51 protein-coding genes (2 of these 51 running past the window's edge) are annotated in these 55,583 nt (G+C 72.8%); 26 read left to right on the top strand and 25 right to left on the bottom strand.

Annotation, left to right across the window (positions count from 1 at the left end):
* The 3 genes from NYF13_RS18150 to NYF13_RS18140 all read right to left on the bottom strand — a co-directional run.
* Positions 1-677: the 5' portion of an amidase gene (locus NYF13_RS18150; RefSeq protein ID WP_315658285.1), read on the bottom strand. Its footprint begins 814 nt before the window's first position; the window shows 677 of its 1,491 coding nt (coding positions 1-677); it begins with the start codon at positions 675-677; its stop codon lies off the left edge, out of view.
* Between the two features lie 87 nt (positions 678-764).
* A complete protein-coding gene (locus NYF13_RS18145) occupies positions 765-2,855 on the bottom strand; it encodes an FUSC family protein (protein ID WP_315658284.1) in 2,091 nt (696 codons plus the stop codon).
* A complete protein-coding gene (locus NYF13_RS18140; RefSeq protein WP_315658283.1) occupies positions 2,852-5,986 on the bottom strand; it encodes a GH92 family glycosyl hydrolase in 3,135 nt (1,044 codons plus the stop codon). The genes NYF13_RS18145 and NYF13_RS18140 overlap by 4 nt, the downstream gene beginning before the upstream one ends.
* Before the next feature lie 122 nt (positions 5,987-6,108).
* Here NYF13_RS18140 and NYF13_RS18135 point away from each other — a divergent pair, with 122 nt between their 5' ends.
* Positions 6,109-6,675, top strand: a complete 567-nt coding sequence (locus NYF13_RS18135) for a TIGR03086 family metal-binding protein (RefSeq protein ID WP_315658282.1) — start codon at positions 6,109-6,111, stop codon at positions 6,673-6,675.
* A gap of 75 nt (positions 6,676-6,750) precedes the next feature.
* On the opposite strand, the gene NYF13_RS18130 is transcribed toward NYF13_RS18135, so the two are convergent.
* On the bottom strand, positions 6,751-11,058 hold the full coding sequence (locus tag NYF13_RS18130) for a GH92 family glycosyl hydrolase (RefSeq protein WP_315658280.1): 4,308 nt from the start codon (positions 11,056-11,058) through the stop codon (positions 6,751-6,753).
* A gap of 240 nt (positions 11,059-11,298) precedes the next feature.
* Here NYF13_RS18130 and NYF13_RS18125 point away from each other — a divergent pair, with 240 nt between their 5' ends.
* Together NYF13_RS18125 and NYF13_RS18120 are read left to right on the top strand one after the other, a co-directional pair.
* Positions 11,299-11,961, top strand: coding sequence for a class I SAM-dependent methyltransferase (locus tag NYF13_RS18125; RefSeq protein ID WP_315658279.1), 663 nt, complete (start codon positions 11,299-11,301; stop codon positions 11,959-11,961).
* Position 11,962: 1 nt separating this feature from the next.
* Positions 11,963-12,307 (top strand): hypothetical protein, encoded by a 345-nt coding sequence (locus NYF13_RS18120; RefSeq protein WP_315658278.1) that lies wholly within the window; start codon positions 11,963-11,965, stop codon positions 12,305-12,307.
* A 37-nt stretch (positions 12,308-12,344) separates the two neighbouring features.
* Here the strand turns inward: NYF13_RS18120 and NYF13_RS18115 are convergent, their stop codons facing one another.
* A complete protein-coding gene (locus NYF13_RS18115) occupies positions 12,345-13,703 on the bottom strand; it encodes a M20/M25/M40 family metallo-hydrolase (RefSeq protein ID WP_396287613.1) in 1,359 nt (452 codons plus the stop codon).
* Entirely contained in the window at positions 13,696-14,523 is an 828-nt protein-coding gene (locus NYF13_RS18110) for a M55 family metallopeptidase (RefSeq protein ID WP_315658277.1), read from the bottom strand. The genes NYF13_RS18115 and NYF13_RS18110 overlap by 8 nt, the downstream gene beginning before the upstream one ends.
* A gap of 118 nt (positions 14,524-14,641) precedes the next feature.
* Here NYF13_RS18110 and NYF13_RS18105 point away from each other — a divergent pair, with 118 nt between their 5' ends.
* The 5 genes from NYF13_RS18105 to mptB all read left to right on the top strand — a co-directional run bounded on the left by NYF13_RS18105 (position 14,642) and on the right by mptB (position 21,894).
* Positions 14,642-16,525 (top strand): ABC transporter substrate-binding protein, encoded by a 1,884-nt coding sequence (locus NYF13_RS18105; protein ID WP_396287612.1) that lies wholly within the window; start codon positions 14,642-14,644, stop codon positions 16,523-16,525.
* A 5-nt stretch (positions 16,526-16,530) separates the two neighbouring features.
* Positions 16,531-17,559 (top strand): ABC transporter permease, encoded by a 1,029-nt coding sequence (locus tag NYF13_RS18100; RefSeq protein ID WP_315658275.1) that lies wholly within the window; start codon positions 16,531-16,533, stop codon positions 17,557-17,559.
* A complete protein-coding gene (locus NYF13_RS18095; protein WP_315658274.1) occupies positions 17,556-18,506 on the top strand; it encodes an ABC transporter permease in 951 nt (316 codons plus the stop codon). The genes NYF13_RS18100 and NYF13_RS18095 overlap by 4 nt, the downstream gene beginning before the upstream one ends.
* Entirely contained in the window at positions 18,503-20,158 is a 1,656-nt protein-coding gene (locus NYF13_RS18090) for an ABC transporter ATP-binding protein (protein WP_315658273.1), read from the top strand. Before NYF13_RS18095 ends, NYF13_RS18090 begins: the two co-directional genes overlap by 4 nt.
* Positions 20,159-20,328: 170 nt before the next feature.
* Positions 20,329-21,894: a polyprenol phosphomannose-dependent alpha 1,6 mannosyltransferase MptB gene (gene mptB, locus NYF13_RS18085; protein ID WP_315658272.1), complete on the top strand. Its 1,566-nt coding sequence runs from the start codon at positions 20,329-20,331 to the stop codon at positions 21,892-21,894.
* A 154-nt stretch (positions 21,895-22,048) separates the two neighbouring features.
* Here mptB and NYF13_RS18080 read toward each other — a convergent pair whose 3' ends face one another.
* The gene (locus NYF13_RS18080; protein ID WP_315658271.1) at positions 22,049-22,627 is read right to left on the bottom strand and encodes a helix-turn-helix domain-containing protein; all 579 of its coding nucleotides are present in this window, start codon (positions 22,625-22,627) and stop codon (positions 22,049-22,051) included.
* A 163-nt stretch (positions 22,628-22,790) separates the two neighbouring features.
* Here NYF13_RS18080 and NYF13_RS18075 point away from each other — a divergent pair, with 163 nt between their 5' ends.
* Complete coding sequence (locus NYF13_RS18075; RefSeq protein ID WP_315658269.1) at positions 22,791-23,702, top strand: NmrA family NAD(P)-binding protein; 912 nt, start codon at positions 22,791-22,793, stop codon at positions 23,700-23,702.
* A 140-nt stretch (positions 23,703-23,842) separates the two neighbouring features.
* On the opposite strand, the gene NYF13_RS18070 is transcribed toward NYF13_RS18075, so the two are convergent.
* The 3 genes from NYF13_RS18070 to NYF13_RS18060 are packed head-to-tail and all read right to left on the bottom strand — an operon-like array spanning position 23,843 to position 27,113.
* The gene (locus NYF13_RS18070) at positions 23,843-24,256 is read right to left on the bottom strand and encodes a TIGR03668 family PPOX class F420-dependent oxidoreductase (protein WP_315658268.1); all 414 of its coding nucleotides are present in this window, start codon (positions 24,254-24,256) and stop codon (positions 23,843-23,845) included.
* A gap of 17 nt (positions 24,257-24,273) precedes the next feature.
* Positions 24,274-25,173: an LD-carboxypeptidase gene (locus NYF13_RS18065; protein WP_315658267.1), complete on the bottom strand. Its 900-nt coding sequence runs from the start codon at positions 25,171-25,173 to the stop codon at positions 24,274-24,276.
* Positions 25,170-27,113, bottom strand: a complete 1,944-nt coding sequence (locus NYF13_RS18060; protein WP_315658265.1) for a prolyl oligopeptidase family serine peptidase — start codon at positions 27,111-27,113, stop codon at positions 25,170-25,172. Before NYF13_RS18060 ends, NYF13_RS18065 begins: the two co-directional genes overlap by 4 nt.
* A 119-nt stretch (positions 27,114-27,232) precedes the next feature.
* Between NYF13_RS18060 and NYF13_RS18055 the strand changes: the two genes are divergently transcribed.
* From NYF13_RS18055 to NYF13_RS18030, 6 genes are all read left to right on the top strand, one after another.
* Positions 27,233-27,808: a DUF3090 domain-containing protein gene (locus NYF13_RS18055; RefSeq protein WP_315658264.1), complete on the top strand. Its 576-nt coding sequence runs from the start codon at positions 27,233-27,235 to the stop codon at positions 27,806-27,808.
* Positions 27,809-27,818: 10 nt separating this feature from the next.
* Positions 27,819-28,625 carry an SCO1664 family protein gene (locus NYF13_RS18050; RefSeq protein ID WP_315658263.1) on the top strand — a complete coding sequence of 269 codons (807 nt, stop codon included), beginning with the start codon at positions 27,819-27,821 and terminating at the stop codon, positions 28,623-28,625.
* Positions 28,626-28,649: 24 nt separating this feature from the next.
* Complete coding sequence (locus NYF13_RS18045; RefSeq protein WP_315658262.1) at positions 28,650-29,519, top strand: aminoglycoside phosphotransferase family protein; 870 nt, start codon at positions 28,650-28,652, stop codon at positions 29,517-29,519.
* Positions 29,520-29,570: 51 nt separating this feature from the next.
* Positions 29,571-30,377 (top strand): DUF3097 domain-containing protein, encoded by an 807-nt coding sequence (locus tag NYF13_RS18040; protein ID WP_315658261.1) that lies wholly within the window; start codon positions 29,571-29,573, stop codon positions 30,375-30,377.
* 91 nt (positions 30,378-30,468) lie between these two features.
* Positions 30,469-30,903 carry an NfeD family protein gene (locus tag NYF13_RS18035; protein ID WP_315658260.1) on the top strand — a complete coding sequence of 145 codons (435 nt, stop codon included), beginning with the start codon at positions 30,469-30,471 and terminating at the stop codon, positions 30,901-30,903.
* Between the two features lie 117 nt (positions 30,904-31,020).
* On the top strand, positions 31,021-32,376 hold the full coding sequence (locus NYF13_RS18030) for an SPFH domain-containing protein (RefSeq protein WP_396287690.1): 1,356 nt from the start codon (positions 31,021-31,023) through the stop codon (positions 32,374-32,376).
* Between the two features lie 61 nt (positions 32,377-32,437).
* Here NYF13_RS18030 and NYF13_RS18025 read toward each other — a convergent pair whose 3' ends face one another.
* The 3 genes from NYF13_RS18025 to NYF13_RS18015 form a co-directional block, all read right to left on the bottom strand.
* Positions 32,438-33,781, bottom strand: a complete 1,344-nt coding sequence (locus NYF13_RS18025; protein WP_315658259.1) for an MFS transporter — start codon at positions 33,779-33,781, stop codon at positions 32,438-32,440.
* Between the two features lie 299 nt (positions 33,782-34,080).
* Positions 34,081-34,896: a hypothetical protein gene (locus tag NYF13_RS18020; protein WP_315658258.1), complete on the bottom strand. Its 816-nt coding sequence runs from the start codon at positions 34,894-34,896 to the stop codon at positions 34,081-34,083.
* A gap of 8 nt (positions 34,897-34,904) precedes the next feature.
* Complete coding sequence (locus NYF13_RS18015) at positions 34,905-35,453, bottom strand: hypothetical protein (RefSeq protein ID WP_315658257.1); 549 nt, start codon at positions 35,451-35,453, stop codon at positions 34,905-34,907.
* Between the two features lie 454 nt (positions 35,454-35,907).
* Here NYF13_RS18015 and NYF13_RS18010 point away from each other — a divergent pair, with 454 nt between their 5' ends.
* Complete coding sequence (locus NYF13_RS18010; RefSeq protein ID WP_315660355.1) at positions 35,908-36,504, top strand: recombinase family protein; 597 nt, start codon at positions 35,908-35,910, stop codon at positions 36,502-36,504.
* A gap of 237 nt (positions 36,505-36,741) precedes the next feature.
* Here the strand turns inward: NYF13_RS18010 and NYF13_RS18005 are convergent, their stop codons facing one another.
* Positions 36,742-37,920, bottom strand: coding sequence for an FAD-dependent monooxygenase (locus tag NYF13_RS18005; protein ID WP_315658256.1), 1,179 nt, complete (start codon positions 37,918-37,920; stop codon positions 36,742-36,744).
* A 191-nt stretch (positions 37,921-38,111) separates the two neighbouring features.
* Here NYF13_RS18005 and NYF13_RS18000 point away from each other — a divergent pair, with 191 nt between their 5' ends.
* Positions 38,112-38,696, top strand: a complete 585-nt coding sequence (locus NYF13_RS18000; RefSeq protein WP_315658255.1) for a TetR/AcrR family transcriptional regulator — start codon at positions 38,112-38,114, stop codon at positions 38,694-38,696.
* A 120-nt stretch (positions 38,697-38,816) separates the two neighbouring features.
* Here the strand turns inward: NYF13_RS18000 and NYF13_RS17995 are convergent, their stop codons facing one another.
* Positions 38,817-39,596 (bottom strand): SGNH/GDSL hydrolase family protein, encoded by a 780-nt coding sequence (locus NYF13_RS17995; RefSeq protein WP_315658254.1) that lies wholly within the window; start codon positions 39,594-39,596, stop codon positions 38,817-38,819.
* 160 nt (positions 39,597-39,756) lie between these two features.
* Here NYF13_RS17995 and NYF13_RS17990 point away from each other — a divergent pair, with 160 nt between their 5' ends.
* Positions 39,757-40,614, top strand: a complete 858-nt coding sequence (locus NYF13_RS17990; protein WP_315658253.1) for an NAD(+)/NADH kinase — start codon at positions 39,757-39,759, stop codon at positions 40,612-40,614.
* Between the two features lie 83 nt (positions 40,615-40,697).
* Positions 40,698-41,570 carry a trypsin-like serine protease gene (locus NYF13_RS17985; RefSeq protein ID WP_315658252.1) on the top strand — a complete coding sequence of 291 codons (873 nt, stop codon included), beginning with the start codon at positions 40,698-40,700 and terminating at the stop codon, positions 41,568-41,570.
* Positions 41,571-41,573: 3 nt separating this feature from the next.
* Here the strand turns inward: NYF13_RS17985 and NYF13_RS17980 are convergent, their stop codons facing one another.
* Entirely contained in the window at positions 41,574-42,416 is an 843-nt protein-coding gene (locus NYF13_RS17980) for a helix-turn-helix transcriptional regulator (protein ID WP_315658251.1), read from the bottom strand.
* 85 nt (positions 42,417-42,501) lie between these two features.
* On the opposite strand from NYF13_RS17980, the gene NYF13_RS17975 reads away from it, so the two are divergent.
* Positions 42,502-43,281 (top strand): SDR family NAD(P)-dependent oxidoreductase, encoded by a 780-nt coding sequence (locus NYF13_RS17975; protein WP_315658250.1) that lies wholly within the window; start codon positions 42,502-42,504, stop codon positions 43,279-43,281.
* Positions 43,282-43,358: 77 nt separating this feature from the next.
* On the opposite strand, the gene NYF13_RS17970 is transcribed toward NYF13_RS17975, so the two are convergent.
* Positions 43,359-43,883 (bottom strand): CGNR zinc finger domain-containing protein, encoded by a 525-nt coding sequence (locus tag NYF13_RS17970; RefSeq protein WP_315658248.1) that lies wholly within the window; start codon positions 43,881-43,883, stop codon positions 43,359-43,361.
* A 25-nt stretch (positions 43,884-43,908) separates the two neighbouring features.
* Between NYF13_RS17970 and NYF13_RS17965 the strand changes: the two genes are divergently transcribed.
* Positions 43,909-44,082 carry a hypothetical protein gene (locus NYF13_RS17965; protein WP_315658246.1) on the top strand — a complete coding sequence of 58 codons (174 nt, stop codon included), beginning with the start codon at positions 43,909-43,911 and terminating at the stop codon, positions 44,080-44,082.
* 70 nt (positions 44,083-44,152) lie between these two features.
* Here NYF13_RS17965 and NYF13_RS17960 read toward each other — a convergent pair whose 3' ends face one another.
* Together NYF13_RS17960 and NYF13_RS17955 are read right to left on the bottom strand one after the other, a co-directional pair.
* Entirely contained in the window at positions 44,153-44,908 is a 756-nt protein-coding gene (locus NYF13_RS17960) for an SDR family NAD(P)-dependent oxidoreductase (protein WP_315658244.1), read from the bottom strand.
* Complete coding sequence (locus NYF13_RS17955) at positions 44,898-45,323, bottom strand: ester cyclase (protein WP_315658242.1); 426 nt, start codon at positions 45,321-45,323, stop codon at positions 44,898-44,900. Before NYF13_RS17955 ends, NYF13_RS17960 begins: the two co-directional genes overlap by 11 nt.
* Before the next feature lie 71 nt (positions 45,324-45,394).
* Between NYF13_RS17955 and NYF13_RS17950 the strand changes: the two genes are divergently transcribed.
* Positions 45,395-46,276, top strand: a complete 882-nt coding sequence (locus NYF13_RS17950; RefSeq protein ID WP_315658240.1) for a LysR substrate-binding domain-containing protein — start codon at positions 45,395-45,397, stop codon at positions 46,274-46,276.
* Here the strand turns inward: NYF13_RS17950 and NYF13_RS17945 are convergent.
* On the bottom strand, positions 46,256-47,059 hold the full coding sequence (locus NYF13_RS17945; protein ID WP_315658239.1) for a pentapeptide repeat-containing protein: 804 nt from the start codon (positions 47,057-47,059) through the stop codon (positions 46,256-46,258). The genes NYF13_RS17950 and NYF13_RS17945 overlap by 21 nt on opposite strands.
* A gap of 55 nt (positions 47,060-47,114) precedes the next feature.
* Positions 47,115-48,698, bottom strand: a complete 1,584-nt coding sequence (locus NYF13_RS17940; RefSeq protein WP_315658238.1) for a tyrosine-type recombinase/integrase — start codon at positions 48,696-48,698, stop codon at positions 47,115-47,117.
* A 210-nt stretch (positions 48,699-48,908) separates the two neighbouring features.
* Between NYF13_RS17940 and NYF13_RS17935 the strand changes: the two genes are divergently transcribed.
* Positions 48,909-50,006 carry a response regulator receiver protein gene (locus NYF13_RS17935; protein WP_315658237.1) on the top strand — a complete coding sequence of 366 codons (1,098 nt, stop codon included), beginning with the start codon at positions 48,909-48,911 and terminating at the stop codon, positions 50,004-50,006.
* Here NYF13_RS17935 and NYF13_RS17930 read toward each other — a convergent pair.
* Entirely contained in the window at positions 49,963-50,724 is a 762-nt protein-coding gene (locus NYF13_RS17930) for a hypothetical protein (RefSeq protein WP_315658236.1), read from the bottom strand. The two genes, NYF13_RS17935 and NYF13_RS17930, sit on opposite strands and share 44 nt — an antisense overlap.
* A gap of 206 nt (positions 50,725-50,930) precedes the next feature.
* On the opposite strand from NYF13_RS17930, the gene NYF13_RS17925 reads away from it, so the two are divergent.
* Positions 50,931-51,503 carry an ATP-dependent Clp protease proteolytic subunit gene (locus tag NYF13_RS17925; protein ID WP_315658234.1) on the top strand — a complete coding sequence of 191 codons (573 nt, stop codon included), beginning with the start codon at positions 50,931-50,933 and terminating at the stop codon, positions 51,501-51,503.
* Between the two features lie 176 nt (positions 51,504-51,679).
* Here NYF13_RS17925 and NYF13_RS17920 read toward each other — a convergent pair whose 3' ends face one another.
* Entirely contained in the window at positions 51,680-52,051 is a 372-nt protein-coding gene (locus NYF13_RS17920) for a helix-turn-helix domain-containing protein (RefSeq protein ID WP_315658233.1), read from the bottom strand.
* Positions 52,052-52,215: 164 nt separating this feature from the next.
* Here NYF13_RS17920 and NYF13_RS17915 point away from each other — a divergent pair, with 164 nt between their 5' ends.
* Entirely contained in the window at positions 52,216-53,160 is a 945-nt protein-coding gene (locus NYF13_RS17915; RefSeq protein WP_315660354.1) for an NADP-dependent oxidoreductase, read from the top strand.
* 21 nt (positions 53,161-53,181) lie between these two features.
* Here NYF13_RS17915 and NYF13_RS17910 read toward each other — a convergent pair whose 3' ends face one another.
* A complete protein-coding gene (locus NYF13_RS17910; RefSeq protein WP_315658232.1) occupies positions 53,182-53,661 on the bottom strand; it encodes a GyrI-like domain-containing protein in 480 nt (159 codons plus the stop codon).
* A gap of 427 nt (positions 53,662-54,088) precedes the next feature.
* Positions 54,089-54,850, bottom strand: a complete 762-nt coding sequence (locus tag NYF13_RS17905) for a TetR/AcrR family transcriptional regulator (RefSeq protein ID WP_315658231.1) — start codon at positions 54,848-54,850, stop codon at positions 54,089-54,091.
* Positions 54,851-55,070: 220 nt separating this feature from the next.
* Between NYF13_RS17905 and NYF13_RS17900 the strand changes: the two genes are divergently transcribed.
* On the top strand, positions 55,071-55,583 hold the 5' end (the start) of the coding sequence (locus NYF13_RS17900) for a DEAD/DEAH box helicase (RefSeq protein ID WP_315660353.1). 1,857 nt of this gene lie beyond the right edge of the window; 513 of the gene's 2,370 nt are visible here — the first part of the coding sequence; the start codon lies at positions 55,071-55,073; its stop codon lies off the right edge, out of view.

The following is a 55,583-nucleotide window of genomic DNA, read 5'->3' as shown; positions in this document are numbered from 1 at the left end:
GCGGTGCGGGCCATGGGCCCGACGACGGCGAGGTCGGGTTCGGTGGGCCAGGCGGGGGTGTCCGGCGGGGTCATCCCGCGGCCGGGTACCAGCCCGAGGGTGGGTTTGTGCGCGTGGACGCCGCAGAAGTGCGCGGGGGTGCGCAGCGAGCCGGCGAGGTCGGAGCCGAGGGACAGGGCGCCGAAGCCGCACGCCAGGGCGGCGGCCGATCCGCCGGAGGAGCCGCCCGGGGTGCGGGTGTGGTCCCAGGGATTGGTGGTGGTGCCGTAGAGGTCGTTGAAGCTCTGGAGCCCTTGGAGTCCGGTCGGCACGTTGGTCTTGCCGAGCACGATCGCGCCCGCGGCCTTGAGCCGGGCCACCGGCAGCGCGTCCTCGGCCGGGCGGTGGTCGCGGTGGTGGGGCAGGCCCCAGGTGGTGGGTAGTCCGGCGATGTCGTAGGACTCCTTGACGGTCACCGGGATTCCGAGCAGTGGCCGGTCTTCGCCCCGGGCGCGGGCGTGGTCGGCTTCCTGTGCGGCGGCCCGCGCGCGGTCGAAGTCGGGTACGCAGATGGCGTTGACCACTGCGTCTTCGCGCTCGATGCGGGTGATTGCCTCGTCGGTCAGGTGCGCCGAGGTCACTTCGCCGCGACGCAGAGCGGTGGCGAGGTGTTCGGCGGAAAGGAAGCTCCACTCCATGGATCCGACGCTAGCGGGCGTCCGGGATAGCCAGGAAATTCCTTTTCGCACAACCGGAACGGCGGAGCTTTCCGATCTTGGAGCCGGCTACTGCGGTCCGGGGCTGGCCGCGTCGACGGCGAAGACCCGGCCGAGGGCGATCAGGCCTTCGTCGAGGTGGCTGAGGCTGGAGAGCACGGCGCGGGTCTCGGCGTCGTCGATGCGGTCGGCGACCGGGGTGCCGTCGTCGCGGACGAGTCTGCCCGCCGGGGTGGTGTTGGGGTGGCGGACGGCGGCGCCGATGACATCGACGTTGGCGAGGATGCGGCCGGTGAACCGGTCGAGGCGTTCGGCGACCGGGCCGTCGAGCTGGCCGGGCTGGGCGCGGGCGGCGACGTGGCGGGCGCGGAAGGCGATGCCTTCGAGGGTGGTGAGCACGTGCCAGCCGTAGTCGCGGCGGGCGCTGCGGAGGTTGATGGGGTGGGTGAGGGGTTCGATGGTCTGGCGGACCTGTTCGACGGCGCGGTCGAGGTCGCGGGACATCTCGATGATGTTGACGTTGTCGCGGCCGGAGAGCAGGCGTTCGGCGGATTCGAGGAATTCGTGCAGTTCGTCGAGCACGACGGCGATGTCCTCGAGCATCACCGAGCGGGTGCGGACGGGGACGATCACGAGCGCGGCGAGCAGCCCGGAGGCGGCGCCGACGGCGGTTTCGGCGACGCGGATCCAGAGCACTTCGATGCTGAAGGTGCCCAGCAGGCTGTAGAGCAGGCCGAGCATGCTGGTGACGAAGAACGCCATGAGGAACTGGGAGACCCGCGACATGTAGACCATGCCGAAGACGCAGACCAGGATCAGCGCCAGGATGGCGGCGGTGTCGCCGCTGACGAGCAGGGCGAGCACCACCCCGCCGACGATGCCGATCATGGTGCCGCCGGTGCGGCGGACGCCTTTGACGAACCGGGCGCCGGCGCTGGAGGTGCCGATGAAGACCACGAACACGGTGAGCACGGCCCAGTACCAGCGCTGGTGGGAGATGAGCTGTCCGGTGAGGACGGCGAGCCCGCCGCCGACCACGGCCTGGATGGCGCTGCGGGTCTGGTTGTCGTAGGCGAACGCGCGGGTGGGCTCGTGGTCTTCGGTGCCGTTTTCGTCGAGGGTGAAGTCGACGCCGGGCCCGTCGGCGGCGGCCCGCTGGGCGCGGTCGTCGGCGACGGCGAGTTCGGCGATGGCGCGGCGGACCCCGTCGCCGGGTTTGGCGGTGGCGCCGATGCGGCTGCCTTCCACGAGCAGGCGGCTGTATTCGCCGGTTTCGCTGATCAGGGGCAGTTCGCGGGGGTCGCGTTCCATCAGGGAGCGGAATTTCGCGAGCCGGGCGAGCAGGTCCTGGGCGACTCCGGCCTGGAGGCTTTCCGAGCAGGTGCGCTGCACGGTGATGGTGAGCCACTGGACGGCGAGTTCGACTTCGATGGCGCGGCGGCGGAGCTGGTCGGCTTTGCGGGCGTCGACGACGTCGGGTGCGTTGTCCTCGATCAGGAGCACGGATTCGTGGAGCCGGGCGAGCGCGGTGCGGATCTGGCGTTCGGCGCGGTCCCCGCCGGCCGCGGTGATGTGGGCTTCGGTGGCGCGGACGGCGGCGGCGACCCGGGCGCGGAAAGCGCGGCGGATGCGGATGAACTCGCTGTCGGCGTTGCGGCGCAGCAGCACGAACCGGACCAGTGCGTTGGCGGCGATGCCGATCAGCATGGCGATGAGCAGTTGCGGGACCTGTTTGAGGTGGGCCTGCAGGAACATGGGGAAGAAGAACAGGAAGAAGGTCATCGAGCCGAGCGCGGTGCCGCGGGGGCCGAAGCGCTGGATGTAGACGGCGATGAAGATCAGCAGCACGAAGATGACGCTGTCCAGCGGCGGGTACGCGGCGCCGATGCTGGCCAGGGTGATGGAGCAGGCGCCGACCAGCGCGCCGAGGCCGAGGGTGACGGCCTGGCCGCCGCTGGTCGGGTCGTTGACGGTGAACGCGCTCATCATCGCGGCGATCGCGGCGACCAGGCTGGTGGTGAGCGGGTAGTGCAGCGGCTGCAGGGCCAGGATGGCGACGATGATGCCGAGCACGGCGGAGCCGGCCAGCCGCAGCCGGATGAAGCCGGGGTCGGCGGCCGCCAGCCGGTCGAGGGCGGCGTTGCGGAGGTCGGCGATCATCGGGCGAGCAGCTCCCACTGGGCGAGGGTGACCCGGCGGTGGGTCGAGCCGGTGACGCGCAGGCGGTAGCGCGGGTACGCCGCCGGGGCGGCCAGGGTGAACGGGCGGGTCTGGCGGCGCCAGCGGAACAGTTCGCCGGTGCGTTCGTCGAGCACGGTCCAGTGGTTTCCGTCGGTGGAGCCTTCGAGGACCCAGTCGCGGGCGTCGCCGGCCCGGGCGCCGGAGGTGAGGGTGTACAGGGTGACTTCGCGGGGGGTGCCGTCGACGGAGAACTCCACGGTCGGGGTGCGGGTGGCGAAGGTGGTTTCGGTGCGGCTGGTGTCGTCGGCCAGGGCGCCGGCGGGTCCGTCTGGGCTGTGGACGGTGCCGCGCAGGTCGGTGAGCGGGGCGGGCGGGACCGCGGTGACGGGGTGGGTGCCCCAGGCGCCGGGTTCGGCGCTCACGTCGAACTCCAGCACGGCGCCGCGGGTGAGCACGGCGTGCGCGATGGTGGGTGAGTGGTGCGGGACGCCGTCGATGGTGAGGCCGCGCACGTACGGGGTGTCGGTCGTGGCTTCGGGGGCTCGGATGACCAGGTCCTTCCCGTTCTCCAGGTGCAGGGTCGCGGTCCGGAACAGGGGTGTGCCGAGCACGTACCGCGGGGTGCCGACGGCCAGCGGGTAGAGGCCGAGTGCGCAGAAGACATACCAGGCCGACATCTCGCCGTTGTCCTCGTCCCCCGGGTAGCCCTGGCCGAGTTCGCTGCCGAGGTAGAGCCGGCGCAGCACCTCGCGGACGGTGCGCTGCAGTTTCGCGGGGGCGCCGGCGTAGGCGTAGACGAACGGGATGTGGTGCGAGGGCTGGTTGGAGTGGCCGTACTGGCCCATCCGCACGTCGCGGGCTTCGGTCATCTCGTGGATGGGACGGGCGTAGGCGCCGGTTTCGCGGCCCGTTTCGGGAGTGCGGAAGAACTCGTCGAGCTTGGCTTCGAGCCCGGCGGGTCCGCCGTGGAGGGCGGCGAGGCCGGGGCCGTCGTGGGGTACGGAGAACGCGGTGTTCCAGGCGTTGGTCTCGACGAAGTCGCCGCCCCAGGCGCGCGGGTCGAAACGCTCGGGCGGGACGCGGTAGTCGCCGTCGAGGGTGCGGCCCTGGAAGAAGCCGACGCGCGGGTCGAAGTGGTGGACGTAGTGCTGGGCGCGTTGGCGCAGGTACGCGGCGTTGTCGGCGAAGCGGCGGGCGCGCGGGCCTTCGCTTTCGCGGGCGAGGGCGTCGGAGAGGTTGGCGAGGCCGAAGTCGTTGACGCAGCCCTCCAGCGCCCAGGACAGTCCTTCGCGCACCGAGGACGGGGTGTAGCCGAGGAAGGGTGAGCGGTGCAGGCCCTTGCGGCCGACCCCGGCTCGGGGCGGGGCGACGGTGGCGTTCTTGAGCGCCGCGTCGTAGGCGGATTCGACGTCGAAGTTGCGGACGCCCTTGAGGTAGGCGTCGGCGAAGGCGACGTCGGAGCTGGTGCCGGTCATCAGGTCGGCGTAGCCGGGGGAGGACCAGCGGGCGATCCAGCCGCCTTCGCGGTACTGCTGGACGAAGCCGTCGATCATCCGGCCGCAGCGTTCGGGGGTGAGCAGCGCGTACGCGGGCCAGGTGGTGCGGTAGGTGTCCCAGAACCCGTTGTTGACGTACAGCTCGCCGTCGGTGATCCGGGCGCCGGTGCGGCGGCGGGTGCTCGGGCGGTGGCCGCGGCGCACGGGGCTGGCGTGGCGGATGCCCTCGGGGGTGCGTTCGTGGGCGGTGTTCGGGTAGAGGAACAGGCGGTAGAGGCAGGAGTAGAAGGTGGTCCGCTGGTCCTCGGTGGCGCCTTCGATCTCGACCCGGCCGAGCAGTTCCTGCCAGCGTTCCCGGGCGCGGTCGCGGACCTGCTCGAAGGTGGTGCCGGCCGGGATCTCCTGCTCCAGGTTGCGCCGGGCCTGGGCGAGGCTGATCAGCGAGGTGGCGATCCGGAGGGTGACCACGGGCGCCTCGAAGCTCAGCTGCCCGGTGACGGTGCGCCACAGCGGTCGCCGGACGCGCCCGCCCGAGCGGGCCGGGGTGTCGGCCTGGGCGTAGACGAACATCCGCCGCGCCCCGGTGGACAGGCCGCTGCGCACCCAGGTGTGCCCGGTGACCACCCCGGTGTCCGGGTGCACCCGGACCCCGCCGCGGTTGCGGGCGTTGTCGAACAGCACCCAGCCGCGGCCTTCGGGGAAGGTGAACCGGAAGATCGCGGCGTGCTCGCTGGGCGCGAGGTCGGCGGTGATCCCGTCCGCGAAACGGACGCCGTAGTGGTGCGGCCGGTCGGTCTCGTCCTCGTGGGAGAAGGCCAGCGCGCGCCGGGCCGGGTGCGGCTCGACCGGTCCGGTGCCGGGCATGAGCTGGAAGGTGTGCCGGTCGCCCATCCACGGGCTCGGCTGGTGGCTGAGCGCGAACGCCTGCAGCCGCGGGAAGTTCCGCTCGTCGTTGTGCCGGTGGTAGGAGTAGAGCCAGTCCAGGGCGCGGGCGTCGGTGACCGGGGTCCAGAAGTTGAACCCGTGCGGCACGGCGGCGGCGGGGAAGGTGTTGCCGCGGGAGAACGCGCCGCTGGAGTGGGTGCCGCGGGTGGTGCGGACGTGGTCGACCGGGTCCCGTTCGGGGCGGTGGTGCTCGGCGATGCGGACGTCGTCGAGCCAGCCGTCCACGACCTGGCCGCCGGGCGGCTCGGTGACCAGCACGATCCGCCGGATCCGGCGCCCGGCGAACTGTCCGAGCGGGTGGCGGACCAGGTTCCACTGGTCGGTCAGCAGGGTCTTGCCCCGGCCCGGCGTGGCCGCGGAGAACCCGGCCGCGGTGCCGTCGCCGAATTCCAGGTCGAGGGTGACGAACGTGGCGTGGTGGGTCGGCACCGGCCGCTCGCCGACCGGGAAGACCAGGTAGGACAGGGCGCTGTGGGCGGTGACCGCGACGTCCACTTCGAACAGCACGGCCCGGCCCGCGCGCCCGTACCGCAGCGCGTGCGAGCCGGTGAACCCGACGCCGGTCTTCGCGGTCGGCGAGCGGTCCGGCCCGCGGCCCACCCGCAGCCCCGCGTCGACCGGCTGGGGTTCACCGGCTTCGAAAGAGGAGGAGAACCCGGTGCTCGTCACGCGTTCACGGTAGTGGCTCGGCCGTCCGCGGACCCGGTGGTCCGAGGCCCGCGTGGCGCCCGGGGCCGGGCGGGGTCGGGCGGGGCAGTCGTCGCACCCGGGTTTCGGGCAGGATCGGTGCCATGGACGTACTCGATCTTCACCGCCAGGCCCTGGCCGAGTTCGACCGGACCGTGCACTCGGTCGGCGCGGACCAGTGGGACAACCCCACCCCGTGCACCGAATGGACGGTGCGGGACCTGGTCAACCACCTCGTCGCCGAGCAGCGGTGGGCGCCCCACCTGCTCGGCGGGGCCACCCTCGCCGAGGTCGGCGACCGCTACGACGGCGGCGTGCTGGGCGAAGACCCGGTTCGCGCGTGGGAGGAGTCCGCGAAAGCCGCGCGCGAAGCGTGGACTCACGAAGGCACGATCGAGGGCCGGGTGCGGCTGTCGTTCGGCGAGGTCGACGCCTCCCTCTACTGCTGGCAGATGACCGGGGACCTCGCCGTGCACGCGTGGGACCTCGCGATGGGCATCGGCGCCCCGCAGCCGATCGAAGACGATCTCGCCGAGGTGCTCGTGCGGGTGGTCGGCCCCATCGTCGAGTCGTCCACGACCCCCGGCATCCTCGCCCCGCCGGTCGAGGTGCCCGCCACCGCGTCCGCACCGGACCGGCTGGTCGCGCTGATGGGCCGCGTACCTCGCTGACCGGAGAACACCGGGCCCGGAAACGATGGTGGCCCTCTCCCCGGCCGGGGAGGGAGCCACCATCGTGTCACCCGCCTACAGCTTCGCGCACTGCCCGGCGGCCGGGCCGCGGACGGTGTTCGCGAGGGTGTGGTCCGACGGCGGCGGGGTGTTGCCCGTGCAGGCCAGCGGGCCGCCCACGGTGCTGCTCGCCAGCACCGGGCCGTGGTTGCCCACCAGCGTCGCCGGTCCGCCGATGCCGGTCAGCTCGATCGACACCGCACCCGTGGTGCCGGTGATGGCCACCGGGCCCGCGATCTTCGTGCGGTTCAGCACCACCTGCGCCGCACCGGTTGCGGCCAGCGGGCCCGCGATCGAGCCGCCGCGGACCACCAGCGAAGCGCCGTTGGCCACCGTGACCGGGCCGGACACCGTCGCGCCGTCGAGGCACACCGTGCCGCTCGACACCACCAGCGGGCCCTTCTGCGCGCCCGTCAGCGTCTTCGTGCACGACGCGTCGGGACGGCCCAGCAGCTCGAACTCGGCCAGCGACGCCGTCCCGCCCGTGGTCGCGGTGACCTCCAGCCGGTAGTAGGCGTAGTGCGCCGGGTTCTTCACCGCGAACGCGCGGGTCTGCTGCCGCCACGGGAACGCCTGGCCGGTCTGCTGGTCGGCCACCGCCCAGTTCTTCCCGTCGTAGGAGCCCTTCAGCACCCAGCTCTTCGGGTCGCCGGCGCCCTTGCCCGAGGTCAGCGTGTAGTGCGTGACCGCCTCGTCCGAGGAGCCGAGCTGGTACTGCACCGCGCCGGTCACCTTCGCCTCGGTGGCGGAAGTGTTGTCCACCAGCGCCTTGGCGTCCGAACCGTCCGAAGTGGACAGGGTGCCCCGCCCCGGGCCGGTTTCGTCGTGCAGCGGCGTCGGTGCGGTGTCGCCCGTGGTGATCGACTTCGGCGCGTCGTTCGGGCCGGTGCCCCACGCCGACGGGTTCGGGCCCAGGTCGAAGTCCAGCGTGCCGCCGTGGGCCAGCAGGTCCTGCGGCAGGGACGTCGAGGTGTAGGTCTTGCCGTTGACCTTCAGGCCCTGCACGTAGACGTTCTTCGCGTTGTTCTTCGGCGCGTTGATCACCAGGTCGCCGCCGGGCAGGTGCACGGTCGCCTTGGTGAACAGCGGCGACCCGATGGCGTAGTTCGGGCTGCCCATCTGCAACGGGTAGAAGCCCAGCGCGCCGAAGACGTACCACGCGGACATCTCGCCGTTGTCCTCGTCGCCCGCGTAACCCTGGCCCAGCTCGCTGCCGGTGTAGAGCCGCGAAAGCGCCTCACGCACCTTGGCCTGCGTCTTCGACGGCTGGCCCGCGTAGTCGTACATGTAGAGCAGGTGGTGCGAAGGCTGGTTGGAGTGGCCGTACTGGCCCATCCGCACGTCGCGCGCCTCCCGCATCTCGTGGATCACCCCGCCGTAGGAGCCGGGGTAGCCCGCGGTCTCCTGATCGGCGAAGAACTGGTCCAGCTTGTCCGCCAGCTTGGCCTGGCCGCCGTAGAGGTCGGCCAGGCCCCGGCCGTCCTGCGGCACGGTGAAGGCCATGTTCCAGCCGTCGGTCTCGGTGTAGTCCCCGCCCCACACCCGCGGGTCGTAGTCGGCCTTGGACTTGGTGAACTTGCCGTTCGCGTCCTTGCCCTGGAAGAACCCGACACTGGGGTCGAACAGGTTCACGTACTGCTGCGCGCGGCTGGTGAAGTACTGGTAGTTCTCCTGGTACTCCGCCTTGCGCGGGTCGGTGGCCGGGGCCTGGTCGTACAGCTTCTTCGACAGGTTCGCGATGCCGAAGTCGTTGACGTAGCCCTCCATCGCCCACGAGAAGCCCTCACCGGTCGAGTTCGGCGTGTAGCCGAGGAAGATCGACTGGTCCAGGCCCTTGCGCCCGACCGCCGAGTTCGGCGGCGTCACGGTGGCGTTCTTCAGCGCCGCGTCGTAGGCCGACTTCACGTCGAAGTTCGTCACGCCCTTGAGGTAGGCGTCGGCGAAGGCGACGTCGGAGCTGGTGCCGGTCATCAGGTCGGCGTAACCGGGGGAGGACCAGCGCGCGATCCACCCGGCGTCGCGGTACTGCTGCACGAAGCCGTCGACCATCTTCCCGGCCATGTCCGGCGAGAGCAGCGAGTACGCCGGCCAGGTGGTGCGGTAGGTGTCCCAGAACCCGTTGTTCACATACGTCTGGCCGTCGACGACCTTCGAACCGGTCTGCGTCGCGGTGTCCGCGCCCGCCTTCGGCGACACGGGGCTGGCGTACTTGTACACCGGCTTGTCGGCGGTGCCGGTGTTCTCGAATCCCTCGTTCGGGTAGAGGAACAGCCGGTAGAGGTTCGAGTACAGCGTCTCCAGCTGGTCCTTCGACGCGCCCTGCACCTCGATCACGCCGAGCTGCTTGTCCCAGGCCCGCTGCGCGGAGTCGCGCGCGGCGTCGAACGACACGCCCGGCCCGGCCTCCATCGCCAGGTTCTTCTTCGCCTGCTCCACGCTCAGCAGCGAGGTCGCGATCCGCATCGTCACGGTCTTGTCCGCGCCGGCGGCGAACCGCAGGTACCCGGTGACGTTGTCCCGGCCCTGCCCGGTCAGCTTCGCCCCGGCGGTCACCGGCTTGTCGAAGGTGGCGTAGACGAACATCCGCCCCGCCCCCGCCGAAAGACCGCTCTTGGCGTCGGTGTACCCGCTCAGGGTGCCCGCGGCCGGGTCGAGGGTGAGGCCGCCGGAGTTGGTGACGTTGTCGAAGATCAGGCTGGAGTCGGCGCCGGGGAAGGAGAACCGCATGACCGCCGCGTGGTCGGTCGGCGCGATCTCGGTCTTGATCCCGTTCTGGAACGTCACCCCGTAGTAGTGCGCCCGCGCGATCTCGTCGTCGTGCTTGAACGCCAGCGCCCGCGCGTCGCGGTTGGCGTCCGGCACCCCGGCCGCCGCCGAGGGCATCACCTGGAAGCTCTGCCGGTCACCCATCCACGGGCTCGGCTCGTGGCTCACGCTGAACGCCTGCAGCGCCGGGAGGTTGTCGCTGTTGTTCTGCGAGTGGTAGTTGTACAGCCAGCTCGCCGAACCGGCGTCGGTCACCGGCGTCCAGAAGTTGAAGCCGTGCGGCACCGCGGTGGCCGGGAAGTTGTTGCCCCGTGAGAACGTGCTGTTCGCGAGCGTCCCGCGGGTGGTCAGCACGTTGTCGCTCGGGCGGGTGCTGGCCGGCGGCGTCGGCGTGGCCGAGACCTTCACGTCGTCCAGCCAGCCCTGGAACGTGCCCGGTCCGTTCGGGTTGTCGTAGCCCACCAGGATCCGGGCGATGGTCTTGCCCTGGGCGACCGTCCCGATCGCCGAGCGCACCAGGTTCCACTGGTTGGCGTAGAGCACCTTGCTCGCGCCCTGCCCCTGCGGTGAGAGCGGGAACCCGTACTGGTCCTTCGCACCGAGCGAGCTGAGGTAGGTGCCGTCGGTGAAGGCCAGGTCGATCGCGACGTTCGTGCTCGGGTACTTCAGGTCCCCGGTGACGAACTGCGGCTGCACCTTGTACGACAGCTCGGTGGAAGGCACCACCGGGATGTTCACGTCGAACACCTTGTTGTAGGACCACCCGTGCCCGGCGACGGTCTGGCTGCCGGAGTAGCGGAACGCCTTCTTGCCGGTGAAGCCCACCCGGTTCTTGTTCGTGTACCCGCCGGTCGGCCCGGAGTCGACGAAGCTGCGCATGTTCGGCAGCGGCGGCGGGGCCGGGTCGTCGTTGGCCAGCAGCAGCTCCGAGAGCTGCAGCGCGGTGTCCCCGTGGTCACGGGTGACGTCGAGCCGGTAGTACTTGAACGCCTTGCTCGCCGCCGCCAGCTTGTAGTCCTTCTGCTGCAGCCGGTTCGGGAAGCTCTGCCCGGACTGGCGGTCCAGGTCGGTCCACGCCTGGGCGTCGTCGGAGCCCTGCAGCGTCCAGTCCTGCGGGTCGCGGCCGGGGAAGTCGTTGGCCGAGCTGATCGCGTAGTGCGTGATCGAAGTCGGCTCCGACAGCGTGACCTGCGCCCACGCCGCCGGGTCCCACGACAGCCACTTGGTGTCGGTGGTGCCGTCGACCAGGTTGGCCGCGACCTCGCCGCCGTCGGTGTTCTCACTGCTCGCGGTCACCTCGGTGACCTTGCCGCGGATGTCACCCGGGATCGCGGTGCCGTTCGCCCCGTTCACCCCGGACGTGCGCGGCTGGCCGGCCGCGTCGGTGTCCACGGTGTCCTGCCACGTCGGTTGCGGGTCGCTCGGCTCGAACGACGAGGAGAAGTCGGGTGGGGCGGCCGTCTCGGCGGTGGCCGCGGTGACCGGCAGGGCGGCCAGTCCGGCCGCCGCCACCACCGCGACCAGCACGGCGTGGACGGGTCTGGCGCTTCGGGGCATCGTTGCTCCCAGCTCGTCGGGACGTTCTGCACACGCCCGCGCACAGGGGACATCACGGCGGGGGCGCGGCTAGCGAAACCCGGGGCTGACATCGATGTCAAGACCCGGCGGACAACCTGGCCCGAAACAGACAACGCCGGAGGTGACCCGGCTCCGGCGTCCGGCCGCGCCGGATGCCGTTTCGGCAGCATGGCCGCGCCCGGGCCGGACACCCGCCCGGCGCCCCGGTATAAGGGAACCATGCCCGCAGACCGGATCGACCCCGACGAAGACACCCGCCGACGGGCCGGGCACGCGCTGGCCGCCGGCGACCCCACCGGCTGGTTCGAGCCGCTGTACGCCGCGGCGGAGGCCGGGGACGCCGTGCTGCCCTGGTACCGCGGGGAGCCGTGCCCCGAGCTGGCCGCCTGGGCCCGCGACCACCCCGGCGAAGGCCGGCGCGCGCTCGTGGTCGGCTGCGGCATGGGCGACGACGCCGAGCTGCTCGCCGAAACCGGCTACGACACCGAGGCGTTCGACGTCTCGCCCAGCGCGATCAAGGCCGTGCTCGACCGCTTCCCGGACACCCGCGTCGCCTACCGCACCGCCGACCTGCTCGACCCGCCGGCCGAGTGGCGTCACGCCTTCGACCTGGTCGTCGAGATCCTCACCGTGCAGTCCCTGCCCCGGACCGTCCGCGCCACCGCGATCGGCTCGGTCTCGGGCTTCCTCGCCCCCGACGGGCTCGCCCTGGTCGGCGCGGTGGTCGAGGAAAGCCCGGCCCCGGACGAACGCGAAGGACCGCCCTGGCCGCTCACCCGCGCCGAAGTCGAGTCCTTCGCCCGCGACGGTGTCACCCTCACCCGCCTCGACCGCGTCCGCGACGGCCGGCGCTGGTGGGCCGAGCTCACCCGGGAGGCCTGAGATGGACGGCAACCCGGTCATCGACCGGTGGCTCGCGGAGCAGGCCCCGGCGCTGCCCGCCGCGAACCCGCTCTCCGCCCTGCTCGCCGTCGCCCACCGGCAGCACGACGTCCCCGAGGACGGGCTCGAAGCCTGGGGCCGCGAAGTCGCGACCAGCCGCCGCGTCGTGGACCAGTCCGAACCGGCGTTCATCGCCGGGGCCCGCCGCCAGGGCTGGTCCTGGGAACGGATCGCCGAGCGCCTCGGCCTGCCCGACGCCGAAACCGCCGCCGGACGCCGGTCCGTGCTCGAAGCCGAGCTGATCCGCACCCACCCCCGGAATCTGCCCGGGGCCTGGCGCCCCTGACCGCGGCCGCGGTCAGGGGATCAGCAGGACTCGGGGATCAGCAGGACTCCAGGAACCGGTTCAGCACCCGGGTGCCGAACCGCAGCCCCTCCACCGGCACGCGCTCGTCGACGCCGTGCGCCAGGGTGCGGTAGGGGAAGCCCGGCGGCAGCCACAGCGGGGCGAAGCCGTAACAAGCCAGGCCCAGCTTGGAAAACGCCTTCGCGTCCGTCCCGCCGCCCAGGCAGTACGGCACCACCACCGCGCCCGGGTCCTCGGCCTGGAGCGCGGCCGCCATCGCGTCGAACCACGGCGAGTCCACCGGCGCCTGCACCGGCGGCTGGTGCGCCACGAACTCCCGCCCCACCCCCGGGCCGAGCAGCCCGTCGAGCTCCGCGAACAGCTCCTCCTCCGCGCCCGGCAGCACCCGCACGTCAACCTGCGCGGTCGCCGTCGACGGGATCACGTTCACCTTGTACCCGGCCGACAGCATGGTCGGCGTGGTGCTGTTGCGCAGCGTCGGCACCACCAGCGAGCCCGCCGGGCCCAGCCGCGCCACCGTCGCGTCCACCGCCTCGCCCGAAGACAGCTCCACCGGCACCCCCAGCGCCGCGCCGGTCCGCTCCAGGAACGCGCGCACCGCGGGCGTCAGCCGCACCGGCCACCGGTGCGCGGCGATCCGCTGCACCGCCCCGGCCAGCATCGTCACCGCGTTCTCGTCGTTCGGCCGGGACCCGTGCCCGGCGCGGCCCCGCGCGGTCAGCCGCAGGTGCGCCGTGCCGCGCTCGGCCGTCCCGACCGGGTACAGCCGCACGGCCCGGCCGTCGGCCGCCGGCACGTGGCAGGTGTAGCCGCCGGACTCGCTGATCGCGGCCACGCAGCCCTCGAAGTACTCCGGATGGGTCTCCACCAGCCAGTGCGCCCCGAAATCACCCCGGTCCTCCTCGTCGGCCACGAACGCCAGCACCAGATCCCGGCGCGGCCGCAGCCCCGACGCGACGGCCGTGAGCACCATCGCGCAGAAGTCCTTCATGTCCACCGCGCCACGGCCCCACAGGAACCCGTCGCGCACCTCGCCGGAGAACGGCGGCACCGACCAGTCCGCCGCGTCGGCCGGCACCACGTCCAGGTGCCCCTGCACCAGCAGCCCCGGCAACCGCGGGTCGGTGCCGGGGATCCGCGCGAGCACGGTGGCCCGGCCCGGCGCCGCCTCCACGATCTCGGCCGCCACCCCGTGCCGCCCCAGGAACTCCGCGACGTACTCCGCCGCGTCCCGCTCGCCCTCCGCGTCGCCGCCGCCGCGGTTGGTCGTGTCGAACCGGATCAGGTCCGCGCACACCGCCACCACGTCGGCCGGGGAGTCCACAGTAGAGTCCCCAATGGAGTCCTCAGTGGAGCCGGCCGTCGAGTCAGCCATAACTGCCCTGCACCGCCCCGCCCGCGATCGCGGTCACCACCTTGAACGCCTTCATCGCCTCGGTCATGCTCGGCGCGTCGAACCCGACCCGGCGGGTGCCGATCTGCTCCACCGTCGGGATCACCGCCGTGGCCTGGGCCAGGTGGCTCGCGTCGAACTCCACCTCGATCCGGTGCCGCCCCGGCGCCCGGTCCACCCGGCCCGCGCGCGCCATCGACTCCGCGGCAGCGGCTTCGAGCAGCTCCGCCGTGCGGGCCGGGGGCAGGCAGATCGCCGCGTACCGGCTCACGCACTCCTTCACCGCCACCAGCTCGGCTCCGGGGGAGTGGTCCCGCGCGTCCTCGCACGTCCGGTCGTCGCCGCTGACCAGCAGCACCGGTACGCCGTGCTCGGCCGCCACCGCCGCGTTCAGCCGCCCCTCGCTGGCCGGCACGTCGTCCAGCCACACCCCGGTGATCTGGTTCTCCAGGTAGGTGTGCGAAAGCACCCCGTCGAACCCCGCGCCCGCGTGGTAGCCCAGGAACACGACGCCTTCGACCCCGGAATCGATGCCCTGCATCATCGACATCGGCTTGTGCCGACCGGTGAGCATCCGGGCCCGCGGGTCCAGCTCCTCCAGCAGCAGGTTGCGCTGCGAGGAGTGCGCCTCGTTCACCAGCACGTCGCTCGCCCCGGCCCCGAACAGCCCGGCCAGCACCGCGTTGACGTCCCCGGTGAACAGGCGGCGGAACCGCTGCCACTGCTCGGTGCCCGGCACCACGTCGTCGGTCCAGGTGACCCCCGTGGCGCCTTCCATGTCCGCCGAGATCATGATCCGCATGCGGGCACTCTAACCATCCCGGTCCCGGGCCGCCGGAGCTCACCCTGCGTGAGCACGAGGTGGGGCATAACGATCGGGCACGCACCGTCTCCGCACCATATTGCGCAGTTGCCTCGGTATGTGGTTACTTTTCGTCTTCGGGGTGCTCAGGGCGGGACGATGGGGTGGTCTGCAGGTGCGGTTCAAGCACGTTCGACACGGGGTGGGCCGCGTCCTCGCGGTCCTGACCGCGGGCGCGGTGGCGGTCCTGCCGCTGGCCGGCCCGGCCGCCGCGCAGCCGCCCGCGCCGCCCAAGGTGCTGCGGGTGGCGCTGACCACCGGGATCGACCACCTGAACCCGTTCACCGCCTCGCTGGCGGCCTCCACCCAGGTCGGCCGGTTCATCTACGAGTTCCTCACCATCCCGTCCGCGGAGAAGGCCGAGGCCGCACCGGCGCTGGCCGAATCCTGGACCACCTCGCCGGACAAGCTGACCTGGACGTTCAAGATCCGCCGGAACGCGAAGTGGACCGACGGGCAGCCGGTCACCGCGAAGGACGCGGCGTTCACCTTCAACCGGATGCTCACCGACGAGACCGCGCGCACCGCGAACGGCAGCTACGTGGCGAACTTCGCGAGCGTCACCGCCCCGGACGACGCCACCCTGGTGATCCGGACCAAGACCGTGCAGTCCAGTGTGGACCTGCTCGACGTGCCGATCGTGCCCGAGCACGTGTGGGCGCCGATCAAGGACCTCAACGACCCCAGGACCGACGACGTCCCGGTGGTCGGCGTGAGCGACGGGCCCTACCAGCTCACCGAGTACAAGCAGAACGAGTACCTGAAGTTCAAGGCCAACCGGGACTACTGGCGCGGCGCGGCCAAGGTCGACGAGCTGCAGCTGCTGATCTTCAAGGACGTGGAATCCGCGGTGAACGCCCTCAAGCAGGGTGAGGTCGACGTGATCAACCGGCTCACCCCGACCCAGTTCGACGCCCTGGGGGGCCGGCCGGACATCGCCACCAACAAGGCCCCCGGCCGCCGCTACAACGAGATCAACCTCAACTTCGGTGTGGAGAACAACCAGGACCGGCCGATCGGCAACGGCAACCCGGTGCTCAAGGACCTGCGGCTGCGCCAGGCGATCGTCCAGGCCATCGACCCCAGGACCATTGTGGACAAAGTGGTCGGCGGCTACGGCCAGCTCGGCGGTGGCGTCATCCCGCCGATCTACGCGGCCTACCACTGGGACCCGGCGCCCGCCGAGGCGGTGAAGTTCGACCTCGCCGCCGCCGGCACCGCACTCGACCGGGCCGGCTACCCCAAGGGCCCCGACGGCGTCCGCGTGGCCCCCGGCGGCGCCCGGCTCGAACTGCGCCTGACCGGCCACGCCAACCGGCCGTTCGACCAGCGCACCGCCCAGTACGTCAGCGGCTGGCTGCACGACATCGGCATCGCGGTCAAGCAGGAGCTGGTCTCCGACGAAGAGCTCAACGACCGCACCAACGCCGGCAACTACGACCTCGCCATCTCCGGCTACGCCACCAACCCGGACCCGGACTACGCGCTGGCGCTGCACACCTGCGCCGGGCGGCCGAACGCCGAGGGCAAGGGCGCCACCACCGACACCTTCTTCTGCGACCAGCAGTACGACGCGCTGTACGCCAAGCAGCTGACCGAGACCGACCCGGGCGTGCGCGCGGGTTACGTCAAGCAGGCCCAGGCGCGGCTCTACAGCCAGGCCGTGAACGTCGTGCTCGACTACGACAACTCGCTCGAGGCCTACCGCTCGGACAAGTTCTCCGGCTTCACCAAGCAGCCGCAGCCCGACGGCTCGATCCTCGAGCAGACCGGCTACTGGGGCGTCTACGGCGCCGTGCCCGCCGGGGCCGCCGACGGCGGCGCCGGCGGCGGCTCGGACACCGTGCTGTGGATCGTGATCGGCGCCGTCGTGGTGGTCGTGCTCGTCGGCGGCGGCGTGCTGATCGGCCGGCGCGGCAAGTCCGCGGACGACCGGGAGTAGCCCCCTTGTCCCAGGCCTTCACCTCCGACCGGGCCGCGGCCCTCGCCGACCCCGGCGAACGCCGGGGCGGCACCGGCACCCTGCGGTTCGTCCTCACCAAGATCGCCGAAGCCGCCGCCAGCCTCGTGCTGGTCGTCGTGCTCGGGTTCTTCCTGTTCCGGCTGCTGCCCGGCGACCCGGTCGCCTTCATGGCCCGGGACCGGCCCACCGATCCCGCCCAGATCGCCGAGCTGCGCCGGCAGCTCGGCCTCGACCAGCCGGTCCCGGCCCAGTTCGGCCGCTACTTCACCGGACTGTTCCGCGGCGACTTCGGCACCTCCTACATCGAGCGCCGCCCGGTCCTCGACATGATCGGCGAACGGCTCTGGCCCACCGTGCTGCTGGTCGGCAGCGCGACCGTGCTCGCCGTCGCGCTCGGCCTGTGGCTCGGCATCCGGGCCGCGTGGCGGCGCGACAGCTTCTTCGACCGCGCCCAGACCGGCCTCGCGCTCACCCTGTGGTCGGTCCCGCAGTTCTGGCTCGGCCTGCTGCTGCTGGTCGTCACCGACGGGGTGTTCCCCAGCCGCGGCATGCACTCCCCGGACGCCGGGCCCGGGTTCTTCGCCCAGGGCCTCGACGTACTGCACCACCTGGTGCTGCCCTGCGTCACGCTGCTCGCGGTGTTCTACGCCCAGTACATGCTGGTGATGCGGTCCTCGCTGCTGGGGGAGATGAACTCCGATTACCTCACCACCGCCCGCGCCAAGGGCCTGCGCGACGACCTCGTCCGCCGCCACCACGCCGTGCCGAACGCGCTGCTGCCCACCGTGACCCTGGTGTTCATGCAGTTCGGCATGGTCGTCTCCGGCGCCGTCACGGTGGAGGCGGTGTTCAGCTGGCCCGGCCTCGGCCAGCTGACCTACGACGCGCTGCACGGCCCGGACCTGCCGGTGCTGCAGGGCGTGTTCGTGGTGCTGGCCGGCGCCGTCGTGGTGATGAACCTGCTCGCGGAGCTGCTCTACCGCGTGCTCGACCCGAGGGTGCGGACCGCATGACCACGCCGGCACCCAGCGAAAACGCCGAACCCACCCCCAGCACCGAGAGCGCCGAGAGCGCCCGCGCCATCGCCTGGCGCCGCCGCCGCGCCGGCGTCGCCCGCACCTGGCACGAGTTCGCCGCGCAGAAGGCCGCGCTCACCGGCCTGGTCCTGCTCGCCCTCACCGTCCTGCTGGCGCTGCTGCTGCCGGTGCTCAGCGACGCCGGCGGCCTCGACGTCACCCAGGCCACCGGTCACCCGCTCAGCCCGCCGGACGGGCGGTTCTGGCTCGGCACCGACATCGACGGCCGCTCCGTGCTGCTGATGACCCTGTGGGGCACCCGGATCTCGCTGCTCGTCGGCTTCGCCGCCACCGTGCTCAGCGTGCTGATCGGCACCGTCATCGGGGTCACCGCCGCGCACTTCGGCGGCTGGGTCTCCACCGTGCTGCTGCGCTTCACCGACTTCTTCCTCGTGCTCCCTTCCCTGGTCCTCGCCATCGCGCTGTCCGCGGTGCTGCCCCAGGGCGTGTGGACGATCATCGTGGCCATCGGGCTGACCGCGTGGCCCAGCACCGCCCGGCTGGTCCGCGCCCAGACCCTCACCATCGAAAGCCGCCCGTACATCGAGCGCTCCCGCGCCCTCGGCGGCGGCCACCGGCACGTGGTCGGCCGGCACGTGCTGCCCGGCGTGATGCCGCTCGTGCTGGCCAACACCACCCTGGTCGTGGGCAACTCGATCATCGCCGACGCGACCCTGTCGTTCCTCGGCGTCGGCGACCCCAGCTCCGTCTCCTGGGGCGCGATGCTGGAGACCGCGCTCAACAACGGCGCCGTCAGCCGCGGGGCCTGGTGGAACCTGCTCCCGCCGGGCATCGCGATCGTGCTCGTCGTGTTGTTCTTCACCCTGGTCGGCCGCGGGCTGGAGACGGTGCTGAACCCGAGGCTCAAAGGACAACGCCCGTGACCGCCCTGCTCGAACTCCGGAACCTCGGCGTCACCTACCGCACCGGCAGCGGCGAGGTGCCCGCCGTGCGCGGGGTCGACCTGCGCCTGGACCCCGGCGACACCCTCGGCATCGCGGGGGAGTCCGGCTCCGGCAAGTCCACGGTGGCCATGAGCGTGCTGCGGCTGCTGCCGCGCACCGCCCGGGTCACCGGCGAGATCCTGCTCGACGGCGAAGACGTCACCGGGATGCGCTGGGGCCGGCTGCGCGCGGTCCGCTGGGCCGAGGCGTCGGTGGTGTTCCAGGGGGCCATGCACGCGCTCAACCCGGTGCACCGCGTCGGCGAGCAGATCGCCGAGCCGATCCGGCTGCACCCGCCCGAGGGCGGCAAGGCCCCGGCCGAGGACCGGGTCCGGGCCCGGGTCGCGGACCTGCTCGACCAGGTGGGCCTGCCCCGCTCCCGCGCCGGCGCGTACCCGCACGAACTGTCCGGCGGGCAGAAGCAGCGCGTGATGATCGCGATGGCGCTGGCCTGCTCGCCCCGGCTGGTGATCGCCGACGAGCCCACCACCGCGCTCGACGTGATCGTGCAGGCCCAGGTCCTCGACCTGATGTCCCGGCTGGTCGCCGAGCAGGACATCGGGCTGGTCATGATCAGCCACGACCTGTCCGTGCTCGCCGCCACCTGCCGCCGCATCGCGGTGATGTACGACGGGCAGGTGGTCGAGCAGCGGCCCGGCGCCGAGCTGATGGCCTCGCCCCGCCACGAGCACACCCGCGCGCTCGCCGCCGCGTTCCCCACCGTCGGCGACCCGGTGTCCCGCTTCGCCCCGGCCACCAGCACCCCGCTGCCGCCCGAACCGGCCGGCCGCGCCGGCCGGGACGCGCCGCCCCTGCTGGAAGCCGAGGACCTGCACGTCAGCTTCCGCGACCGCACCGGTAAGCCCATCGACGCCGTGGCCGGGGTCGACCTCACCGTGCACCGCGACGAGATCGTCGCGCTGGTCGGCCAGTCCGGCTCCGGCAAGACCACCCTCGCCCGCACGCTGCTCGGCCTCCAGAAGCCCACCTCCGGCGCGGTCCGCTACGACGGCAAGCCCATCCCTTCCGGCGGCGAAGGACTGCGCGCCTACCGCCGCCAAGTCCAGCTCGTGCTGCAGGACCCCACGAGCGCGCTCAACCCCGCGCACACCGTGTACGAAGCGGTGGCCGAGGGCCCCCGCATCCACGGCCGGCCCGGCGAACGCGCCATCGTCACCCGCGCCCTGGAGGCGGCGGAGCTGCGCCCGCCGGAGAAGTTCTTCGACCGGCTCCCGCACGAGCTCTCCGGCGGCCAGCGCCAGCGCGTCGTCATCGCCGGCGCCCTCGCGCTGAGCCCCTCGGTCGTGGTCGCCGACGAGCCGGTGGCCTCGCTCGACGCCTCCGTGCGCGGCGAGATCCTGGGCCTGCTGCTGCGGCTGCGCCGCGAACTCGGGCTGGCCGGCCTGGTCATCACCCACGACCTGGGGCTGGCCTGGAACATCGCCGACCGCGTCGCCGTGATGTACCACGGGAAGCTGGTCGAGACCGGTACCGTCGAACAGGTCCTGCTCGAACCCCGGCACGAGTACACCAGGTCGCTGCTGGCCGCGCTGCCCGGCGGCACCGCCCAGCGCGCCGCCACCCGGCCCTGAAACCGGACCTTTCCGCCACCCGGAGCGGAAAAGCCCCCTCCCGCCCGCAGCGAGTAACCACCCGAGCAACGACCGGAACGATGACCTGGACGAACACCTGAACGAACACCCGTCCCGAGCAGAGCCCGGGCGGTGTGCCGAAACCCCACCCGGTAATCTCCTGGATCGAAATGGCGACCACCACCGACTCTGCGCAACCGCCCGCGGCCCGCCCGCTGGACGAGCGGCTCCTCGTGCCCACCAGGTTCCCGTACCGGACCATCGCGATGGGCACCATCGGCACCACGCTGCTCATGCTCGCCGCCCTCGGCGCGGGCGGCATCCTCATCCGGGACCCGGTCCTCGGGCACGGGCCGCTGTCGTGGATCCGCTACGGCCACGGCCGCGCCCTGGCCAACGCGCTGCTCTACACCGGTTTCGGCCTGGTCGTCTGGGCCTGGGTCCGGCTCGGCCGCTACGTGCTGGCCGGCCGCATCGGCAGCCGCCCCATCCTGGTCGCCGCGCTGTGCTGGATGGCCCCGCTGCTGGTCTCGCCGCCGCTGTTCACCCGGGACGTCTTCTCCTACCTCGGTCAGGGCGCCCAGCTGCTCTACGGCCTCGACCCGTACGCCAACGGCCCGGCCGAACTGCACGTGCTGCCCAACGTGGTGCAGAACGTGCACCCGCTCTGGCAGACCACCCCCGCCCCGTACGGGCCGCTCTTCCTGCTCATCTCCAAGTGGATCGTGGCCCTCACGCAGGACAACACGATCGCCGGGGTGATCCTGACCCGGCTGGTCCTGCTGATCGGGCTCGGCATGACGCTGTGGGCGCTGCCCCGGCTGGTCAAGCACCTCGGCGGCAAGCTGCCGGTGGCGCTGTGGCTCGCGGTGGCCAGCCCGATGATGGTCATCCACCTCTTCGGCGGCCCGCACAACGACCTGATGATGCTGGGCTTCCTCACCATCGGCGTCGTGGCCGCGCTCGAACGCCGGTACGTGGTCGCGGTCCTGCTGATCACCGTCGGCATGCTGATCAAGCCGACCGCCGCGGTCGCGCTGCCCTTCCTGGTCTGGATGTGGGCCGCGCACCTGCCCGGCGAGTCGAAGGCGAAGAACTTCCTCAAGGCCGGTGCCGCGTCCGTCGGGCTGTTCCTGCCGGTGTTCGCCCTCGGCACCTGGGTCTCGCTCGGCTCGCTCAACCTCGGTTGGTGGTCCGGTCTCAAGGCCCCGCAGCTGATCGCGAACTGGCTCAACTTCCCGACCGGCATCGGCGAAGCCGTGTACAACCTGGTGCACCTGGTCGCGGACGTGCAGCCCTCGCCGTTCGTCACGGTCACCCGCGCCATCGCCATGATCGGCCTGGGCGTCTTCGGCGTCCGCCAGTGGTGGCTCGCCCGCGGCGGCGGCCGAGAGGCCGTCTACCGGGCCGCGATCACCATGCTGGCCGTCGCCATTCTCATGCCGCCCACCCTGCCGTGGTACCTGACCTGGGGCTTCGTCCTGCTTTCGGCCTTCGGCTGGCAGCGACGGCACCTCTCGGTGGTGGTCGCCGTCTCGGTGTTCGTCACCCTCGTCTACTACCCGACCGGGGAGCAGGCCCTCTACGACTGGTGGTTCATCGCCGTGGTCGTGCTGGTCAGCCTCTACGCCGCCGCGTCGCTGCTGCGCCCGGACCCGCTCGGCCTGATCGCCGCCTGGCGCAAGCCGGACGAGGAGTTCCTGCCCAGCCGGACCCCGGCCCCCGCGGCCGACTGAGCCCCCCGCGATCCATCGAGCACTGCGCCACGCGATCCACCCGGCACTGAGCCCCGCGACCCACCCGGCCCGGCCCCGGTGATGGATGCCGGTGGCCGGAACCGGCCGTCGGCCCGGAGCCCGGCTTCGGCCGTCCTCGCCGCAGACCCGGCGGTCACCCGCCCCCGGCCGGTGGCGGGCTCAGCCCGGCCACGGCCAGCGAGAACAGCCGGTCCGCCCGCGCGGCCGGATCGGGATGGTGCTCGGTGGCCAGCACCACGCCGACGGCCAGCGTGGTCAGGTCCGAGACCGTGACCCCGGGCGCCACCGCCCCGTCCCGCTGAGCCCGGTTCAGCACCGGCCCGGCCGCCTCGTCCAGCGCCCTCGAACAGGAATTCTCGTGCACCGATTCGGGCTCGACGCCGTCGTAGGCCAGGGCGGCGGCCAGGCCCCGCGCCGAAACGCAATAGGCGACCACCTCACCCAGCCATTCCAGTAACGCCGCGCGGCTGTCGTCCCGGCCGGCCAGCTCGTCGGCTCGCGCGCACAGGGCTTCGATCCGCGTCCGGGAAACCGCCTCCACCAGCGCCCGGCGGGTGGGGAAGTGACGCCGCACCGTGGCCGAGCCGACCCCGGCCGTCCGGGCGATCTGCTCCAGCGAAGCCCCGGCCCCGTGCACGGCGACCTCCGCTTCGGCCACGGCCAGGATGCGCGCGTAGTTGCGCCGGGCGTCGGCGCGCTGGTGGTCAGGCACGATCTGCTCCCCGGGTTGGCTAAGTGGCGGGCCCCACCGTATGGTAGCTCAAGCGAAACGGTGGACCCCGCCATTTAGGTGCGGGGACCGCCGCAGCCGTCTCCCGCCACCGATCACCCACCGGCCGGGCTGCCCACGCCCGGCCGTCACCCGAGGAGCACCCATGTCCCCAGAATCCGCGCCCGTCCTCGTCACCGGCGCCACCGGCCGTCAGGGCGGGGCCACCGCACGGGCGCTGCTCGCCGCCGGCATCCCCGTCCGCGCCCTGGTCCGCGATCCCGCCCGGGCCGGGGCGGTGGCGGCGCTCGGCGCCGAGCTGGCCACCGGCGACCTGCACGACCGCGAATCCGTGACCCGCGCGGCGAACGGGGCCCGCGCCGTGTTCTCGGTGCAGATGCCCGCATTCACCGGCGACGGCTTCGATTTCCACGGCGAAGTGGCCCAGGGCGTCAACCTGGTCGAAGCCGCGAAGGCCGCGGGCGTCCCGCAGTTCGTGCACACCTCGGTCAGCGGGGCCGGCCGGCACGTGGAGGCCCCCGGCTGGGCCGAAGGCCGCTGGGCTTCGATGGAGGGCACGCTGAACGCCAAGGCCGCGGTCCAGGACCGGGTCCGGGCCGCCGGCTTCCCGCACTGGACGCTGCTCAAGCCGGCGTTCTTCATGGAGAACTTCCGGCCGTCGCTGCGATTCCTGTTCCCGCGCGGGGTCGAAGGCGGCCTGGTGAGCGTGATCAAGCCGGACACCCGGGTGTCGCTGGTCGCGGTGGCCGACATCGGCCGCGCCGCCGCCGCGGCGATCACCGACCCGGCCCGGTTCGACGGCGTCGAGCTGGAACTGGCGAGCGACCACCGGCCGATGACCGAGATCGCCGCCGTCCTCTCCGGTGCCCTGGGCCGGGAGCTGCGCGCGCCGGACCTGACCGAGCGGGAGGCCGTCGCCGCCGGGATGCCGCCGATGGGCGCTTCGCACGAGTGGCTGAACGTGATCGGCCAGCCCGCCCGCCCGCGGTTCGCGAAGGAGCTGGGGCTCCCGCTGACCCCGTTCGAAACCTGGGCCGGGCAGGAGCTGCGGGCCTGAATCCTGGGTGGACACCGCGGTGGGGACCGGGCCGATCCGGGCGAGCCGGGCCTCCGGCTCGCCCGCGTGGGGGTCGTCGGCGGTGACCCGGTTCCCATGGGCGAGCGGCCGGACCGGAGCCCGACCACACCCGCCGCCGGTCAGGAGGCCGACCACCCCCGCCAAGCGCGCACCACCGTCGACACCACCGCGTGCTCCGGCGGGTGTTCGGCGTACTGCGGGTACTTCTCCGCCAGCCACCGCACCGGCTCGGCCCGGTCCGCCTCGGCCAGGACGCGGGCGACGCCGTCCGCGCGCACCCACCACAGCCGCGACCAGTCCTCGGCGTACTCGTCGGCCAGGAAGCAGACCGCGGGGTTCTCGGCGATGTTGGCCAGGCGCCGCAGCGCCGTGGTCGACTTGGGCTTGTGGTCCACGGCGAACACCACCGTGTCGCCGTGCACCGCGAAGGTCACCGGGACCAGGTGGGGCCCGCCGTCCGCGCCCGCCGTCGCCAGCCGCGCCACGCGGGCGGCGGCGAACCGGGCCCGGGAGTCCTCACTCGACAGTCGCATCCCCGCACCGTAGAGCGTCAGGCCAGCGCGGGGGAGTCCAGCGCCAGCGTGCCCAGCTCCACGTCGAGCGACGCCCGCGCCCCCAGCGGCAGCGTCGGTGCCGACGCCACGTGCCCGAACCCGAAGCCCCCGAGCATCGGCACCGCCAGCGGCGCCAGCCGCTCCAGCAGCAGGGACCGGATCTCCGCCGGATCGCCGCACGCGGCCCACGAGCCCGCCACCACCCCGCGCACGCCGTCGAACCAGCCCGCGCGCAGCAGTTGCGTCAGCATCCGGTCCAGCCGGTAGACGCTCTCGGTCACGTCCTCCAGCAGCACGATCCCGTCGCGGGCCGAACCCTGCTCCGCCGTGCCGACCCCGGCCGCCAGCAACGACAGGTTCCCGCCGACGAGCACCCCGGAAGCCCGGCCCGGCACCAGCACGTCCGGCTCGGCCGCCCGCAGCACCCGGTGGTGCTCCGGCTCGAACAGCGTCCGCCGCAGGTGCTCCGCGGCCGGCGCGTCGAACAGCACGCTCGCCGGCATCGGCGAGAACACCGTGTCCAGTCCCAAGTGGACGTGCACGGCCCGGTGCAGCGCCGTGACGTCGCTCGAGCCCGCCAGTACCTTGGGCCCGGCCGCGCGCAGGGCGGGCCAGTCCACCAGATCGAGCATCCGCTGCGCGCCGTAACCGCCGCGGGCGGCCAGCACGCACTTCACCTCCGGGTCCAGCCACGCCTCGGTGAACTCCGCCGCGCGGTCGGCGTCCGGCGCCGACAGGTAGCCCGGCGCGGCCGAGTACACCGCCGGGCCCACCCGCACCTTCAGGCCCCAGCCCCGCAGCACCGGCAGCGCCGCCTCCAGCAGGTCCGGTGGCACCGGGCCGGACGGCGCGACCAGTGCGATCGTGTCCCCGGCGCGCAGTCGCGCGGGTCTCACCGCGACAGCTCCAGCTTCGGCACGCCCGGAGTTTCGAACCCGAGCACCTGCCCGTAGAACGACAGCTCCGCCTCCAGCGCCGCGACGATCGTCTCGGCCTTGCGGAACCCGTGCTGCTCACCCTCGAACCGCAGGTAAGCGTGGTCCACGCCGCCGCCGGCCAGCGCGGCGACGAACCGGTCGGCCTGCTCCGGCGGGCAGATCTCGTCCTCCAGCCCCTGCAGGAACAGCACCGGCCCGGCCAGTGAGCCCGCGCGGTGCATCGGCGAGCGCTCCCGGTACCGCGGCAGGGTCTGCGGGTACGGCCCGACCAGTCCGTGCAGGTACTTCGACTCGAAGTCGTGGGTCTCGCCGCCCTCCCCGGTCCAGGTGGCCAGGTCCAGGATCGGGAACTGCACCGTGGCCGCCGCGTAGGTGGTGGTCCCGGTGATCGACGCGGCCGAGGTGAACCCGCCCGCGCTGCCGCCCCGGACGGCCAGCCGCGCGCCGTCGGCGATCCCTTCGGCCACCAGGGCCTCGGCCACCGCCACGCAGTCCTCGACGTCGACCACGCCCCACTGCTCGCGCAGCCGCTCCCGGAACGCCCGCCCGTAGCCGGTCGAGCCGCCGTAGTTCACCGCGACCACGCCGATGCCGCGGCTGGTGAAGTAGGCGAAGTCCAGGTTCAGCGCGGAGCCGGCGGACCCGGTCGGGCCGCCGTGCACGTGGACCAGGTACGGCGGCCGCTCGCCTTCGGGGGCGACGAAATCCGGGTTCGACGGCGGGAACACGAACGCGGGGATCCGCGCGCCGCCGGCCGCGGTGAACACCCGCTCCCCGGCCACCGGCAGGTAGCCCGCCCCGGGCCGGTCCGCCGGCTGCGGGGTCAGCTCGGTCCAGGTCCCGGCGGCCAGGTCCACGGTCACCACCGCGCCCTCCCGCCGCGGGCCCGCCGCGACGCCGGTCACCGAGCCTCCGTGCACGGCCAGTCCCGACGAGGACCAGCTGGTCAGCTCGCCGGCCACCGCTTCGACCGGCGTCACCGAGCGGTCGCCCTCGTCCAGCACGGACAGCCTGCCGCCGCTGAGCACCGCGTGCCGCCCACCGCCGAGCGGGGCGAACCAGCTCAGGCCGAGCCGCCACAGCGGGCCGCCCAGCTCCGCCTCGACCGGGGCGAGGTTGACCACCGAGCCGTCGAGCCCGATCCGGTGCAGGTTCCACCAGCCGTCCGGGTCCAGCAGGGCGAGCAGCCGGTCGGGCGACTCCCACTCGAGCTGGCACACCGCCACGTCGGCGGCCCCGGCCAGCACGCGCGCCGCGCCGAAGGTGCCGTCCGCGGCGACCGGCGCGACGAACAGCTCCGTGCCGTCCCACGGCATCGCCGGGTGGTCCCACGCCAGCCAGGCCGCGTGCGCGCCGTCCGGCGACAGCTGCGGAGCGGTGAAGAACCGGTGGCCGCCGGCCAGCACCCGCTCGGGGCCCCGGACGGAGAGGGCGACCAGCTCACGCTCGATGTCGGTCCGCCGCGGGCCGGTGCTGCGCTCCCGCACCGCCCACACCTCGCCTTCGGGCCCCGGCCGCAGATCGCCGTACCGGACCCCCTGCGGCGAGGCCGGCTCCGGCGTCACCGCCGTGGTCCGCCCCGAGGCCAGGTCGTGGGCGTACACCCGCTGATCGGCCCAATGGGTGAAGAACACCGTGTCCCCGGCCGCCACCCACGGCCGGCCGCCGTACTCGTGCAGCCGGTTGCGGACGTTCCACGGCGCCGGCAGCACGTCGCTGACCTCACCGCCGGCGCCGCGGCGCACCAGCGACACCCGGCCGCCCTCGGCCGGGCGCGCCTCGGCCCACCACAGCTCGTCGCCGACCCGGCCGAGCCAGGACGCCCCGCCCCCGGCCGCCGCCGCGTCGGCCGCCGAAACGGGAGAGGTCCATGTTCCGTAAGAAGCGATTTCTGGCACGAGGAGAGCCTATCGGCGATCCCCAGCGTGGCCGCGCACGCACGGACCGCGCCGGAATCCCGGTCAACCAGGGGCGGCGGATGCCGATCATGCCCCCGTGGCCTAGGGTCGTGGTTGCTATGTCTCGCGTAATCCACGTCTTCCGCAAGCCCGACCGGTTCGTCGCCGGGACCGTCGGCGAGCCCGGAGATCGCACGTTCTACCTCCAGGCGTCGGAGGACGTCCGGACGGTCAGCGTCACGATCGAAAAACAGCAGGTGGTCGTCCTCGCCGAACGCCTCAGCGCGCTGCTCGAGGAGGTCGCCAGCCGCTTCGGCGCCGACATCCCCGACGAAGTGCCCGAGGACCAGGTCGACGTGGCCCCCCTGACCGTGCCGGTCGAGGAGGAGTTCCGCGTCGGCACCATGGGCCTGGGCTGGGACGCCGACTCCGGCGCCGTGGTCGTCGAACTGCTCGCCATCACCGAGGGCGAGGTCGACGAGACCGTGGTGCTCGACGACACCGAGGAGGGCCCGGACGCCGTGCGGGTGTTCCTCTCCCCGGTCGCCGCGCGCGCCTTCTCCGAGCGGGCCGACCGCGTCGTCAACGCCGGCCGCAAGCCCTGCCCGCTGTGCGCCGAGCCGCTCGACGCGGCCGGGCACATCTGCCCCCGGCAGAACGGCTACCGCCGCGACGTCGACGTGGCCGAGGACTGAGAGGCCGCCCGTGGCGAGCAGCCCACCCGGACCGGCCGACCCCGGCGCCCGCGAATTCGTCACGCACGGCCGCATCGACGTCGAGGGCCGGCTCGTGGACGCCTCCAACGTGACCCTGTTCTGCGCGATCGAGCTGAACGGGGTCACCGGGCGGGTGGTGTACAAGCCGGTCTCGGGGGAGCGGCCGCTGTGGGACTTCCCCGACGGCACGCTGGCCGGGCGCGAGGTCGCCACCGCGATGGTGGCCGACGTCTCCGGCCTCGGCGCGATCCCGCCGACCGTGCTGCGCGACGGCCCGTTCGGCCCCGGCATGGTCCAGCTGTGGGTCGAGACCGGCGAAGACGAGGTCGTCGACGTCTGCGCGCCCGAGGACGTCCCCGACGGCTGGCGCACCGTGTTGCACGCCCACGACCGGCTCGGCGACCCCGCCGTCCTCACCCACGCCGACCACCCGGGCCTGCGCGAGCTGGCCGTGCTCGACATCGTGGTCAACAACACCGACCGCAAGGGCGGCCACCTGCTGGCCGGCACCGACGGCCGGGTCTACGGCGTGGACCACGGCATCTGCCTGCACACCGACCCCAAGCTGCGGACCGTGCTGTGGGGCTGGATCGGTGAGCGCGTGCCGGAGGAGACGGTCGAGAAGCTGCGCCGGCTGCGGTCCGAGCTGGACGGCCGGCTCGGCGCGGACCTCGGCGAGCACCTCACCGCGTTCGAGATCCGCGCACTGGGCCAGCGCGCCGACTCGCTGCTCGCCGAGGGCGTCTTCCCCGCCCCCGGCGACGACTGGCGCGCCATCCCCTGGCCGCTGTTCTGATGATCCGCTGTTCCCGATGATCCGATGATTCTCGACGACGCGGCCCGCGCCCGCCTGATCGACCGCTTCGGCCGGCGGGCCGGCCCCTGGTGCGACGAGCTGCCCGCGCTGGTCGCCCGGCTCGCCGCGCGGTGGGGCCTGACCGTGCTCGAGGCCCGGCCCGGCAACACCGGCCGCACGCTGGTGTGCCGCGGCTCCGCGGGCGAGAGCCGGGTCCTCAAGCTCTGCCCGGACCAGGAGATCGCCGCGGCCGAGGCCACCGCCCTGCAGACCTGGGCCGGGCGCTCCCGCGTGGTGCAGGTGGTCGAAGCCGACTTCGAGGCCGGTGCCCTGCTACTGGAAGGTCTCGAACCGGGCACCCCGCTGACCGGCCGGGGCGCCGACCTGCCCTGGGCCGAGGTGGCCGAACTGCTCGCCCAGCTCCACAGCGCGCCGGCCGCGGGCCCGTTCCCCACGCTGGCCACCCGCATCGGGCTGATGTTCGAGCTGGCCGAGCGGCGGCGGCTCGGCTCCGCCGCCGAGTCCCGGCTGCCGCTGAAGCTGCTGCGCCACGCCCGGAGCCGGGCCGAAGACCTCTCCACCGGCGGCCCGGCCGTGCTCCTGCACGGCGACCTGCACCCCGGCAACGTGCTCGACGCCGGCCCCGGGCGCGGCCTCGTTGCCATCGACCCCCGGCCGTGCCTGGGCGACCCGGCCTTCGACGCCGTCGACTGGGCGCTGCTGCCGATGGCCGCGGGCGGCAGCCTCGAAGACGGCGTGGCCGCCCTGCCAGACCTCGACCCCGGCCGCCTCCGCGCCTGGTGCGCCGCACTCGCCCCGCTCGTGGCGCTGGCCCCGCTGCGGGCCGGCCCGCCCACGCCGTTCACCGAAGCCCTCCTGGAGATGGCGCGCTGACCGGCGTGGCGGCGGGACGCGCACCCCTCGCCGCCGCTAGTTTCCCCCTTCGTGCGCTCCCACTCCTATGACGACGTGCTGTCGGGCCCGCGGAAGCGGAAGGTACCCGAGGTGCCGGCGGAGCCCGGCCTGGTGGTCGAGGACCCGGCCAGCGGCTACTGCGGCGCGGTGGTGAAGATCGAGTACGGCAACGTCGTGCTCGAAGACGCGCGCGGCCGCCACCGGGTGTTCCCGCTCGGTCCGGCCGCGTTCCTGCTCGAGGGCAAACCGGTCACCCTGGTCCCGGTCAGGAAGGCCGCGGCGCCGGCGAAACGGGTGTCGGCGTCCGGCTCGGTCAAGGTGGCCGGACTGCAGGCCCGCGTCGCCCGCGACTCCCGGATCTGGGTCGAGGGCAAGCACGACGCCGAGCTGGTCGAACGGGTCTGGGGCCACGACCTGCGGGTCGAGGGCGTGGTGGTCGAGCCGCTGGACGGCGTCGACGTGCTCGCCGGCCGGATCGCCGAGTTCGGCCCCGGCCCCGGACGGCGGCTCGGCGTGCTGGTCGACCACCTGGTCGCGGGGAGCAAGGAATCCCGGCTGGTCGGGCAGGTGCGGGACGAGCAGGTGCTGGTGACCGGCCACCCGTACATCGACATCTGGCAGGCCGTGAAGCCCGAAGCCGTCGGCATCCGCGCCTGGCCGGTGATCCCGCGCGGCATCGAGTGGAAGATCGGCATCTGCGAAGCTCTGGGCTGGGGCGAGACCTACGAGGGCTGGCAGCGGGTGCTGGCCGCGGTGGGCAGTTTCCGTGATCTGGAGACGCCGCTCATCGGCGCCGTGGAGCGGCTGATCGACTTCGTCACCGAGCCCGCGGAGTAGACCGGATATGTCCGGTTCATCCAAGGTCACGCGTCGGTCACGTCGAGTCACTGGCCGGGTGCGAACCAGTGCGATCTGAGAGCATGAGGGCATGGCAGCGGCTCTGATCTGGCTGATCATCGGCATCGTCCTGATGATCGCCGAGGTGCTTTCCGGCGACTTCGTCCTGGTCATGCTGGGCGTCGCCGCGCTGCTCGGCGCCGGATCCGCGTCGATCAGCGGGAACCCGCTCATCGACGTCGCCGTGTTCGCGGTCAGCTCAGCCGGGCTGATCCTGCTCGCCCGCCCCGCGCTCAAGCGCCGCTTCCTCGCCGGCTCCCGCACGCCCACCGGCATCGAAGCGCTGGTCGGCGCCCGGGCCGTGGTCGTGTCCACAGTGGACTACGACGCCGGCCGGGTGAAGATCGGCGGCGAGGTCTGGTCCGCCCGCGCCGTGCACGAGGCCCAGCCGCCCATCGCACCCGGCACCAGCGTCACCGTCGTCGAGATCTCGGGGGCCACCGCACTGGTGGACATCGTCTCGTGACCACGGAAGTTCCAGGAAAATGTCACTAGGTAAGGGGAAACGCTCTTGTCGACAATAGCGATCGTCGTGGTCGCACTGCTGGCCCTGTTCGTCATCACCACGGTGGTCAAGGCGATCATGGTGGTGCCCCAGGCGCAGTCGGCGGTGATCGAGCGCCTCGGCCGGTTCCGCACGGTCGCCTCGCCCGGCCTGACGTTCCTGGTGCCGTTCCTGGACAAGGTCCGCGCGCGCATCGACCTGCGCGAGCAGGTCGTGTCCTTCCCGCCGCAGCCGGTGATCACCGAGGACAACCTGACGGTGAACATCGACACCGTGGTGTACTTCCAGGTCACCGACTCGCGCGCCGCGGTCTACGAGATCTCGAACTACATCATCGGCGTCGAGCAGCTCACCACCACCACGCTGCGCAACGTGGTGGGCGGGATGAGCCTGGAGGAGACGCTGACCTCCCGCGACGCGATCAACACGCAGCTGCGCGGGGTGCTCGACGAGGCCACCGGCCGCTGGGGCATCCGCGTCGCCCGCGTCGAGCTGAAGGCGATCGAGCCGCCCGCCTCCATCCAGGACTCGATGGAGAAGCAGATGCGCGCCGACCGTGAGAAGCGCGCGATGATCCTCACCGCGGAAGGCCAGCGGGAGTCCTCGATCAAGACCGCCGAGGGCCAGAAGCAGAGCCAGATCCTCTCCGCGGAGGGCCAGAAGCAGGCCGCGATCCTCGCGGCCGAGGCCGAGCGGCAGTCCCGCATCCTGCGCGCGCAGGGTGAGCGCGCGGCCCGCTACCTGCAGGCGCAGGGCCAGGCCAAGGCGATAGAGAAGGTGTTCGCCGCCATCAAGGCCGGCCGCCCGACGCCCGAGGTGCTCGCCTACCAGTACCTGCAGACCCTGCCACAGCTCGCGCAGGGCGACGCGAACAAGGTCTGGATGATCCCCAGCGACTACGGCAAGGCCCTCGAAGGCTTCGCCCGCGCGCTCGGCGCCCCCGGCGACGACGGCGTCTTCCGCTACGAGCCGCCGAAGGACGACAGCCCGCAGCGGCCCGAGCTCGAGGACGAAGAGGTCTCCGGCTGGTTCGACACCTCCAGCGACCCGAAGGTCGCCGAGGCCGTCGCCGCCGCGGAAGCCGTGGCCCGCAAGGAGGTCCCGGGCCCGCTCGGCTCCTCCGAGCACCCGCGCCGGGCCATCGGGCCCGCCTCCGCGGCCCCGGCCCCGGCGACCTCCGCCGACGTCGACGCCGACGGCGACGAGCGCCCGGCCCCGGCGCCGCGGCCCTCGTCCCCGCCGCCGGGCATCCAGCAGCGCCAGCAGCAGGGGCCGCAGTCGCTCCCGCAGCCGCAGCAGCCGCCCGCCCCGCCCGGCGGCCCGTACCAGGGCCCGCCCGCGCAGTTCGGCGGCGGCCAGCCCGGCAGCGGCCCGTTCCCGCAGCAGGGCCCGTTCGGCGGCCCGCAGGGCGGACCTCCGCCGCAGCAGCGCTGAAAGCAGGGAAGCGGGGCCTCGCCGGCACGGCGCGGCCCCGCTTTCGTTTCCCGGACCGGGTCTACCGAGCGTACACGCTCGGATCGGCGATATCGGACTTCGACCGGTCCGGCAGGGCGAGCCCGCACAGGACCGTGACCACGGCCGAAGCCACGATGTAGATCGAGATCGAATACGGCGTGCCCGTCTCGTGCAGCAGCCAGGTCGCCAGCAGCGGCGCCGGGCCACCGGCGAACACCGAAGCCAGCTGGTAGCCCAGTCCCGCGCCGCCGTAGCGCAGGTGCGTCGGGAAGCTCTCGCCGATCAGCGCGGCCTGCGGCCCGTACTGCATCGCGTGCAGCACCAGCGAAACGATGACGACCACGAAGATCAGCGCGGGCCCGCCGTGGCTGAGCACGGTGAAGTACGGGAACGCGATCACGGCCGTGAGCACGGAACCGGTGAGGTAGACCCGTTTGCGCCCGATCCGGTCGGACAGCTGGGAGAACACCGGGATCAGCGCCAGCTCGGCCGCGGCGCCGACCAGCACCGCGTTGAGCACGAAGGTGTTGCCGAACCCCGGCCGCTGCACCACGTAGACCAGCACGTAACTGGTGAACAGGTAGAACGGCAGCTGCTCGCTGAACCGCAGCCCGGCCGAGAGCAGGATCTCGCGCCAGTGGTGGCGCACCGCGTCCTTCACCGGGGTGCGCGAGGTCTTCCGCTCGGCCACCACGGCGGCGAACATCGGCGTCTCCAGGATCCGCAGCCGGATCACCAGCCCGATGCCCACCAGGACCAGGCTCAGCAGGAACGGGATCCGCCAGCCCCACGCGGCGAAGCTCGCGGGGGAGAGCAGGGCCGAGAGCAGGGTCATGCCGCCGGTGCCCAGCACCAGCCCCACCGGCACCCCGACCTGCGCGAAACTCGCCAGCAGCCCGCGGCGGCGCTGGTCGCCCCACTCCATCGCGAGCAGCACCGAGCCGCTCCACTCCCCGCCGATCGCGATGCCCTGCACCAGCCGCAGCAGCACCAGGACCAACGGCGCGGCGAACCCGATCGAGGCCGTCCCCGGCAGCAGTCCGACCACGGCCGAGGAGAGGCCCATCAGCAGCAGCGTGACGATCAGCGTGGTCTTGCGCCCGAGCCGGTCGCCCCAGTGCCCGAAGATCGCCGCGCCCACCGGCCGCGCCGCGAACCCGACCGCGTAGGTCGCGAACGACTGCATCACCCCGGCGTAACCGGTGGAGGCGGGGAAGAACAGGTGCGGGAAGACCAGTGCCGCGGCGGTGTTGTAGAGAAAGAAGTCGTACCACTCGATCGTCGTGCCGATCGAGCCGGCCAGCGCCGCCCGCCGCACCTGGACCCGGCGTTCAGCCGCGGAGGACCCGACGGCCTGGGTGACTTCGTTGTCGCCTGGAGCCATGTTTCGCACACCTCTCGTGACGGGCGTCACTCGATAGTGTGAAGCATGTGCGGACGCATCGTCACATCTTTCCTCGTCCGGATCTCAGCGCTTTTCCCGGACCTCCACCGCTGCGGTCCGGCGGTTGTGGATCTTGAGACTGGCGCTGTTCGGGTGGATGATCGCCTTAGGGTGATGGGTTGACCGCGATCGATCGGACCGCGTGCCCGTGGTTCAAGCGGGTGACGTCGTCGAGGGAGTTTGCAGAGGCCTTCACGCCGTCGGAGGCCGAGGCGGCGCCCGAGCAGGTGGTGGCGTTGCTAGTGCGCTTGCTGGGTGATGTTCTGCTGATCGGGTGTCGGACGGCTCACCGTGAGCAGCAGCGGGACGCCGGAACTCTCGCGGGCGGCAAGGTCGGCGATGAACTCACCGAGCCAGCCGACGGCGTCCAGCGACCATTCGATCAGCGTTCCCTGGAAACTCGCCCGGTGCCGTGGCGGGCCGGACCAGACTCCATCGGGCAGCGGGGGTGATACAGGGTCCAGTTCGATCCGGGACTCGCAGCGAAAGACGTCGCGGGCAAGTTCGGTCAGGCCTCGGTGCAGTCGGTGCGCGGCCTGGTGAATGACCGGGTCCTGGCCACTGTCCACGGTGAGATGCACCGTGGTCCAGCACCTCACGTCGTCGAACCATGCCGCCGCCTGCAGTGACGGCATCCGGGCATGCTCGGGACGCGCTGAGATGTCCAGGCTTTGTACTGGCAGCAGTACCTGCGCTGCCTGCATTCGCAGCTGACCCAGTCGTGCCGTGACGTCACCGGCACAGCTCAGAAACGGCCGCACCGGCAGGGAACGGGAATCGGGTACCGGACAGGCCCCAGCCTGGAACCAGGCGACCAGCGGCGACCCTGGCGCGGCCAGGGGGTGGTCCCGGCCGGCGTCATTCATGTCCCAGAGAGTGTCGAGCCAGCCCATAGCCTGTGCCCGGTCGTGGAACTGGATGTAGGTGTCACGGTCGGTGACCGGTTCCCGGTCGGGGCGGGGCGTCAGTCCACCGTAGATCGCGGCGTACAGGGTTCCCGCCGTGCCGCGGGAACCCTGTACCAGCCCTGGTGTGGCTGTGTTCTGTGCCAACACGTCCCTCGTTACTGGTCTTCCCCGGTGATCGCACAGTTCACGTCGGCCTGGCGATCGATCGTCCCGGAGGAGTCGATCTCATCGTCGACATCGACATCGACTCGGTTGCGCCAGGATATCGCCTCCGTGGAGTCGCACGGCCGGTTCGCCGCGGACCTATTGGCACTACTGCCTCCGGGAAAAATACCTGATGCGGTGTTGCATGTTTTTCGCCGCCAGGTTCCGTCCGTGTAGTACTCGTACAGGCAGTTCTCCACGGTCGCCTTATTATTGGTGCAGTCGCCCTGTTTCCACCAGCCGTGGGCGGAGATGACACCCGGAGTAGAGGACAGATGCGGGTTGTCGCCGAAGGTTTCCGGGGTACAGCCCAACGCCGGCTGACTCGTCTGTGTCAGCTCGGGCATACCGCTGACCAGCGGTACGCCCGGTGGCGCGATGCCGGGAACGGCGTCCTCGTACGAAACCTTCTGCGGCGCCACCGGCTGCGCAGCGTTCGCCCCAGGCGCCAGCAGCCCCACCGGCACGCACATCACGGCGACAATGGCGATACGGGCCATGTATCTCTTTGAATTACCTGACATTCGTTCCTCCCCTTTATTCACCGGAGGCTACGATTCACGAATAACACGCCCCCGGATCGTGACCCTTTCGGTCATGAAGATGCGGAGGAGGAGGATTGAACCGCCAAATAGGTGAAGGGGTGGGGTAGTTGTTGAACCACGTCGAGCGCAACCGGACGGTCCAACGCCTGACGCAGTGCCGCATCAAGTGCCTCCCCTGCAGGCGCATCCGGTCACGATCGCGGCCGCGGTGATGGCACCCGGTTCGTTGCCGGTCGCGATGTTCACTCCCCGGTATCGTCGGTGCGGAAACGGCGCTGCCTGCAGATCCGGCGGGCGACAGTGGCAACCTCGTCGATGCGCCGCGCCCAAACCGGACGGAAATCTTGCGTAGACGTTCAGTTGTGCGAGTTTCGAGAACCATCCTTTCGGCAGCGAGGATCCCAGCCGCATCAAGCAGCGTCCCGAATTCGACAAAACCCTCGCCCTGGCCCGCCAGATCAAGCAGGCCGCCCCGCACCAGCCGGTGATCTTCACCGTGCACGAGTACAAGCGCCCCGCCCGCAACTCCGCCGAGCTGATGACCCTGGCCGCGGACCTGGAGGCCGCGATCCAGCTCGAACTGCTCACCAGGCCCCTGATCGGGATCTACGACCCCCGCGGAGCCGGTTCGATGCTGTTCGCGGTGCTGGCCAACTCCGCCCGGCTCGACCGCAACTACATCCGCGAGAAGACCCTTGAGGACCAGGCCGCGGCGGCGGCGAAAAGCCACCACGGCGGCCGTCCGAAAGACACCGACGACGACATGCTCACCTTCGCCCAGGCGTTGCGCGACCAGGGAACCCCGATGCCCGAGATCGGGCGGAAGCCGACTGTCAAGACCGGCGAGAACACGGGGGCGGCACCCGTCGGTGGCCTTGCTCTACCGCGCGCTCTCCGACCAGGCGGCGACAGCACGACCGTGTACGGCCGACCAGCACCGGCCCAGCTCAGTAGCCACGTTCTGGGGTATTCGGGTGGCACCCTTTCAACCGTCGCAGCGGAGTAGCTGCTCCGAGCAGCTACTCCCGTCAGAAAGGTGCTTCCACCACGCTCCACCGTCCTCGATACCAGAGTGGACGTGCGCGAAGAGCGTGGCGACTCCTCCGTGCTAGTCAGCTGTTCACGGACCGGCCGGCGGTGAAGGCGTACAGCCGCGGGTCGGCGAGCACCGGATGCATCTCTTCGGCGGACCCGGCGCGCAGCGGTTCCAGGACAAGCCGCGCACCGGTCAGCGGCTCAGCCTTTACCGCGCCGTCATCGCGTAGTCGGGCAGGTCCAGCGCTTCCGCCGGCGGGTGGGCCCAGTCGCCGTCCTGGGCTGCCTGCGTGCGGAGCCGGTCCCACAGCTCGGCTCGCTGTTGCTCGGTGTCGGGGTAGAGCTCGCCGGGATGGCCCGGCGCGAGTTGCTGCGCCTGCTCGACGAACGGGCGCATGAGCTCCTCGTAGCGGGTGAACCCGGCGCGCGGGTCGGCGTGGCCGAGGAGCTCGCCGGCGAGCACGTAGGCGCCGGTGAGGGCCAGGGTCGTGCCCAGACCGCTGATCGGCGAGGCGCAGTAGGCCGCGTCCCCGAGCAGCGCGATCCGGCCCTGGCTCCAGCGCGGGAACCGGGCCTGGCCGAGCGCCTCGAAGTACAGCGGCGCGTCGTCGAGGGCGTCGAGGATCCGCGGCGTTTCCCAGCCCACGTCGGCGAAGGTCGCGCGCAGCACCGTGACGAGGGCCGCGCGGTCGAGCCGGTCGAGCCCGCGGACCGCGCTGTGCAGGCCGAGCGAGGCCCGGGTGGTGCCCACGTTGTCCGGCCGCAGCCACACCGCCCGGCTGCGGTCGCAGATCAGCCACCGCCACGAGGTGTCGTCGGTGTCGGTCCGCGGAATCGTCAGGTAGGCCACGTAGAGGCCGAGTTCGTGCACCGCGGCGTCGCCCAGGAGGAGCGACCGGGTGCGCGAGCGCAGTCCTTCGGCGATGACCACCGCGTCGAAGCGGCGCGCCGGGCCGTGGTGGAACTCGACGTCCACGCCGTGCCCGTCGTCGTGCAGGGCGGCGATCTGGTCGCCGAACCGGTAATCGGCGCCGGGGGAGGAAAGATCGTGGAGGAGCTCTCCCAGCCGGCCACGCAGGATCTCCACCTCGGCGGTGCCGCCCGAGCTGTCGTCGGTGCCGGCGGGGAAAGACGCGACCGGCTGCCCCTGCTCGTCGACGAAGTCCATCCCGGTCTCCCGCGTGTGGGCGGCGAGCACGGCTTCCTCCAGCCCCATCCGGCGCAGCACCTCGCGCCCGGCCCCGCGGACATCGATGTTCTGCCCTTCGTCGCGGAGCCGGTCGAACCGCTCCACGACGGTCACCTCCCACCCGGCCCGGCCGAGCCAGTAGGCCAGGGCCGGGCCCGCGATGCTGGCGCCGGAGACGAGGATGCTCGGATTGCTCATGAAGAGGATGGCCCTTCTGCGCACGGGGAAGCCGGGTTCTCCCAGTCTCCTGGCCGGACCGGATGATCGTCCAGGCCGGCGGCCACCCCCTCACCCGGATGCCGTGGCCGGGCGCGGCGCGAAGGAGGTCGAGCGGTCCGTGGGCCGAGGACCGGGGTCCGGGGTCCGGGGTCCGGCTACCATCGGGGACCGTGATGGAGTCCAAACCGCTGCGCGCCGACGCCCGGCGGAACCGGGTCAAGGTGCTCCAGGCCGCCGAGACGGTGTTCGCGGCCAAGGGCACCAGCGCGCCGACCGAGGAGGTCGCGCGCGAGGCCGGGGTGGGCGTGGGCACGGTGTTCCGCCACTTCCCGACCAAGGAGGCGCTGCTCGAGGCGGTCCTGCACGAGCGGCTGCACCGCTTCGTCGACGAGGCGGAGGCCGTCGCCGCGCAGAACTCCGCGGACCCGGGCGCGGCGTTCTTCTCGTTCCTGACCAGCTGGGTGGAGATGTCCAGCGCCAAGACCGCCTACTTCGAAGCCCTCAGCGCGGCCGGCGTGCACGTGGAGTTCGCCCGGCACGAGATCGGCGTACGGCTGTTCGAAGCGCTCGGCATGCTGCTGGGCCGCGCGCAGCGAGCCGGCGCGGTGCGGTCCGATCTGGTGGTGGGGGAGCTGGTCCCGGTGATCATCGGCACCGCGAAGGCGGCCGAGCACGTGGGCGCGGACGAGGCGTTGCGCGACCGGATCATCATGGTCCTGTTCGACGGTCTCCGTCCGCCCGCCTCGCACCACTGAGCTTTTCGACCGTGCTCGTGGCGAGGCCCCGGTCAGGCAGCGGATCCGCCCGGACTGGACAGGTCCGCTTCGCGGGTGGCGAAAGCAGCCCGTGGCTCGACGAAGCCCGTGGGGCTCCCGTCAGCCCTGGGGCGAGAGGGCCGCGCCGACCCGTTCCAGGGTCGGCCGCTTCGGGCTCAGGGTGTCGCCGGAGGACTCGCCGCGCAGGCGGCGCTGCACCCACGGCATCGCGTGCTCGCGGCCCCAGCGCAGGTTTTCCGCGCGCCGTTCCCGGGGGCTGAGCTCCGGCCGCGGGCCGAGCCGGTCCGGGGTCAGGCCGTGGTCGACGCCGAGCCGGTCCAGCAGTTCGATGGCGATCTCGTGGTGGCCGGATCCGTTCAGGTGCAGCCGGTCCGCGGCCCACAGCCGCCGGTCGCGCAGCTGCCGCATGGCCCACAGGTCCACCAGCAGCGCGTCGTGCCGGTCGGCGATGCCGCGGACGTGCTCGTTGTAGATCGCCACGCGGCCGCGAATGGTGCGGAACAGCACGTCCCCGCCCCCGTCGGCGCCGGTGAACAGCACCACCCGCGCGCCACCGGCCCGCAACCGCCCGACGGCGCTCTCGTAGGCGTCGGTCAGCGCGTCGATGTCCACCTTCGGGCGCATCAGGTCGTTCCCGCCCGCATACAGCGAGACCAGGTCCGGTTTCAGCGCGAGCGCCGGCTCCACCTGCTCGGCCAGCACCTGCGACAGCAGCTTGCCGCGGATGGCCAGGTTGGCGTAGCGGAACTCCGGGTCCCGCGCGCCCAGCACCCCGGCCACCCGGTCGGCCCAGCCCCGCACCCCGTTCGGCGCGGCCGGGTCCTCGTCGCCGACGCCCTCGGTGAACGAGTCACCCAGGCAAACCAAGCGCTTGCTCACGGCCCCGATCCTAAACCACGCCCCGGATCGGCCGGGTGCGCCGGTGCGGGGCCGGCGGCCGAGGCCCGAACCGGTCCCCGGAGCTCGCCAAGCCGGGCCGCAGCGGGAAGACTGGCGCCGTGATCATTCCGGTTGGTCCTGGTGAAGGGGTCCGTTGACCATGCACTCCGCAGGCCTGGTGCTCCACCCGCGCAGGGATTCGGCGGCGGCGGTGGCCGCGGTGCTCGGCTGGGCGACCGGCCGGGGCATCGAGATCCTCGGCGTCGCGGACGAGATCGACCGGCTGGACTGCGCGGCCGTGCCGGTCACCGCGGCCGAGCTGGGCCGGCGGTCGGACCTGCTGGTCAGCCTCGGCGGCGACGGGACCATGCTGCGCGCCATGCGGCTGGCCGACCGCCAGCGCGCCCCGGTGCTGGGCGTGAACCTGGGCAAGCTGGGCTTCCTGGCCGAGGTCGACGTGCCCGATCTGTCCGCCGCCCTCTCGGCCATCGACCGCCAGGACTTCACCGTCGAGCCCCGGCTGGCCGTCGACGCGACGCTGCGGGGCGAGACCGTGACCGCGTTCAACGACGTCGCCGTGGCCCGGGTGCCGGGCGAGGGCAGCGCCGTGGTCGCGGTGCGGGTCAACGACCAGCCCTTCGTCAGCTACGCCGCCGACGCGGTGATCGTGGCCACCCCGACCGGCTCGACCGCGTACAGTTTCTCCGCCGGTGGTCCGATCACCAGCCCGGCCGTGGAGGCTCTGCTGGTCACCCCGGCGGCGCCGCACTCGGCCTACAGCCGCGGGGTGGTGCTGTCCGTGCGCGACACCGTGGCGCTCGAGGTGCTGCCGGCCAGCGGCCGGCTCGCGGTCGAGGTGGACGGCCAGGTCGCCGGGTACGTCGAGCCCGGTGAGCGGATCGACCTGTGCTCCCGGCCCGGCGCGGCGCGGGTCGTGCGGCTCGGCCTGACCACGTTCTTCCAGCGTGCCCGCCGCAAGCTGCGGCTCACCGACTCCGCGGAGATCCCCTCCGGCTGAACCAGGCCGCCGGGGCCGTTCGGGCGACGATCTGCCGATCGGGTGAACTTCGCGTCCCCTCACACGTCTGGGTAACCGTGGAGATGCGTTCTGCCCGGCGACCGGCCCGTCCCGGTGCGCTGGCCCTCGCCGTCGTCGTCGGCGCGGGCCTGGCCGGTACCTACGTCGGCATCCAGAAGGTCGAAGCGGTGAACACCCGCCCGGCGTCCGCCGGGGCGTCCGGGCAGAGCGCCCAGCCGGTGAGCACCGCGCCCGGCCCCGTTTCCAGCCCCGATCCCGGCCCGGGGCTGCCCGCCCGCGTGCTGCCGTTCACCGCGAAGCTCAGCTCGACCGACATCCCGCTGCCCGGCGGGGGGAGGCGCCACGGCGGCTGCAGCGGCTCGCTGATCGCCCCGGACTGGATCATCACCGCCGGGCACTGCTTCCACGACATCGACCTGGCCCGCAGGGGCGGCCGGCCGGACTTCACCATGAACGTGGCCATCGGGCGGATGACCGACGACGACCCGCGCGGGCACCTGGTGCAGGTGGTGGACGTGCGCCAGTCGCCCTACAACGATCTCGCGGTGGCCCGGCTGAGCACCCCGGTCACCGACATCGGGCCGCTGACCCTGCCGGACGAGCCGCCCGCTGACGGCGAGCCGTTGTCCTTCGCCGGCTGGGGCGCGCTCTCGGCCACCTCCACCGTCCAGACCGACCACCTCAAGCGAGGCCGGTTCTCGGTCCGGAAGGTGCTGCAGTACGAGCTGGAGCTGGATCCGGCCGTCCCGCGGACGGTCGAGAACAGCCCGTGCCCCGACGACTCGGGCTCGCCGTACTTCGTTCCCGACGGCGACCAGCACGGGCGGCTCGTGGCGATCGAGAACTCCGGGCCGGACTGCCCCCAGCCGGGCATCGAGCACACCGCACGCGTCGACACCGTGGCCGGCTGGATCCACCGCCAGATCGGCTCCTGAGCGTCAGACGCGGTGGCTCTCGGCGCCCAGCACGTTCAGCAGCGCCAGCGCCTCCGCGTCCCGGGAGCCCGGCGGGGCGGTGTAGAGCACGAGGTGCTGGTCGCGGTCGGTGAGGGCCAGCGCGTCGCAGTCGACGGTGACCGTTCCGACGGCCGGATGCCGGAAGGTCTTCCTCAGCATCGGCGCGGCCTGCACGTCGTGCCGCTCCCAGAGCCGGGCGAATTCGGGACTGCCGTCGCGCAGCTCCCCGATCAGCCCGGTCACCGCGGGGTCGCAGGGGTAGCGGGCGAGGGTGGCCCGCAGGTCCATGACCACGTGCTGCCGGAACTCCGTGGCGTCGGAGACGCCGTACAGCGGCGCGTCGGGCGTCGCCTGGAGGAACGCCTTCCGCGCGAGGTTGCGGTCCGAGGCCGGCCGCGCGGTGAAGTCCTCCATCAGCGCGGCCGCGAGGTCGTTCCACGCCAGCACTTCGAAGATCGCCGAGGTCACGAACCCGGCGGTCTGGGGGAGCCGGTCCAGGAGCGTCAGGATGCTCGGCCGGACGTCACGGCGGTGGCGCCCGGTGCGGGCCGGCGCGGTGCCCGCGAGCAGGTGCAGGTGCCCGGACTCGGCGTCGGTGAGCCGGAGCGCGCCGGCGATCCCGGCCAGGACCTCCCCGGACGGCCGGGGCGCTCGGCCCTGTTCCAGCCGGACGTAGTACTCGGTGGAAATGTGCGCGAGCACCGCGACCTCCTCACGGCGCAGACCCGGCGTCCGCCGCCGCGCGCCCGCGGGCAGGCCCACGTCCTCGGGCCGCAGCCGCTCGCGGCGACTGCGCAGGAACGTCCCCAGCTCGTGCTTGTCCATCCCCCGAGTGTGCCCGTCCGGCCGCGGCGGACCCTGGTACCGCCTGGGCCTGTCTCCGGCCGGGGCGGACGGCGACGCTGGGGGCATGACCACCACCAGCACCCCCGCCGGCCTGCTCGCCGGCAAGATCGTGTTCGTCACCGGCGCCAGCCGCGGCATCGGCGCGGCCGCGGCCCGGCTCTTCGCCCGGGAGGGCGCTTCCGTCGTGCTCGCCGCCCGCACCACCAGTGCCCTCGACCGCATCGTCGGCGAGATCCGGGCCGAAGGGGGCGTCGCCGATGCCGTCGCCCTGGACCTGGCCGACCGGGACGCCGTCCGCGCCGCCGTGGACCGCGCCGGGCAACTGCACGGACGGCTCGACGGCGCCTTCAACAACGGCGGAACGGGGCAACAGCGGCCCGGCCCGATCGACGCCACCGCCGACGAGGACCTGGACGAGCAGTTCGCCGTCAACTTCCGCGCGCACTGGACCGCCATGCGGGCCGAAGCCGCGATCATGCGCCGCACCGGCGGCGGCGCGATCGTCAACACCTCGAGCATCGGCAGCCGTCGCGCGAACCCCGCCCTGCCCGCGTACGGCGCGATGAAGCGCGCGCTCAACAGCATCACCGAATCCGCCGCGGTGAGCTGGGCCGCGGACGGCATCCGGGTCAACGCCCTCACCCCCGGTGGCACCGCCACGGAGATGATCGACGCCTGGGAGGCGGCCACCCCGGGCGTCGTCGAGCGCATCACCACCTCGACCCCGCTCGGCCGGATGGCGGAGCCCCGCGAGGTCGCCGAAGCGGCGGCGTGGCTGCTCAGCGACCGCGCCTCGTTCGTGACCGGCGCGGTCATCCCGGTCGACGGCGGGGCCGGGGCCTGACCGGACGAGCCCAGGAGCGCGGAGGCGGCCGGGCGCGCGCCCAACCGCCTCCGCGTCCAGTGTGGACAGATCGCGGGTCAGGCGCCGCTGCGGCGGGCCCGGTGCCCGGCGACGGCGACCCGGGTCCCGCAGCGGGTCGAGCAGTACCGGCGCCGGCCGTTGCGCGAGGTGTCGACGTAGGCGACCCCACACCCCTCCCGGGCGCACAGTCCCAGCCGATCGGGTTCCTCGCAGACCAGGTGCGCCAGCCCGCCCGCGGTGTAGCCGTACACCCGCTCGACCCCGCCGGCGCCGGGGCTGGAGTAGTGCAGGTGCGGCGGTTTGCCGTCGTGGCACGAAATGTAGGGCCGGCAGGCCGCCGTGGTGAGCAGGTCGTTCACCAGCCCGACGCGCTCCTGCGGCGCGGCCCCGAACACCTGCCACAGCCGCCGGCTCCAGTGCAGGACCAGGGCCGCCTCGCCGTCGGTCAGCTCGGTCACCGACATCGCGTGCTCGCGCGTCACGGCCAGCACTTCGGCGGCGCCCGCGTCTTCGCGCAGGCTCAGGGTGGCCAGGTCGGCGGCCACCTGCGCGCCCGCGCCGCCGTAAGGGTTGAAGTGCACTGAATCATTACACCAGACTCGGGGCATGGAAGAAAACCGCTGTCCCCGCTGCGGCTGGCCCCTGGCCGAGCTGCCCGCGTCCGCGACCGTCCCCGGCTCGCCCGGCCGCCGCGCCGACTACGTCCGCTGTCTCTGCGGAAGCTGGCTCGCCCGCGTGAACGGCGTGGTGGTCGGCGCGACCCGGCCGGTCGCCGGGTAACCGCTTGCCGAGCGCGGATCCTCCGGGCTCCGATCCAGGCGGTGTGGCCGGAGGCGCGCGGATCGCTCGGTCAGGCTCCGGTCCGGGTGACACCGCCGTCGACGTGCAGGATCTGGGCGGTCACGAAGGAGGCGTCTTCGGAGACCAGGAAGGCCAGCGCGCCGGCGAGGTCGGCCGGGACGGACGGGCGCGGGATGGTCTGCGTGGCGCTCACCCGGGCGATGATCTCGCCGGTGGACGGGCCGGTGGGCCGGGTGCGGCCCAGGAAGCCCTCGGTCGCGACCAGCCCGGGCGCGATCGCGTTGACCGTGATGCCGCTGCCGCCGAGTTCGTTGGCCAGCGCCCGGGTCAGCGCGTGCACGGTGCCTTTGCTGGTCAGGTACGCGAGATCGCGGTTCGGCGTGAGCGTGATGCCCGAGCCGGTGTTGACCACGCGGCCCCAGCCGGCGGCCCGCATCCCCGGCGCGAACGCCTGGGTGAAGAGCAGGATCGACTCGACGTTGACCGCCTGCACCCGGCGCCACCGGCCGATGGTCAGCTCGTCGAGGCCGGCGAACGGGAAGATGCCGGCGTTGTTGACCAGGATGTCGCAGCGTCCGTACCGGTCGAGGACGGTGGCGGCCACGGCGTCGACCTGCGCGGGATCGCTGACGTCGCCGACCAGGCCCAGGTGGCCGCTCCCGCTCAGCTCGCCGACGGTGTCCGCCGGCTCGGTGATGTCGACCGCGACGACTTTCGCGCCCTCTTCGGCCAGCCGCCGGCAGTAGGCGCGGCCGAGGCCCCGGGCCGCTCCGGTGACCACCGCCGTCTTCCCCTCAAGCGCCACGGGTGAACTCCAGCCCGAGCTGGCGCGCGAGCCCGAAGTAGTCCTCCAGGTGCCAGGTCTGCGTGATGCGGCCGCCGGCCAGCCGGTGGAAGTCGGCCGCCCGGAACTCGACCTCGCCGCCGGTTCCCGCGACGTCGAGCAGCTCGCCGGTGTGCCGGGCGCGGGTGACCGACCGCACCGCCACCCGGTCGCCGCTCACCACCACGTCCTGGATCTCCGCGGTCAGTTCGCTGAAGGCCCCGCGCAGGTGCGTGATGGTGCCCTTCCAGCCGTCCGGGCCGGTGCCGGTGCGCAGCGGCGGGAAGCTCTCCCAATCCGCGGCGAGGGCTTCGTCGGCCAGCGTCAGCTCACCGGTGGTGAGGGCCTGGTAGAAGCGGCGGACCGCGATTTCGTTGATCTCCTGGTCAGCAAGCATGGATCCCACGCTAGGACCGGTCGCCCCCGGTGATCAAAGACCGGATCCGGACCAGGTAATACGCTCGGGGCATGACCGACCTGGACCTTCGGCTGGTGCGGTACTTCACCTCCGTCGCGTCACACCTGCACTACGGCCGGGCCGCCGCCGAGCTGCGGATCGCGCAACCTTCGCTGAGCCGGCAGATCAGCCGGCTCGAAGCCCTGGTGGGTGCGCGGCTGCTCGACCGCACGCGGCAGGGCACCCGGCTCACCGAGGCGGGCGCGGCCTTCCTGCCCCGAGCGCACCAGCTGCTGCGTTCGGCCGAAGAGGCCACGGCCGTGGCCCGGGCCGCGTCGAGGCCGGGCCGGATCACCGTCGGTTACACCGCGGGCCTGATCGTCACCCCGGCCGTGCGGCAGCTTCGTCACCGGCACCCCGAGGCCGAGGTGCAGACCTTGCACCTGGACTGGAACGGGGCCAGGGCGGCCCTGCTCGACCGGCGGGCCGACGCGGTGGTCACCCGGCGGCCGCTGGTCCCGTCCGGGCTGGTGGTGACGAAGCTGTACGACGAGCCCCGGGTGCTGCTCGTCCCGGTCGGGCACCGGCTGGCGGGCCGGGATTCGGTCACGCTCGACGACCTCGAAGGCGAACCGATGCCGCGGTTCCGGGATGCGGCGTACGACGCGTACTGGCGCGTGGACCCACGGCCGGGTGGCCACGCCGCGCCGGACGGGCCGCTGGTGGAGAGCCTGGAGGACAAGATCGAGCACATCGCCGCCGGTCAGGCCGTGTCGATCGTCCCGGCCGCGCTCTACGCGACCGGGGTGCGGGCCGGGCTCACCACGGTCCCGCTGCGCGGCGTCGAGCCGAGCGACGTGGTGGTGGCCGTCCGCGAAGACGACTTCAGCCCGCTGGTGGCCGCGTTCCGCGAGGTGGCGGCCGAACGTCTGTCACCAGTGCGAGGGGCGTGACCGGCCGGACGGCAGCTTCGTCGCGGCGTCGCCCCGCGCCGCGTTGACCTGCGACTGGGTGAGGAACAGGCTGCCGGTGAGGTCGGTCCCGCGCAGGTCCGCATCCCGCAGATCGGCGCCGATCAGGTCGGCCAGCCGCAGATCGGCGTCCCGCAGGTCGGCCGCGATCAGGTAGGCGCCGCGCAGGTTCGCGCCCCGGAGGTCGGCGTCCTTGAGCTTCGCGCCGATCAGGTCGGCTCCGCGGCGGTCCTTCTTCTTGCCGGGGACGGCGGCGCGCGCGAGCTCGCTCGTGCGCAGGAGCAGCGCGTTCACCCGTCCGCGCTGCTCGCCGACGTCGACCTGCAGCAGCTCGCCGGGATCGCTCGCGGCCAGCCGATCGGTCTCCTCGAACGCGGCTTCGAGGTCGCCGTGCAGCTCGCCCGCGGCCTCGAGACCGCGGGCCTCGGTGAGGTAGGCGAGCAGTTCGTGCAGCTGCCGCATCACCGGCAGGGCCGCGAACATCGGCCGCGCCGTCGCGGGTTCGTCGCGCCAGCTGCGCCCGCCGAAGGTGACCTGCGAGATCCGCTGCCCGGCGCCGAAGCAGTCGTAGACCGAGCAGCCGGGGAACCCGCGTGGCCGCAGCCGGTCGTGGATGCCGCAGCCGAAGTCCGGCTGGAGGTTGGGGCACGGGTCGCCGGCGGCCTTGTCGATCGCGAAGTCGGCCGAGCGGGTGAAGGTGAGGGCGACGCAACAGAGCCCGAAGCAGCTCGCGCAGTCCGCCTTCAGGGCGGCGGTTTCGGGCACTGGTTCACTCCTGCGGCTGGGGCGGCTCCGCGCATCGTACTGGCCGCCCGCGGGCTCAGGCGTCTTCGGGGAACCAGCTGCTCGCGACGAGGTCGACGGCGCTGCGCTCGGGCGCGCGGGCGGCGTGGTCGTAGGTCTGCTGGGTGGTGTCGATGCTGCTGTGCCCGACATCGGCCTGGACGTGGACCAGCTGGGCCCCGGCCTCGACCGCCGTGGTGACGTAGAAGTGCCGCAGCGCGTGCGGGTGCATCGCCCCGGCGATCGGCGCCAGCTCCGGCCCGCCCGCGACGGTCAGCCGTCGCAGCAGCTGCCAGATCGCCTGCCGCTGGAACCGCCGCCCGGTCCGCGTCTCGATCAACGGCGACTGCGGCCCGGGCTGCGGGATCCGGCGCACCACGGCCGTCTCGCGTGAGGCGGCTGCTTCGTCGCGCGCGCAGAGGTAGGCGGTGAGCGCGTTCTCGGCCGGGACGCTGAGGTAGACGACACGGGTCTTACCGCCCTTGCCGAGCACCCGCAGCGCCCGCCGCCCGCGCGTGACGTGCAGGTCCGCGCGGTCGAGGTCGCACAGCTCGCTCACCCGGAGCCCAAGCGTGAACAGCGCGACCACGGCCACCGCCCGCGCGGAGTCGAGCGGGCCGGCTCCGCGGCGTCGCGCCCCCGCCGCGGTGTAGAGCGCGCGGACCTGCCGCGTGGTGAGCGTGACGGTGCCCGAGGTGCCGGCCGCGGCCACTGCGAGCCCGAGCCGCCGCCGGTTGAGAGCCGCGGGGTTTCCGGCGACGAGCCCGAGATCGGCGAGGTAGCCGTAGAGCGCTTTGACGGTCGCGAGCATCCGGTCCCGGGTCGCGGGCGCCGCCCCGGCGGTGGCGAGGTCGTCGAGCCAGCCCTTGACGTGGGCGGAGGTGGCTGTGACCGGGTCGAGGTGCCGGGAGGCGCACCAGCGGAACCAGTGGTGCGCGCGCAACCGGCCACGCGCGGCCGGCGGGGGAGCGGTGCGGGTTCGCGGCGGCCGGGCGTGCGAGGTCGAGCCGGGTTTCGCCGCCCGGGCGGGGTCCTCCGCGGCTGGGGGCTCGGTCGTGGCTGCGGAGCAGGTCGTCCGCGGGTCGTGGGTTGCGAATCCGGGCGTGATCGCCCCCGGGCCGAACGGATCGGCTGCCGCTGCGGGGGCCGTCACCGCGACGGACTTCAGGTGCAGCGCCTCGGCGTACTCGAAGATCGCGGTAGCCCAAGCCTCCCGAGCGCTCCAGGCTTCTTCCCGGGCTGTCCGACCCGGCTCGTCGCTGGTTCGCCGCTCTGCCGTTGCCACGACCGGCTCGTCCTGGCCTGCTCGTGCGGAAGCCCTGAGCCCGGGTCGAGCCCACCCGGCGAGATCCGCGGCCGAGACCGGCAACCCGAGCCCCTCGGCGTAGGTGCGACGGGTGGCCTGGTTCCCGTACCCGGTCAGCCAGTCGGCGATCGCTCCGAGCAACCGGGCGGGATCAGCCACCCCCGGCCACGCCACCACATCCGCCGACAGGGCACCCCCAGCCCCGCTACCCGCCCCGCCTGCGCCGTCCCTGCCACCGACGCCGTGCCCCTCGTCCGCGAACGGCCCGGCCTCGTCGTCGCCGGGCTGCGTCCGCGGCGCCGAACGACGGTCCACCGGGGGGCACCCAGTTTTCGACCCCACCGAAGGCCGCCCGCTCGACCCCGCGATCTCACTCACCGGCGTCAACCTCATCACTCTGCGTCGATCGAATCCAACCCCGCCTATCTTAGCAACAAAAGCTCTGTTCTGTAGCTGAGTTGTGTTCTAGTTTTATTACCGCAACCTTGGTTTTAGGTTATACAACCGATCCAGTACGCTGAAAAAGTGCCTGAACAAGCTGCCCTCGACGAACGGCCCACCGCTGCCACCGCGCTGTGCGGGTTCCGGGAGTGCCGCGCGCCGTTGCCGCCGCCGGGACCGCGAGGTGGGCGGCCGTTCGAGTTCTGCCCGGACCGGCGGTGGCCCGGCGATCGGACCTGCAAACAGCTCGCCGCGGCGGATCAGGCGTTGCGGGACGCACTGGGCGACGCCGTGTCGCACGCGGGTCTGAAGGAGGCCGCCGCCGAGTTCACCCGCGCGGCCGTGGGGCTGGGGGAGCCGTTGCAGACCTTGCGCAACGCGCTGGACAGCGTCGCCGCCCGCGCGCAGGACGAGGTCGCCGCCGCGCTCACCCGCGCCGAAACGGCGGAGCAGCGCGCGCTCGAGGCGGATGGGTTGCGGCAGGCAGCCGATACCCGTAGCGCTGAAGCGGAGCAAGCCGTCAATGCCGCCGAGGACCACGCACACCGGCAACAGGAACTGGCCATGGCCGCGGACGCCCGCGCGGCCGAGGCGATCACCACGCGCAAGGCCGCCGAGTTGGCTCAGGCGCGGGCCGAGGCTGTGGCGGCCACGGCCGTCGAGCGCGCCGACCGCGGCGCAGAGGAGTTCCGCGCCGAACGAGCCCGTGCGGACCGCCTCACCGCGGAGCTGGCTGAGCGTTCCGAACAGTTCGCGGTCCGCACCGCCGAACGCGACGCGGCGCTCACCGTCCTCGACCAGGCGCGCACTCGCGCCGAGGAGACCCGCGATTCACTGACCGCCCAGCTCACGCAGTCCACCGCGGCGCTGGCTGAGGCCCGGACGCGGGCCGGGGAGCTGGAGGCCGGCCGTGAAGCCCGGGAACGCGAGCACCACATCGCATCGGCGGCCGCCGCGGAGACGGTGGCCGAGCAGCGCCGCCGGGTCGCCGTCCTGGCCGACCGGCTGACCGAGAGCCACTCCCGGCACACCCACGAACTGGACGCTCTGCGCGACAAGCTGTCCCGCGTCCACCGGCTGGCGCTGGCCGAGCCCGCCGAGGACCGTGACCTTCGCGGCGCGCTGCTGGCCGAGCTGCTCACTCACCGGAGCGAGGGAGGATCTGACTCCCCACCACGCTGAACGCCTCGCCGCACACCCCGCACGTGATCTCGCCGAGGTCGAACACCGACAGCGCCGCCCGGATCCGCCGGGGCTTCGCGCACCGGCAGACGGCGGCGAAGTAGTTGGCACCGCCGCGGTGGGCACCGCGGCCGTCGACCGGGGCGACGTTCACCGGAGCCGGCGGGACCGGTTCGCCGTGATCACCCGGCGACGGCTCGGTGCGGCCCTGGGCCCGCTGCGCGACCTCGGTTTCGGTGTGGCGCCAGATCTTCAGCGCGTTCTCCAGCACCGCCAGCCGTGCCCGGTAGGAGGCCACGGTCTCGGGCAGCGCGGTGGTGACCGACCAGCCGATCCGCTCGGCCGGTTCGGCCTCGACCCCCAGCTCACGGGCCAGGGCGGCGAACTTCTTGTTGTGGTAGCGCCCGTCGCTCACGTCGACGATGTCGCGGGTCGCGGCCAGGCCGTGGGCCGCCTCGTGCAGGGTGGTGCCGAGGATCGCGGCGGCGGGCCGGCGCAGCCCCTCGGCGCCGAGGAAGAATTCGGCCCGTGGTTCGCGCCCGGCCCCGACGTGCCAGCGCGACCGCGCGAAGTGGCCGTGGATCTCGGTGGTGGTGCCCATCGTCCCGGAGGCGAGCACCAGGATGGCGTCGGGCACGTCCGGGTGCCGGCGCCGGATCTCGGCCCAGAGCTGCTCCATCGCGTGCATCACGCGGGTCGTCGGCCCCAGTTCGTCCACCGGTTCATGATGGCAAATCTTCCCGCTTAAGCGGGAAGCGACGCCCAGGACGACTCGGGGACGGAGCGGCCCGGGGGTCGCCTGGATCTGCTGATCGCCAGGAGCGAACCCCGCACGCCGTGAGCGAACGGGCCCACCGCGGCGGGCGCGGACGCCCTACGGTTCGGTTCCGGCGGGGGAATTCCGGACGCAGGCAGGAGCACAGGATGAGCGTGGCAGCCGAGATGCAGGTCCAGGGTGGGCAGTCGCCGAACGAGTCGGTGTACGAGCAGTTGCTGCGGGACCGGATCGTGTTCCTCGGCACGGAGGTGACCGACGAGGTGGCGAACCGGATCACCGCGCAGCTGCTCCTGCTCGCGGCCGACGACGCCGAGCGGGACATCACGTTCTACATCAACTCGCCCGGCGGCTCGGTCACCGCGGGGATGGCGATCTACGACACGATGCAGCTGGTGAAGCCGGACGTGGCGACCTGGGGCATGGGGTTCGTCGCTTCGATGGGGCAGTTCCTGCTGTCCTCGGGCGCCCGCGGCAAGCGGTTCCTGCTGCCGAGCACGCGGCTGGTGATGCACCAGCCGTCGGCGGGGATCTCCGGGGCGGCGAGCGACATCGCGATCCAGGCCGAGGTGTTCGGGAAGATGAAGCGGCGGATGGCCGAGATCACCGCGCGCCAGACCGGGCAGACGGTCGAGCGCATCACCGCCGACGCGGACCGCGACCGCTGGTTCGACGCCGAAGAGGCGCTGGCCTACGGCTTCGTGGACCACGTGGCCGCTTGAAGTCTTCGCCGCCCCGCGTGGGGTACGGGGCGGCGAAGACTTCAAGCGCAGAGCGGACTGCCGGTGATGGCGGCCATGGATCGCGGCGGCAGTGGACAACCCCTGGCGGACAGCACCGCAGGTCGGGCCGGGTGACGGGCCCCGTCGAAGACCGGCTCAGGGGTGCTGGGCCCGGTCTACCACCCCGGCACGCCGGCGACCCTGTCGATGTTCTCCTCCACCCAGGACCGCAGCAGTCCGAGCGGGACGGCGGCGCTGTGGCCGAGGTCGGTCAGGGCGTACTCGACGTGCAGGGGCACCGCGGGGTAGATGGTGCGGTCGACGATCCCCGTGTCCTCCAGGCGCCGCAGAGTCTGGGTGAGCACCTTCGGGCTGACGCCCTTGAGCAGCCGCTGCAGGGCGCCGAACCGTTGCGGGCCGTCTTCCAGCGCGCCGATGGCCAGGGCCGACCACTTGTTGGCCAGCAGGTCCAGCAGGGCGCGGCACGGGCACTGGGCCGAGTACACGTCGTGGTGCTCGTGCAGCCCGGTCAGGCAGTGGGTGGTCATCCGCGCTCCTCGGTCGTGCGATCTCACCTGCATGCTTCCCATCGGGAAGTACTCTCCCTTGATGGTAACCACCCCTCTGGGGATACGGTCGCCGCATCAGCCGGAGGGACGCCAACAGAGCCCTCCGGAGCAGGTGAGCACAAGGGAGAAGATTCATGTCCTCGATGCGCGCGGTCGTGCAGCACGGCTTCGGCGGCCCGGAGGTCCTGCGGGTGGAGGAAGTGCCCCGGCCCGAGCCGGTGCCGACCGAGGTGCTGGTGCGGGTGCACGCGGCCGGGGTCAACCCGGTCGACTGGAAGACCCGCGGCGGCACCGGCATGGCCGGGGTGCTCGGCGAGCCGCCGGTGACGGTGGGGTGGGATGTGTCCGGTGTCGTCGAAGAGGTCGGGTTCGGGGTGAGCACGCTCAAGGCCGGCGACGAGGTCTACGGGATGCCGTGGTTCCCGCGCGCGGCCGGGGCCTACGCCGAGTTCGTCACCGCCCCCTCGCGCCAGTTCGCCCGCAAGCCGGCGAGCCTCAGCCACGAGCAGGCGGCCGCGGTGCCGCTGGCGGCCCTCACCGCGTGGCAGGCCCTGGTGGACACCGCCGGGGTGCGGTCCGGCCAGCGCGTGCTGATCCACGCCGCCGCCGGCGGGGTCGGGCACTTCGCCGTGCAGTTCGCCAAGCACCTGGGCGCCCACGTCATCGGCACCGCCAGCGGTGCCCGCCACGAGTGGCTCACCTCGCTCGGCGCCGACGAGCTGATCGACTACACCGCGGTCCGGTTCGAAGACGCCGCCAAGGAGATCGACGTGGTCATCGACCTCGTCGGCGGGGACACCAGTCTCCGCTCGCTCGACGTGCTGCGCCCCGGTGGCCTGGTCGTCGCCGTGCCGGCCGGCGTCTCGCCCGAGCTCCGCGACGCCGCCGAGTCCCGGGGGATGCGCACCAGCGCCTTCCTGGTCGAGCCCGACGGCCCGGCCCTCACCCGGATCGCCGAGCTGATCGACGGCGGCGAGGTGAGCGTGGAGGTCGAGCAGGTCTTCCCGCTGGAGCAGGCCGCGCAGGCCCACACCCAGGGGGAGCTCGGCCGGACGCGGGGCAAGCTCGTCCTGCGCGTCGCGCCCTGACCTCCGGGGAGGCCGGCGCGGTCAGCCGGCGAGGCGAAAGCACAGGTCGGTCTCCCATTTCGCCGCGTCGGGCTCCTCGCGGGGATCGGTCCGGTAGACCTCGAGGCGGGCGCCCCAGCGTTCGCCGTCCGGGGTTTCGGCCCGGTCCCAGCGCACGCCCTGCCGCTCGCCCCATTCCAGCAGGGCGGCGGTGGCGGCGTGGAGGCCGTCCGGTGCGCCGTGGTGGGTGCTCGTGGCGTACCGGCCGCCGGGGACGACGTCGGTGAAGTACTCCTCGCCGAGGTCCACCGGTCCCTCGGTCGGGACGCCGGCCTCCACGGTCAGCCGGGCCCCGACCGAGAGGTAGCGGAAGAACGGCGCTCCGGCGGGGGTGACGCCCCGCTGCGCGAGCGCGCCGACGATGGCGCCGATGCGGTGGGCGACCTCGGGCAGGCCTTCGGCGGTGACGGTGTCGCGGAACCCGGCGTAGCGCTGGGCGGGGCGGTCCACGAAGGATGGCATGGTTCTCCTCGGCGCTCGGTCCCGGCACGGGACGGACTTCGGTGCCGCCGCTGGCGGCGGGGTGATGCGGGGCTGACGGCCCGCTCGGTTCGGTGTGGTCGAGCACGACGAGGTCGTCGGTGCGCGCTGGGCGCCCGGGGGCGGGCTTTCGCCGAGCTGGGTGCCGCCGTCGCTAACCTGGAGTGGTCGCGGCGAAGACACCTGTACCCCGGTCGCCTTCCGAGCCCGGGCCCTGGTGAACCGGATGCGCGTGGTTACCACCGGGCCCTGGCCGAACGCCTGCGCGGTCACGGGTCGCCCCCGGGTCCGTCCACTTCCGACACCGCTGCCCCCTTGCGGTGCCGGACCGTGCCCCTCGACCGGTGGCACGACGGGAGCCCGGCACCCACCGAGAACCTAGCGCGGGGGACCGACAGTTCCGGGCCGGTCAGCCCCGGCCGACGAGCTGCCCGACACCGTCGAGGATGCGGGCGAGGCCGAACCGGAAGTGGTGCTCGGGGTTGCCCGCGGCGCCGTAGGCCTGCCCGGCCGAGGTGCCGACGCGGCTCGCGCGGGGGTAGTTTTCCGGTGCGGCGGCCGGGATCCCGGCCAGGACCGGGGCGCTGAGCTCCCACCACCGGCCGTCGGTGAGGCCGCTGCGGCGGACCACGCCCGCGGCGTCGACCGAGCCGCGGGCGGCGCCGCGGACGAACCCGGTGAGCAGGCTGACCACCGCGTCGAGTTCGAGGTCGTCGAGGCCGAGACCGTCGAGCGCGGTCAGCTCGCGTTCGTACTTGGCGAAGGTGTTCGGCCCGAGCGGCGGCCGTCCGGTGGTGACCTGCAGCAGCCACGGGTGCCGGTGGTAGAGCCGCCAGAGGTCCTCGGCGACGGCGGTGAGCGCGTCGCGCCAGCCGGTGGCGGGCAGTTCGCCGGGCAACTCGCCGTGGGCGCGGTCGAGCATCAGGTCGATCAGCTCGGCGTGGCTGGGCACGTAGGTGTAGAGCGACATCGGGGCGACGCCCAGCTCTTCGGCGACCCGGCGCATGGTGACCGCCTCCAGGTCGTCGCGGTCGGCGAGCCGGATCGCGGCGGTGACCACGTCGGCCACCGCGAGCTTGGGCTTCGGTCCGCGCCGCGGCGGACCGGGCACGCCCCAGAGCAGCTCGATCGTCCGCCGGGGATCACCGGCGCCGGTGTGCTCGGTGCTCATGTCCGCTTCCGCCATTTCCTCGTACGTTGTACATAGTTCTGGTACGTTCGAGGTACAGCGTACGGAGATGGTGGGGGTGGGCCGGCTGAAGGCCGTGGTCGTGGAACCGGGTCAGTTCGTCTTCTGGTGTCCGGACGGCGGGGACCCCGGCGGTCCTGGTGCCGCCGGGACGGTGCGGGTGGTGCTGCCCGACGGGGTCCGCGAGGTGCCCGCACGCCGGATGCCCGTCACGGAAGCGGTGCGGCCGGATGGCGACGCGTCGGCCGAATTCTGGGCTGTCGCCGCGGAAGCCGGAAGGCGGCTGCGCGCGGCCGGGTGGACGGGCCCGCTGGAGCCGGCCGAGGAGCGCTGGCTGCGCGCACTGGCCGACGCCATGCCACCACACGCCCACGCCGCACCGGTCCCGGGCGACGACACCCGGCTGCCCGAGCCGTACCCGTTGCTGCTGCGGTTCCTCGGCGAAGTCGCGGGCCTGGCGTCCCGGGTGTCATTGCGGGTGGAGGCGGACGACCTGGCCGGCGGCCGGTTCCGCGCGGTCGTGCAGGTGCACGGCGGGGCGAAACCGCTGGTGGACGCCACGCGGCTGTGGGAGTCCGGCGACCAGGAGACCCGCCACGAGGTGGTGCTCACGCTGCGCCGCGGTGCGCAGGCGTGGCCGGCCCTGGCGCCGTTGCTGTCGGCCGCGGTGCCGTCGGACCTGCCGCTGGGCGACGAAGAGGTCCGGGAGCTGTTG

The sequence above is a fragment of the Amycolatopsis sp. PS_44_ISF1 genome, from assembly GCF_032335455.1.
Taxonomy (GTDB): domain Bacteria; phylum Actinomycetota; class Actinomycetes; order Mycobacteriales; family Pseudonocardiaceae; genus Amycolatopsis.
Note: the sequence above shows the minus strand (reverse complement) of the source record. Positions and strands in the feature narration are given on the sequence as shown.

Excerpts from the sequence above, each read along its gene's own strand:
- NYF13_RS18145 (WP_315658284.1), bottom strand. The coding sequence starts at position 2,855 with ATGATCGCCGACCTCCGCAACGCCGCCCTCGACCGGCTGGCGGCCGCC.
- NYF13_RS18135 (WP_315658282.1), top strand. The coding sequence starts at position 6,109 with ATGGACGTACTCGATCTTCACCGCCAGGCCCTGGCCGAGTTCGACCGG.
- NYF13_RS18130 (WP_315658280.1), bottom strand. The coding sequence starts at position 11,058 with ATGCCCCGAAGCGCCAGACCCGTCCACGCCGTGCTGGTCGCGGTGGTG.
- NYF13_RS18125 (WP_315658279.1), top strand. The coding sequence starts at position 11,299 with ATGCCCGCAGACCGGATCGACCCCGACGAAGACACCCGCCGACGGGCC.
- NYF13_RS18120 (WP_315658278.1), top strand. The coding sequence starts at position 11,963 with ATGGACGGCAACCCGGTCATCGACCGGTGGCTCGCGGAGCAGGCCCCG.
- NYF13_RS18115 (WP_396287613.1), bottom strand. The coding sequence starts at position 13,703 with ATGGCTGACTCGACGGCCGGCTCCACTGAGGACTCCATTGGGGACTCT.
- NYF13_RS18110 (WP_315658277.1), bottom strand. The coding sequence starts at position 14,523 with ATGCGGATCATGATCTCGGCGGACATGGAAGGCGCCACGGGGGTCACC.
- NYF13_RS18105 (WP_396287612.1), top strand. The coding sequence starts at position 14,642 with ATGTGGTTACTTTTCGTCTTCGGGGTGCTCAGGGCGGGACGATGGGGT.
- NYF13_RS18095 (WP_315658274.1), top strand. The coding sequence starts at position 17,556 with ATGACCACGCCGGCACCCAGCGAAAACGCCGAACCCACCCCCAGCACC.
- mptB (WP_315658272.1), top strand. The coding sequence starts at position 20,329 with ATGGCGACCACCACCGACTCTGCGCAACCGCCCGCGGCCCGCCCGCTG.
- NYF13_RS18075 (WP_315658269.1), top strand. The coding sequence starts at position 22,791 with ATGTCCCCAGAATCCGCGCCCGTCCTCGTCACCGGCGCCACCGGCCGT.
- NYF13_RS18070 (WP_315658268.1), bottom strand. The coding sequence starts at position 24,256 with ATGCGACTGTCGAGTGAGGACTCCCGGGCCCGGTTCGCCGCCGCCCGC.
- NYF13_RS18055 (WP_315658264.1), top strand. The coding sequence starts at position 27,233 with ATGTCTCGCGTAATCCACGTCTTCCGCAAGCCCGACCGGTTCGTCGCC.
- NYF13_RS18045 (WP_315658262.1), top strand. The coding sequence starts at position 28,650 with ATGATTCTCGACGACGCGGCCCGCGCCCGCCTGATCGACCGCTTCGGC.
- NYF13_RS18035 (WP_315658260.1), top strand. The coding sequence starts at position 30,469 with ATGGCAGCGGCTCTGATCTGGCTGATCATCGGCATCGTCCTGATGATC.
- NYF13_RS18030 (WP_396287690.1), top strand. The coding sequence starts at position 31,021 with ATGGTGGTGCCCCAGGCGCAGTCGGCGGTGATCGAGCGCCTCGGCCGG.
- NYF13_RS18025 (WP_315658259.1), bottom strand. The coding sequence starts at position 33,781 with ATGGCTCCAGGCGACAACGAAGTCACCCAGGCCGTCGGGTCCTCCGCG.
- NYF13_RS18015 (WP_315658257.1), bottom strand. The coding sequence starts at position 35,453 with ATGGCCCGTATCGCCATTGTCGCCGTGATGTGCGTGCCGGTGGGGCTG.
- NYF13_RS18005 (WP_315658256.1), bottom strand. The coding sequence starts at position 37,920 with ATGAGCAATCCGAGCATCCTCGTCTCCGGCGCCAGCATCGCGGGCCCG.
- NYF13_RS17990 (WP_315658253.1), top strand. The coding sequence starts at position 39,757 with ATGCACTCCGCAGGCCTGGTGCTCCACCCGCGCAGGGATTCGGCGGCG.
- NYF13_RS17985 (WP_315658252.1), top strand. The coding sequence starts at position 40,698 with ATGCGTTCTGCCCGGCGACCGGCCCGTCCCGGTGCGCTGGCCCTCGCC.
- NYF13_RS17980 (WP_315658251.1), bottom strand. The coding sequence starts at position 42,416 with ATGGACAAGCACGAGCTGGGGACGTTCCTGCGCAGTCGCCGCGAGCGG.
- NYF13_RS17975 (WP_315658250.1), top strand. The coding sequence starts at position 42,502 with ATGACCACCACCAGCACCCCCGCCGGCCTGCTCGCCGGCAAGATCGTG.
- NYF13_RS17965 (WP_315658246.1), top strand. The coding sequence starts at position 43,909 with ATGGAAGAAAACCGCTGTCCCCGCTGCGGCTGGCCCCTGGCCGAGCTG.
- NYF13_RS17955 (WP_315658242.1), bottom strand. The coding sequence starts at position 45,323 with ATGCTTGCTGACCAGGAGATCAACGAAATCGCGGTCCGCCGCTTCTAC.
- NYF13_RS17950 (WP_315658240.1), top strand. The coding sequence starts at position 45,395 with ATGACCGACCTGGACCTTCGGCTGGTGCGGTACTTCACCTCCGTCGCG.
- NYF13_RS17925 (WP_315658234.1), top strand. The coding sequence starts at position 50,931 with ATGAGCGTGGCAGCCGAGATGCAGGTCCAGGGTGGGCAGTCGCCGAAC.
- NYF13_RS17920 (WP_315658233.1), bottom strand. The coding sequence starts at position 52,051 with ATGACCACCCACTGCCTGACCGGGCTGCACGAGCACCACGACGTGTAC.
- NYF13_RS17915 (WP_315660354.1), top strand. The coding sequence starts at position 52,216 with ATGCGCGCGGTCGTGCAGCACGGCTTCGGCGGCCCGGAGGTCCTGCGG.
- NYF13_RS17910 (WP_315658232.1), bottom strand. The coding sequence starts at position 53,661 with ATGCCATCCTTCGTGGACCGCCCCGCCCAGCGCTACGCCGGGTTCCGC.
- NYF13_RS17905 (WP_315658231.1), bottom strand. The coding sequence starts at position 54,850 with ATGAGCACCGAGCACACCGGCGCCGGTGATCCCCGGCGGACGATCGAG.